Source organism: Dolichospermum compactum NIES-806, assembly GCF_002368115.1.
Taxonomy (GTDB): domain Bacteria; phylum Cyanobacteriota; class Cyanobacteriia; order Cyanobacteriales; family Nostocaceae; genus Dolichospermum; species Dolichospermum compactum.
In genome coordinates this window covers 3,786,843-3,844,513 of sequence record NZ_AP018316.1, presented here as the reverse complement: position 1 = coordinate 3,844,513, position 57,671 = coordinate 3,786,843, and the positions used below count along the sequence as shown (strand labels likewise).

General features: G+C 38.7%; 49 protein-coding genes, 1 pseudogene and 1 CRISPR repeat array (1 of these 51 only partly in view). Of the genes and pseudogenes, 36 read left to right on the top strand and 14 right to left on the bottom strand.

Going from position 1 to position 57,671, the window contains the following annotated elements; genetic code table 11:
- Window positions 1-106 precede the first annotated feature (106 nt).
- A CRISPR array of direct repeats spans window positions 107-1,919; the repeat unit is 36 nt; unit sequence ATCGCTTCTTTTATAGGAAGTGGAATTAATGGAAAC.
- Between the two features lie 155 nt (window positions 1,920-2,074).
- Both CA730_RS18165 and yidD read left to right on the top strand, forming a co-directional pair.
- Window positions 2,075-2,443 (top strand): hypothetical protein, encoded by a 369-nt coding sequence (locus CA730_RS18165; RefSeq protein WP_096669421.1) that lies wholly within the window; start codon window positions 2,075-2,077, stop codon window positions 2,441-2,443.
- 45 nt (window positions 2,444-2,488) lie between these two features.
- The gene (gene yidD / locus CA730_RS18160; protein WP_096669419.1) at window positions 2,489-2,998 is read left to right on the top strand and encodes a membrane protein insertion efficiency factor YidD; all 510 of its coding nucleotides are present in this window, start codon (window positions 2,489-2,491) and stop codon (window positions 2,996-2,998) included.
- 78 nt (window positions 2,999-3,076) lie between these two features.
- Here the strand turns inward: yidD and CA730_RS18155 are convergent.
- Both CA730_RS18155 and CA730_RS18150 read right to left on the bottom strand, forming a co-directional pair.
- A pseudogene (locus CA730_RS18155) lies at window positions 3,077-3,400 on the bottom strand (transposase); the annotation flags it as partial.
- Between the two features lie 562 nt (window positions 3,401-3,962).
- Window positions 3,963-6,053 (bottom strand): WYL domain-containing protein, encoded by a 2,091-nt coding sequence (locus tag CA730_RS18150; protein WP_096669417.1) that lies wholly within the window; start codon window positions 6,051-6,053, stop codon window positions 3,963-3,965.
- Window positions 6,054-6,530: 477 nt separating this feature from the next.
- On the opposite strand from CA730_RS18150, the gene CA730_RS18145 reads away from it, so the two are divergent.
- The 14 genes from CA730_RS18145 (at window position 6,531) to CA730_RS18080 (ending at window position 20,746) form a co-directional block, all read left to right on the top strand.
- Window positions 6,531-6,785 carry a type II toxin-antitoxin system prevent-host-death family antitoxin gene (locus CA730_RS18145; RefSeq protein WP_096669415.1) on the top strand — a complete coding sequence of 85 codons (255 nt, stop codon included), beginning with the start codon at window positions 6,531-6,533 and terminating at the stop codon, window positions 6,783-6,785.
- 199 nt (window positions 6,786-6,984) lie between these two features.
- Window positions 6,985-7,248 (top strand): type II toxin-antitoxin system RelE family toxin, encoded by a 264-nt coding sequence (locus CA730_RS18140; protein ID WP_096669413.1) that lies wholly within the window; start codon window positions 6,985-6,987, stop codon window positions 7,246-7,248.
- A 182-nt stretch (window positions 7,249-7,430) separates the two neighbouring features.
- A complete protein-coding gene (locus CA730_RS18135; protein ID WP_096669411.1) occupies window positions 7,431-8,414 on the top strand; it encodes a CRISPR-associated protein Cmr3 in 984 nt (327 codons plus the stop codon).
- A 369-nt stretch (window positions 8,415-8,783) separates the two neighbouring features.
- Entirely contained in the window at window positions 8,784-10,385 is a 1,602-nt protein-coding gene (locus tag CA730_RS18130; protein WP_096669409.1) for a Cas10/Cmr2 second palm domain-containing protein, read from the top strand.
- The gene (locus tag CA730_RS18125) at window positions 10,370-11,353 is read left to right on the top strand and encodes a type III-B CRISPR module-associated Cmr3 family protein (protein WP_096669407.1); all 984 of its coding nucleotides are present in this window, start codon (window positions 10,370-10,372) and stop codon (window positions 11,351-11,353) included. Before CA730_RS18130 ends, CA730_RS18125 begins: the two co-directional genes overlap by 16 nt.
- Before the next feature lies 1 nt (window position 11,354).
- Entirely contained in the window at window positions 11,355-12,206 is an 852-nt protein-coding gene (locus CA730_RS18120; RefSeq protein WP_096669405.1) for an RAMP superfamily CRISPR-associated protein, read from the top strand.
- Between the two features lie 4 nt (window positions 12,207-12,210).
- Window positions 12,211-12,624, top strand: coding sequence for a hypothetical protein (locus tag CA730_RS18115; protein WP_096669403.1), 414 nt, complete (start codon window positions 12,211-12,213; stop codon window positions 12,622-12,624).
- Window positions 12,614-14,230, top strand: coding sequence for a hypothetical protein (locus CA730_RS18110; RefSeq protein ID WP_096669401.1), 1,617 nt, complete (start codon window positions 12,614-12,616; stop codon window positions 14,228-14,230). Before CA730_RS18115 ends, CA730_RS18110 begins: the two co-directional genes overlap by 11 nt.
- Window positions 14,231-14,233: 3 nt before the next feature.
- Window positions 14,234-15,787 (top strand): hypothetical protein, encoded by a 1,554-nt coding sequence (locus CA730_RS18105; protein ID WP_231939874.1) that lies wholly within the window; start codon window positions 14,234-14,236, stop codon window positions 15,785-15,787.
- Between the two features lie 1,064 nt (window positions 15,788-16,851).
- Window positions 16,852-17,130, top strand: coding sequence for a transcriptional coactivator PipX (pipX, locus tag CA730_RS18100; RefSeq protein WP_027402694.1), 279 nt, complete (start codon window positions 16,852-16,854; stop codon window positions 17,128-17,130).
- Complete coding sequence (locus CA730_RS18095; protein WP_096669399.1) at window positions 17,127-17,795, top strand: YggS family pyridoxal phosphate-dependent enzyme; 669 nt, start codon at window positions 17,127-17,129, stop codon at window positions 17,793-17,795. Before pipX ends, CA730_RS18095 begins: the two co-directional genes overlap by 4 nt.
- A 357-nt stretch (window positions 17,796-18,152) precedes the next feature.
- Window positions 18,153-18,758 carry a cell division protein SepF gene (locus CA730_RS18090; protein ID WP_096669397.1) on the top strand — a complete coding sequence of 202 codons (606 nt, stop codon included), beginning with the start codon at window positions 18,153-18,155 and terminating at the stop codon, window positions 18,756-18,758.
- Between the two features lie 260 nt (window positions 18,759-19,018).
- Window positions 19,019-19,834, top strand: a complete 816-nt coding sequence (proC, locus tag CA730_RS18085; RefSeq protein ID WP_096671626.1) for a pyrroline-5-carboxylate reductase — start codon at window positions 19,019-19,021, stop codon at window positions 19,832-19,834.
- 276 nt (window positions 19,835-20,110) lie between these two features.
- Window positions 20,111-20,746 carry a Uma2 family endonuclease gene (locus CA730_RS18080; protein WP_096669395.1) on the top strand — a complete coding sequence of 212 codons (636 nt, stop codon included), beginning with the start codon at window positions 20,111-20,113 and terminating at the stop codon, window positions 20,744-20,746.
- A gap of 111 nt (window positions 20,747-20,857) precedes the next feature.
- Here CA730_RS18080 and CA730_RS18075 read toward each other — a convergent pair whose 3' ends face one another.
- A complete protein-coding gene (locus CA730_RS18075) occupies window positions 20,858-22,933 on the bottom strand; it encodes a chromosome segregation ATPase (RefSeq protein WP_096669393.1) in 2,076 nt (691 codons plus the stop codon).
- 164 nt (window positions 22,934-23,097) lie between these two features.
- On the bottom strand, window positions 23,098-24,003 hold the full coding sequence (hslO, locus tag CA730_RS18070; RefSeq protein WP_096669391.1) for an Hsp33 family molecular chaperone HslO: 906 nt from the start codon (window positions 24,001-24,003) through the stop codon (window positions 23,098-23,100).
- A 187-nt stretch (window positions 24,004-24,190) separates the two neighbouring features.
- Between hslO and CA730_RS18065 the strand changes: the two genes are divergently transcribed.
- Complete coding sequence (locus CA730_RS18065) at window positions 24,191-24,574, top strand: hypothetical protein (RefSeq protein WP_096671624.1); 384 nt, start codon at window positions 24,191-24,193, stop codon at window positions 24,572-24,574.
- A gap of 56 nt (window positions 24,575-24,630) precedes the next feature.
- Here the strand turns inward: CA730_RS18065 and CA730_RS18060 are convergent, their stop codons facing one another.
- Window positions 24,631-25,488: a CPBP family intramembrane glutamic endopeptidase gene (locus tag CA730_RS18060; protein ID WP_172891211.1), complete on the bottom strand. Its 858-nt coding sequence runs from the start codon at window positions 25,486-25,488 to the stop codon at window positions 24,631-24,633.
- A 197-nt stretch (window positions 25,489-25,685) separates the two neighbouring features.
- Window positions 25,686-26,108 (bottom strand): AbrB family transcriptional regulator, encoded by a 423-nt coding sequence (locus CA730_RS18055; protein ID WP_027402704.1) that lies wholly within the window; start codon window positions 26,106-26,108, stop codon window positions 25,686-25,688.
- A gap of 1,281 nt (window positions 26,109-27,389) precedes the next feature.
- Here CA730_RS18055 and CA730_RS18050 point away from each other — a divergent pair.
- Entirely contained in the window at window positions 27,390-28,385 is a 996-nt protein-coding gene (locus tag CA730_RS18050) for a succinate dehydrogenase/fumarate reductase iron-sulfur subunit (RefSeq protein ID WP_096669389.1), read from the top strand.
- A 148-nt stretch (window positions 28,386-28,533) separates the two neighbouring features.
- Here CA730_RS18050 and CA730_RS18045 read toward each other — a convergent pair whose 3' ends face one another.
- Both CA730_RS18045 and ccsB read right to left on the bottom strand, forming a co-directional pair.
- On the bottom strand, window positions 28,534-29,058 hold the full coding sequence (locus tag CA730_RS18045) for a TolB family protein (RefSeq protein WP_096669387.1): 525 nt from the start codon (window positions 29,056-29,058) through the stop codon (window positions 28,534-28,536).
- 60 nt (window positions 29,059-29,118) lie between these two features.
- Complete coding sequence (ccsB, locus tag CA730_RS18040; protein ID WP_096669385.1) at window positions 29,119-30,156, bottom strand: c-type cytochrome biogenesis protein CcsB; 1,038 nt, start codon at window positions 30,154-30,156, stop codon at window positions 29,119-29,121.
- 308 nt (window positions 30,157-30,464) lie between these two features.
- On the opposite strand from ccsB, the gene CA730_RS18035 reads away from it, so the two are divergent.
- The 8 genes from CA730_RS18035 (at window position 30,465) to accD (ending at window position 35,902) form a co-directional block, all read left to right on the top strand.
- The gene (locus CA730_RS18035) at window positions 30,465-31,652 is read left to right on the top strand and encodes a M20 family metallopeptidase (RefSeq protein WP_096669383.1); all 1,188 of its coding nucleotides are present in this window, start codon (window positions 30,465-30,467) and stop codon (window positions 31,650-31,652) included.
- 75 nt (window positions 31,653-31,727) lie between these two features.
- Complete coding sequence (locus CA730_RS18030; protein ID WP_096671620.1) at window positions 31,728-32,042, top strand: chromosome segregation ATPase; 315 nt, start codon at window positions 31,728-31,730, stop codon at window positions 32,040-32,042.
- A gap of 37 nt (window positions 32,043-32,079) precedes the next feature.
- Window positions 32,080-32,496 carry a ribosomal maturation YjgA family protein gene (locus CA730_RS18025; protein WP_096669381.1) on the top strand — a complete coding sequence of 139 codons (417 nt, stop codon included), beginning with the start codon at window positions 32,080-32,082 and terminating at the stop codon, window positions 32,494-32,496.
- Window positions 32,474-32,698 (top strand): DUF167 domain-containing protein, encoded by a 225-nt coding sequence (locus CA730_RS18020; protein WP_096669379.1) that lies wholly within the window; start codon window positions 32,474-32,476, stop codon window positions 32,696-32,698. The genes CA730_RS18025 and CA730_RS18020 overlap by 23 nt, the downstream gene beginning before the upstream one ends.
- Window positions 32,699-32,828: 130 nt before the next feature.
- The gene (gene leuB, locus CA730_RS18015; RefSeq protein ID WP_096669377.1) at window positions 32,829-33,923 is read left to right on the top strand and encodes a 3-isopropylmalate dehydrogenase; all 1,095 of its coding nucleotides are present in this window, start codon (window positions 32,829-32,831) and stop codon (window positions 33,921-33,923) included.
- 85 nt (window positions 33,924-34,008) lie between these two features.
- Entirely contained in the window at window positions 34,009-34,269 is a 261-nt protein-coding gene (locus CA730_RS18010; RefSeq protein ID WP_027402002.1) for a hypothetical protein, read from the top strand.
- A 26-nt stretch (window positions 34,270-34,295) separates the two neighbouring features.
- Complete coding sequence (locus CA730_RS18005) at window positions 34,296-34,658, top strand: prepilin peptidase (protein ID WP_330221273.1); 363 nt, start codon at window positions 34,296-34,298, stop codon at window positions 34,656-34,658.
- Between the two features lie 290 nt (window positions 34,659-34,948).
- Window positions 34,949-35,902 (top strand): acetyl-CoA carboxylase, carboxyltransferase subunit beta, encoded by a 954-nt coding sequence (gene accD, locus CA730_RS18000; RefSeq protein WP_096669375.1) that lies wholly within the window; start codon window positions 34,949-34,951, stop codon window positions 35,900-35,902.
- A gap of 116 nt (window positions 35,903-36,018) precedes the next feature.
- Here the strand turns inward: accD and CA730_RS17995 are convergent, their stop codons facing one another.
- The gene (locus CA730_RS17995) at window positions 36,019-37,392 is read right to left on the bottom strand and encodes an MFS transporter (protein WP_096669373.1); all 1,374 of its coding nucleotides are present in this window, start codon (window positions 37,390-37,392) and stop codon (window positions 36,019-36,021) included.
- Between the two features lie 377 nt (window positions 37,393-37,769).
- On the opposite strand from CA730_RS17995, the gene CA730_RS17990 reads away from it, so the two are divergent.
- Complete coding sequence (locus CA730_RS17990; protein WP_096669371.1) at window positions 37,770-39,062, top strand: recombinase family protein; 1,293 nt, start codon at window positions 37,770-37,772, stop codon at window positions 39,060-39,062.
- Window positions 39,063-39,111: 49 nt separating this feature from the next.
- On the opposite strand, the gene CA730_RS17985 is transcribed toward CA730_RS17990, so the two are convergent.
- Window positions 39,112-40,638 (bottom strand): hypothetical protein, encoded by a 1,527-nt coding sequence (locus tag CA730_RS17985; RefSeq protein ID WP_096669369.1) that lies wholly within the window; start codon window positions 40,636-40,638, stop codon window positions 39,112-39,114.
- A gap of 257 nt (window positions 40,639-40,895) precedes the next feature.
- Here CA730_RS17985 and CA730_RS17980 point away from each other — a divergent pair, with 257 nt between their 5' ends.
- Window positions 40,896-42,509, top strand: coding sequence for an ArnT family glycosyltransferase (locus tag CA730_RS17980; RefSeq protein WP_096669367.1), 1,614 nt, complete (start codon window positions 40,896-40,898; stop codon window positions 42,507-42,509).
- 136 nt (window positions 42,510-42,645) lie between these two features.
- Here the strand turns inward: CA730_RS17980 and CA730_RS17975 are convergent, their stop codons facing one another.
- Window positions 42,646-43,023, bottom strand: coding sequence for a hypothetical protein (locus CA730_RS17975; RefSeq protein WP_096669365.1), 378 nt, complete (start codon window positions 43,021-43,023; stop codon window positions 42,646-42,648).
- A 367-nt stretch (window positions 43,024-43,390) separates the two neighbouring features.
- On the opposite strand from CA730_RS17975, the gene CA730_RS17970 reads away from it, so the two are divergent.
- Together CA730_RS17970 and CA730_RS17965 are read left to right on the top strand one after the other, a co-directional pair.
- The gene (locus CA730_RS17970) at window positions 43,391-45,241 is read left to right on the top strand and encodes a chloride channel protein (RefSeq protein WP_096669363.1); all 1,851 of its coding nucleotides are present in this window, start codon (window positions 43,391-43,393) and stop codon (window positions 45,239-45,241) included.
- A gap of 541 nt (window positions 45,242-45,782) precedes the next feature.
- The gene (locus CA730_RS17965; protein ID WP_096669361.1) at window positions 45,783-46,508 is read left to right on the top strand and encodes a DevA family ABC transporter ATP-binding protein; all 726 of its coding nucleotides are present in this window, start codon (window positions 45,783-45,785) and stop codon (window positions 46,506-46,508) included.
- Window positions 46,509-46,542: 34 nt separating this feature from the next.
- Here CA730_RS17965 and CA730_RS17960 read toward each other — a convergent pair whose 3' ends face one another.
- The gene (locus CA730_RS17960) at window positions 46,543-47,385 is read right to left on the bottom strand and encodes a lysophospholipid acyltransferase family protein (RefSeq protein WP_096669359.1); all 843 of its coding nucleotides are present in this window, start codon (window positions 47,383-47,385) and stop codon (window positions 46,543-46,545) included.
- Between the two features lie 370 nt (window positions 47,386-47,755).
- Here CA730_RS17960 and CA730_RS17955 point away from each other — a divergent pair, with 370 nt between their 5' ends.
- Window positions 47,756-48,196 carry a hypothetical protein gene (locus tag CA730_RS17955; RefSeq protein WP_096669357.1) on the top strand — a complete coding sequence of 147 codons (441 nt, stop codon included), beginning with the start codon at window positions 47,756-47,758 and terminating at the stop codon, window positions 48,194-48,196.
- A gap of 176 nt (window positions 48,197-48,372) precedes the next feature.
- Window positions 48,373-48,864, top strand: coding sequence for a photosystem II cytochrome c-550 (gene psbV, locus CA730_RS17950; RefSeq protein ID WP_096669355.1), 492 nt, complete (start codon window positions 48,373-48,375; stop codon window positions 48,862-48,864).
- 85 nt (window positions 48,865-48,949) lie between these two features.
- Here psbV and dnaN read toward each other — a convergent pair whose 3' ends face one another.
- Window positions 48,950-50,101, bottom strand: coding sequence for a DNA polymerase III subunit beta (dnaN, locus tag CA730_RS17945; RefSeq protein ID WP_096669353.1), 1,152 nt, complete (start codon window positions 50,099-50,101; stop codon window positions 48,950-48,952).
- Window positions 50,102-50,821: 720 nt separating this feature from the next.
- The gene (locus CA730_RS17940; protein WP_096669351.1) at window positions 50,822-51,556 is read right to left on the bottom strand and encodes a DUF1995 family protein; all 735 of its coding nucleotides are present in this window, start codon (window positions 51,554-51,556) and stop codon (window positions 50,822-50,824) included.
- 337 nt (window positions 51,557-51,893) lie between these two features.
- On the opposite strand from CA730_RS17940, the gene kdpA reads away from it, so the two are divergent.
- From kdpA to CA730_RS17915, 4 genes are all read left to right on the top strand, one after another.
- Window positions 51,894-53,579, top strand: coding sequence for a potassium-transporting ATPase subunit KdpA (kdpA, locus tag CA730_RS17935; protein WP_096669349.1), 1,686 nt, complete (start codon window positions 51,894-51,896; stop codon window positions 53,577-53,579).
- 109 nt (window positions 53,580-53,688) lie between these two features.
- Window positions 53,689-55,785: a potassium-transporting ATPase subunit KdpB gene (gene kdpB / locus CA730_RS17930; protein ID WP_096669347.1), complete on the top strand. Its 2,097-nt coding sequence runs from the start codon at window positions 53,689-53,691 to the stop codon at window positions 55,783-55,785.
- A 219-nt stretch (window positions 55,786-56,004) separates the two neighbouring features.
- Complete coding sequence (gene kdpC / locus CA730_RS17925; protein ID WP_096669345.1) at window positions 56,005-56,604, top strand: K(+)-transporting ATPase subunit C; 600 nt, start codon at window positions 56,005-56,007, stop codon at window positions 56,602-56,604.
- A 382-nt stretch (window positions 56,605-56,986) separates the two neighbouring features.
- Window positions 56,987-57,671, top strand: the 5' portion of a protein-coding gene (locus CA730_RS17915; RefSeq protein ID WP_096669341.1) for an anhydro-N-acetylmuramic acid kinase. Its footprint extends 467 nt past the window's final position; 685 of the gene's 1,152 nt are visible here — the first part of the coding sequence; its start codon is at window positions 56,987-56,989; its stop codon lies beyond the right edge, outside the window.

The window sequence follows — 57,671 nt, the reverse complement described above, 5'->3', positions numbered from 1 at the left end:
CAGGGGTTTTGATTGCTTGTTTATTTTCTAAAAGCAGCCCCTAATTGATACCCCGTCGCAAATGGCATCTAGACATTAGGCACTGTATGGGTTTATAATGACGGGTATCGCTTCTTTTATAGGAAGTGGAATTAATGGAAACAGTTAAGCTTGGGGGCTTCTCCCTACCTCTCCAGGAGCATCGCTTCTTTTATAGGAAGTGGAATTAATGGAAACGTAGACCTCGAAATATCGTCCGGGGTTGCCGTCAAATCGCTTCTTTTATAGGAAGTGGAATTAATGGAAACAGCCCAATATTGGGTCTCAAGATTCATCCTTTTCTCAGTCTCGTATCGCTTCTTTTATAGGAAGTGGAATTAATGGAAACTTCGTAGGTCTCAACTTCAACTTCGTGTCCTTTGAATTTTAAAATCGCTTCTTTTATAGGAAGTGGAATTAATGGAAACGAGTATCTTTTTGTTTCATCCCAGCTATCTAATCGCTTCTTTTATAGGAAGTGGAATTAATGGAAACTCATCCTGCCAAGGAAAACTGGTGACAACAGTGTGCTCGTAGCACAATCGCTTCTTTTATAGGAAGTGGAATTAATGGAAACTAGCCTCAAAGACCAGCGACATTCCTAGTTGAACAATCGCTTCTTTTATAGGAAGTGGAATTAATGGAAACGCAGCAAGCTGGTCAGACCTTCTGTCAGCAGCAGTACGGACTGCATCGCTTCTTTTATAGGAAGTGGAATTAATGGAAACAATGTGTTTAACACATTCTTGAGAAACTGTATTCAGATCGCTTCTTTTATAGGAAGTGGAATTAATGGAAACAGAAGTTTAGCAATTTACCAATATTCATTAGGAGTTGGTGGTATCGCTTCTTTTATAGGAAGTGGAATTAATGGAAACTGGATATCTTCCACTTGTATTTCCATGTAATCTAGTAACTCAGATCGCTTCTTTTATAGGAAGTGGAATTAATGGAAACCTCTATTACAAGCTTAACCTTGCGGTTACTAAGGGTACCTAGGGTAATCGCTTCTTTTATAGGAAGTGGAATTAATGGAAACCCTTGGATCTGGACTTTTAATTGGAACTCTCCGGGAAATCGCTTCTTTTATAGGAAGTGGAATTAATGGAAACCTGTACTCTACGGGTATACAGCTAATCACAAATGGTTTAATCGCTTCTTTTATAGGAAGTGGAATTAATGGAAACGCTACCCCAAGACCGGGCTGCTTGGTAAGTTTTGCTGTATCGCTTCTTTTATAGGAAGTGGAATTAATGGAAACTGAGTTACTATCTCAAACCCTTGACCATTTATTGATATCGCTTCTTTTATAGGAAGTGGAATTAATGGAAACATACACTTCTCCTGTACTTGAGACAGTGGATAGCTGCAAGTCAATATCGCTTCTTTTATAGGAAGTGGAATTAATGGAAACTTGAAAAAACAGAAGAGCTTGCTTGGTGGTGATATGTGACCAACCCCTAAAAAATCGCTTCTTTTATAGGAAGTGGAATTAATGGAAACTTAATCTGATGTACAGCGACAGGGGCGGGGCAATTTTGCGAAAATTTGCTTTTGATAAAGCCTTTGCAGGACATCGCTTCTTTTATAGGAAGTGGAATTAATGGAAACTACTAACCTTATCCTTGGTAGCTTGGACGGCACCAAATCGCTTCTTTTATAGGAAGTGGAATTAATGGAAACGACCAATTGGTTTACTCTATCTATCTAGTAAGAACTCATCGCTTCTTTTATAGGAAGTGGAATTAATGGAAACCATCTCGTTGTAGGCAAGCAGGGTGCCGTCCTTTGTTTTATCGCTTCTTTTATAGGAAGTGGAATTAATGGAAACTACAGGAGCGGTAAATTCCTGTCCTTCCCAAGTTATCGCTTCTTTTATAGGAAGTGGAATCAAGATATGAGATCCCCGACTTCTTAAAGAAGTCGGGGATTTTTGGGTTTAGGATATTTTAAATTTCCTCATTCGCATGAAAAGTATTGAATAATCACAAAATTGAGATTATGTTGTTACACGAGATGTAAATAACATAACCAGATTGGTGAGGGAAATTCTACAATGTCAGAACAAAATAAAGATCAAGAAATTTTACGTCAATATCTTGATTCAATTAAGGGAGAAGAAGAACGTAAAAAATTACAATATTTAGCACGCCTTTCTAGATTAAATATAGGGATTGCTGTTTTCCTTTCTCTGCTCATTCCCATTGGTGGATATTGTTACACCCGACGGTGGAAAGCAGTTCTATGGCTTATGTGTGGTGGGGCTTTAATAGGGATGGTAATTGGTGGAACTGCTCGTAATAATAAAGAAGCTATGGCACGAGCTTTTGGTATAGGATCAGTTGCGGGGACAATTATTGCTCCTATTGATAATGCTTTGGCTATTTCTCGTGCGAAAAAACAGATTGAAGAATTAAGTAAATAATGTAGTTTTTAATTGTCAATTTTTGGAAATTTCAGGAAGTCAACTATGCAGATTTTTAGTAATTTTCTCCGCAATTCTCTAGTTACTGTTATTAATTTATATCAACGATATCTTTCACCTTATAAGGGGTATTGTTGCGCTCATCGGGTTTTACATAATGGTGAATCTTGTTCAGAATATGTGAAGGGTGTTTTTTTAGAACAGGATTTAAAAAAAGCTATTAATCTCTCTCAACAACGCTTTACCGATTGTGGAATAGCTGCGGAAACATTAACTGGACAAAAGCAACAAGCAAATTTACAACGGAGAACTTCACATTTACTAAATCGAAGGGGATTTATTTACTTAATTATTCCGGCTTTTTTCACTTTTGGTTTAGCAACGCCAGCGTTAGCAAGTAAAGGAAAAGCCTATTCCCAATGTTTTAAAACAGCAACAAAAGCATCTATTAGACAAGACCAAAAAGACGGTAAATGTGGGAATGAGCCAGAGATTTATTATGGTTTATGTTGTTTGGGTATAATTGGTTTAGGTGTCGCAAATGAAGGCAAATAGAATATTAAAATTAATCATTTAATTAGATCCCAAATCCCAGATCCCCGACTTCTTTAAGAAGTCGGGGATCTTTTCTTTTCAATCATCGATTAGTAGTTTTTTGAAGTCAGTAAAATTAGGTAAGTTATGATCTAGCAAAAATTGTTGATAAATTGATTCTGACTCGATTTGTATTTTGATATATTCTATGTTAGGAAGTGTTCCTGGTCGTAATCCTGCATATTCTAAATAGCTAGAAAATTCCCATTCTCCAGCATGGTTTACTATTCCGGCTTTTACTGGATTGAGGTGAATATAGCGAGAAAGATTGACAAGATATTCAGTTTCTTGGATGTGAATACTTTGAAACCGTCCCTGAAATAATACCCCGGAACGGTTAAACCGTTTATTACAGCAAATTGTCATCAAACCTGGAACAAGAACCCCACCCCCAACCCCCTCCCCGCAAGCGATGAGGGGGCTAGTACTGCAAGGCGGAAGTCAAAAGTCAAAAGTCAAAACAAAGACAGTATAGGCTTTGTAACGATTTAGAATGGTTGGTTCACTTACGCCGCAGTGTGCTAGTACTGCAAGGCGGAAGTCAAAAGTCAAAACAAAGACTTGACACTCTCCGGTCTAAAGACGCGGAGATTCTATAGAGAGTTTCAGTCTATATCCCTCAGTTATCCCAGTTTCAGGCACTGCCTTAAATATTTGGGTTCTTGCCCTGATTTCGTTAGACCTGGCAGGCGAAATCATATCTGACAAGCGTAACTTTCCGAGAGTCCCTCGGTAGCTTTTTACGTCTTTAGTGACAATATAGTTGTATCACGAATATGGATTAAAATCAATGCAGGATATTACGTCTTTAGTGACAATATAGTTGTATCACGAATATGGATTAAAATCAATGCAGGATAAATCCTGCCTCTAGCCTTCATCCCTTGTCTAAAGCACAGATGTACCTGACTTAGGAAGTAACCGTTCAGGGGTTTTCGGCATTTCCCTTATAAACATTCACAATGTCTTCACCGATTTGTTTTAATTTATTAACTAATGATTTTGGTTTTATCACTTTCACTCCTCCTTTAAAACCAAGAATCCAGCGCAAAATCTCTACATCATCTAAAGACCACTGAGGTAATATGACTTGAAACCGATGAGGAAAGGTTTTATTTTCTGTTTTATCAAGACAAAAAATAGATTTAGGCAAAGTTAATCTCTTACCTGTGATTGGTAGAGACATTTTCATCTGTTGTGGAGGAAACCGTTTAGTTCCTTCGGCAACAAATCTAAAAAGTTCATCATTAAACCACAGTTCAATAGTAATACACACTAGAGAACGTTCTTTTTTGTTAACACTCAGAAATTGCTGTTGGTTTTGGGGATTGTAACCTAAAAAAATTCCTGCACTTCCTTCAGATAGTTTTTGTAGTTTTTTTAAGGCACTTTCTTGTTCTTGTCGAGAACGCACCTTTGTTTGTATTTGACCAATGAATAATCTATCTAATCGTTCAAAACGAAATAAACCATTATATTTGCCTGATACACATTCATAACCCAAATACCAAGCTGTGTTGGAAAAAACAATTTGTAATGGAAAAGCGAAAAAGAACCCTTCTTCATCTAGGGTAAACTTACCACCACCAGGAAAACGATTTAATTCTAACAGTTGTCCTTGAGCGATCGCTTCCTCGACTTGCTGTAAATTTTTGGCTAGAGATTCTGCTGGTAAATATTCTGAGTCAATCATACTGCGATTAGCGATCGCTCGTACTGCATAAATATCACTGACCTCTAAGCGACTTTGTGCCATGCGAGTAGCAAAGGTTTCATAAATTTCTAGTGCTATCGGGTCATTGAGACTTTGTGCTTGAGACTGGAGAACTTGAAACACCTGAGTTAATTCTAGTGCTGATAAAATTGCCGTTCCCGCAAAATAACCGTCTCGCATAGGAAAATTATGTAATATTTTATATGGTTTAAGGACTTTTTCAATATCTTTACGGACAGAATCTAAAGTATTACTATCAATAGTCTCATATTCTTGTAGTGCAGACACCAAGGTTTTTAAACTTCCTTGTCCAGAATTGGATAAAAACGGATGATGTAAGATGAACCTAATGGTTTGCAACAATCTCTGAAACGCTTGCAAATCGGAGTAGGGATGAGTTACTACAGATGCAGAAGCAGTCAGAGAAACAGCGCCAGGGGAGATAGGGAGATGGGAAGGTGAAGAGATAGAATTAACACCAATGAGGGAATTTTGCTGCAACCATAGTAAATTAAAGGCGATCGCAATTTCATCTGCATAGATATTGCCATATAATTGGCTGATACAAGCGGTGATTTCTTCTAGTGAACTGGTAAATCGAGGGATTTTACCCAAAATGCTGGCTAATAAACTGGGGTGATTTGCTTGTAGATTACCAATTCCCGGATAGTTAATGATCAAGGAAATTAGATACATCAATCGCTCAAAATCCAGCAATTTACTGTAAGCATGAAAAGTAATTTGACTATTACGGTTGTTACGGTTGATTAGAATTCGAGAAAGCTGTTGAATTTGGGTAGAGATTTGGTGAAAGTTGAACTTTGGGGACGTGACATCAACTTCCTTAACTGCTGCAAACCCTTCAGCGGCCATTGGTGGAAAATCTTGCAGCCATTGGTGCATACTCTCAATTACCACATCTGGAACTTGACGGGTGCGTTGTTGATTCCATCCTTTACAAGTTGCCAAAGGGGTTTTTAAGTACCACCCCATCCATAAAACCGGGGAAGTAATAGCTACATTTAACTTTTCTAATAAATCCAGTCGCCACGCACGTTTGGCATTAGTGGCATCATAGATTACAGCATTATTTTGAGCCAATGCTGCTGTGATTTGAGAAATTACTGCTGCTTCTATATCTATCCAATCACCCTGAATAGTGGTATCCCCATAGAGTTCTTGACGAATAACATCAGTAGAGACAATGCGATAATTCCCCAATTTGGCTAATTCAGTGGCGAAAGTGGACTTACCGCTACCAGGGACACCAATCAGGATGTGACAGATAGGAGGAGTAGACATTTTCTTCGATCCTCAATAAAACTTATTTTATATTGTCTGCATTTAACAAAGCTCAAAGTCTAGTGTTTTCAAGCGAATCACGAATTTATAATAATTGCAGAGAAGCAATATTAAAAACCCGCACATCTGGGTTTTTTCTGTATTTGTGCGGTTTATAACCGCCTAGTTAAAAAATATCGCTACTAATTTCTCTTAAAACAATAATGATTTGGTTTTTCATCTGTGATAGTGAAGTACCAAATCATCTTGTTTAATCACAACGTTTTTAATTCAAACGTTTAATAAATACACAAGTTTCATTTTGTTTCCAACAAAGCGACTTTACCCAGTCGTCGGGAATTACATTTTACAATTATAGCATCATTGTTAGATTAGATAATGATGAGCTATTGTAAAAGGCATTTGAGCAATGAAAAATAATTTCCCATAGTTTAATTTGCTCGAATACTGACAAATTATTGATTTTGAGTAACATATATGACTAATCAGCAAATAAATATTGATGATGCAAATATTAAAACGGTTATAGACAAAGTTGCAATTGAGGGAAGACGTATTGTTATACATCAAGCTGGAAAACCTATGGCAGCTTTAGTTCCCCTTGAAGAGTTAGAGATATTGGAGGAGTTAGAAGAGTTAGAAGATCAGCTTGATATTCAAGCGGCAGAGGAAGCGATAAAAGAATCAGGAGCAGTGTCTTGGGAAGATGTTAAGCTACGGTTTGGGCTGTAATTGCTCTTGATCTAATTTTGATGTAATTTTTTATTTCTATTGACAGACTATTTTTTCTGTGCTAAATCAGACTAATAGACGCAAAAACTAAGGATTTTCAACGATGAACAGGATACGCGACCACAACACAGGCTAAAGAAGGGAAAAACCCTCATTATTCAAACGTTCAATAAACACACAGAGAAGTTAATAGAGAATTATGGAATACCAAATTGTTCTGAAGCCTTGTGCTGCGAGAGATGTTAGTAAACTTGCACAAGCTTTCAAAGAGGCTGTAGGCGTTGTTATAGACTCCTTGAAAAAAAATCCTCGGCCTTTAGGAGTTAAAAAGCTTTATCACAATCAAGACCTGTATAGAGTGCGTGTAAAAGACCACCGAATAGTTTACCAAATTGATGATAAATCTCACGAAGTATTAATCGTGATCATTGGACTGAGAAACAGAGTTTATCGAAGAATTTGATACTGGTGATACTTGTGGCATAGGTATAAACAACTGTTTTACCTATACGAGTTTAGCAATTCTATCAAATCTTAATCTGCATTGAAATTATTGGTTAGGGATTATTGCCAGAAGAAGATGCGATCGCACAAAAGATCACATATTGTTCAACATCAGAATTTGTGTTTTATTTCCATTAAACTATGTTTGAATTTCTCATCATTATCGAACCTTTAGGATTTTTATATGGTAGTGCAGGTCGTTCTATTGACGAAGAAAATTTTATTAGCTTATCAAATAGAAAATTTCCCCCCAGTACAGCAACCATATCAGGAATATATGCAGCTAACCTAGAAACAGAATTAATTACTTCACTGCAAATAGCTGGACCATTTTGGTCATATACAGAAGAACCACAAAATTTTTATGTCCCATTGCCATTTAACTATTTAGTAGAAAATGGAGAAATTAAAGATATATTTTATTGGGATTTTCAAACTCAAGCATGGCAACTAGAAACAGGTGATTTATTAACAGATGAATTGATAAAAACTGAACAATGGATACCTATTAAATCTTGGTATAATCCAAAAGAAATACATCAAAATCCTTGGAAATACATACCACATTTACATCCCCGATTTTCTCTAGAACAACGTCACCTTGATAGTGATAGCAGTCAAGAAAATTTATTTTTAGAAAATGCTGTACAAATAGATCCTGATACCTGTTTGATCTATCTCAGTAACATACCTTTAAATGATGGTTGCTATCGTTTAGGTGGTGAAGGACACACAGTAGATATACATTGTTTAAAAATTGCTAACTCAACTCAAGAGTTATTTAACGAACCCGTTGGTAAACAATTTGCCATCATTACTCCTGCTGTATGGGGTTCTACTCGCTTATCTTATATTCAACCCATGATTTACAAAGATCATGAATTTCAACCTGTATGGGAAATTGAATCAATTTTCACAGAAAAACCTCAACCTTTTCGCTATCGGTTAGGTGGTACTGGTAACACCAAACGCTTATCTCGCGGACGTTATGCTGTTCCTTCAGGTAGTGTATATGTTATCAAAAAAGCTATAAAACAACCTTGGTATAAATGGTCAAAGGAATGGTTTCCTACAGAGGGTTATAACTTTAAACGTTGGGGATGTAGTCTAGCACTACCCTTGTAACCAGTAAATTTCCTCGTTCGCATGAGTAGCAGTTTACAACCAGTTTTTTACTGCTAAGATAAAAACACAACACAAATCCGTGAATCTTCACAGATTACAAACAACAGTCAAATTTGTTGATATATCTTCAGATATGACCATACGAGCTTAAACTTACTAGCAAAAACTTAGTGATTTGTGACAAAACCTGTTGAGTTTTCTAACTAATTTTTACAAACTATCTTTTTTAAACAGAGTATGACTTTTAGCGTGTATGTTAAAAACTAAGCATCACAATGAGAAACAAGTCCCATGATTAAATATACTTATTTGACCTCATCTAGTTCATACCCTGCATAGTAGACACAATGACAAGGAGATACAGAATCCATGACTAAATATACTGCTATCACCTTCGCACCTGTTCAAGGGTTTATCGAGAAATCGCGTAAACTTAGAGACTTATATGGTGCATCTCTGATTCTCTCTTATTTGAGTCAGCAGCTAGTTTTGTCTGTTAAGAAAAACGGATTAAAAGTAATTTCTCCAGCAATACCTAATTTACAAAAAGGGATGCCTAACCGCATTCTGATTAAAGGAGAAATGAGCAAAAAAGATGCAGAAAAAATATTACTTTCTGCATGGAAAGAGATGTTAAAAGTTTGTCGAACTTGGATAGAGGAAAAATTACCTCCACCTGAATTTGAATATCACTGGGAACGTGAGTGGACGCTTTGGGGTGGTCATACTTGGGAGATATTTCAAGGAACTGGTTGCTCTATTGAAGCAGCAATGAATGATTTAGAAACTAATAAATTATCCCGTGATTGGAGTGCTGTTAATTGGATTGGTGAGAGTTCTAGCTTAACAGGTACAGATGGAATTGCGTTTCCTGGTTTGGGGGGAGAAAAGCGCAATCCTAAAAATATGAATTATAGTGATGAAAAGGAAGAAATTGAAAAATTTTATGCAAGACTAGCAGCAGTAACACAAGAAGAATCAGAAACACCAGAAGGTAAATTTATAGCAGATAATGAAAAACTGAGTATTCCCGAATTAGTAAAGCGCCTAGTTACTCGACATGAAATAGCCACAGAATTAGGGATAGAAGAACTCGACAAAAGTTTTAAAGAAATTCAACGTAAACCACAACCAGCACAACCAGAAAATAATCAAGAAAGTATACCTGGACAATGGACAGGTTGGTTTATGGGAGATGGTGATAAAGTTGGAGATCATTTAAAAGAATTAGCTCAAAAAGAAAATGGTGATGGAGAAATAAAGAACTTTAGTGATGCAATGCGTAATTGGGGAAAACAATTTGATGATAGATTCAATTTACGCAAAAAATTAGGGAGAATTGTTTACGCTGGTGGTGATGATTTTTTAGGAATTATCTATAGTAAAAATCTTGCTGAACCAATTCCAGCATTTGAAGCATATGAATGGTTATTAACATTAAATGAGACATGGAAAGAACATAAACAACCTATTAATGTTAGTGTCGGTTTTGTATGGGTTGGTGGTAGTGTTCCCCAGCGAGATGTTTTACAACATTGTCGGGAAGCGGAGAAAGTAGCCAAATCTTTAGGGAGAGATAGGGTGACTATTCGCGTGGTTTTTAATAGTGGTCAATATGTCCAGTGGACTTGTCCTTGGTGTTATTTGGATATTTTAATGAAATATCAAGATAGAGATAAACAATCAAATTGGAGTCACATTTATCAAGACTTAGCACATTTAGAATCTCGACGCACATTTAAAATTGAAAATAAAGATGAAGCCTATATTGTTGAAAAATCAGCTCTGGAATTTTTTGAGCTTTATTTTCCCAGTGAGGGTAAAAAAATACTAGAGGATAAAAATTATGAACTAGCAAAAAAAATAACTGGTTTTGGTGACAATATTGATGCTATGGAAAGATCAAACTTAATCATTGATTGGATAACAGATTTAGTTAAAGTGGGTTGGCATTTATGTTCAAATACTTAATTAGTATTAATCCTTTAGGATTCATGTATGGTAGTGCAGGAGCGTTTTTATCACCTGAAAACTTAGTTGGTCGTTCTGGAGCTAAATTTCCTCCTGAAGCTGCTACATTATCAGGCTTAATCTTTAGCATCAATAAAATTAACGAACAATATTCTCAAACAGAATTGAGAGATAATCTTTATGTCACAGGTCCATTTTGGGCAAAATCAAATAACAAACAAAACTTTTTTGTTCCCATTCCTTGGCATAAAATTATAGCCAAAAAAGGCTTTGGAGAATGGAAAATAGAAAACGGTGAATGGCAGTTAGAAAAGAGTATAGATAAACCAGAACCCGATTATCGCTGGCAAACTATAGAATCTTGGAAAACATCAGCAAAAGCACTGAAAGGTACTACTAATATTGCTGATAATCCTTGGAAATTTGTTTCTTTTCTACATCCCAAAATTCAAACAACTCAACGCTGTACAGAAGATGCTAATGGACTATTTTTAGAAAACTCTGTCCAAATTCCCGATGATGTTTGTTTAGTTTATTTATCAAACTATCCCATTGAAAATGGTTGGTATAAATTTGGAGGTGAAAATCACATTGTTGAAATATCCTGTGACAAACTTAATCCAAGAATCATAGATATTTTAAATCAAAAAGTTAGCAAATCTTTCGCTTTAATTACACCAGGGATTTGGGGTTCTAATCGAATATCTCACCGTCAACCTCAACATAATAATTTTCCTGAAACCATACAGATGTTAACTGATAAGCCCGTTCCCTATCGTTTCCGTTCCCAAGGAACATTAGGAAGAGGACGTTATGCTGTTCCTGCGGGCAGTGTTTACGTTCTCAAAGAACCTATTAATAAACCTTGGTGGGAATGGGATGAAAAATGGTTTCCCAAAGAAGGTTACAGTCTCAAGAAGGTCGGTTGTGGTTTGTGTTTACCAGTAGAAATTAAAGGAGTTAACTAAAATGTATAAAAAAGCCTACGGCATTATTGAAACCTTAGCACCGCTTCATGTAGGTGCAACAGCAGGAGAAGAAAGCGGTAATTTAAACTTAATTTTCCGTGACCAATTTACCCAAACTGGGATTGTTCCTGGTAGTTCTATTCGTGGTCGTTTACGTTCAGAAATGTATAATTCCCAAGGAAAAGAAGAGGCTGATAAATGGTATGGAAATGAAGGAGAAATAGGAAAAGCTAATAGTACAACAGAATCTATAGTTAAACTAGAATACGCTTCTATTATTTGGATTCCCGTTTTTTGTCCCGGTCAACCGATAGTCTGGGTAAGCTGTCCCCGTTTATTGCAACGTTATAAAAGAATTGCTGGTGATAGTGTTCAAGTTCAAGTAGATGGTAAACCTAAATTTCTCAAAGACATCCAAATTCCTGATCCTTATACAGGTTCAACTAATCTTGTAGCTAAACAAGCAACAGGAGGTAAAAAAACCATCTTCTTTAATTTAGGTTTTTTAGAAATTAGCAAAACTAAAGACTTATCACCTTGGTTTCCTGATCTCAAAGAACAACCAGCAGTAATAGTAGATAATGCTGATATTGGGATGATTCATGATATGGCTTTATATCGTCAAAGTCGTGTGCGATTAAAACCAGATCAAAAAGTAGTAGATGGTGGTGGTTTTTTTAATACCGAAGCATTACCTGAAGGCACTATTTTAGTATTTCCTATTGCCATTAGAGATGATAAATCTGACAAAAAATGGCAGCCTTTAACAAGTGGTGAAACCGCAGATATTTATCTTGGTGGTTTAGAATCTATCGGTTTAGGTCACTGTGAATTAACCTTTAAAGGAGTATAAAAAAATGACTTGGAAATCCTATAACTTAGACCAAAAAGCACAAAAATTAGTCCTCATGTATCGGGATAAAAAGGGTGTAATTGGTCAATCTCATAAAATGCGAACTACTGTACCTTATGGTTTAGAACGTTTTTGGGGTGAACATTTACGACTGCTATCTAAAGAACCCGAAAAAGGTAAATATTGGCGTGAGACTTGGAAAACTTTTGTCGAAATTATGAAACAAGCAGGAATTAAACTTCCTGATGATCAAGTTGATGGAAGTAATACCCGACAAGTACAAGATTATGCAGCAAGATTATGGGAATTAGAAGTTGAAGATCAACGAATTTGTTTAGCGGTTTTGACTCAATTTTGTGATAGTTTAGTTTGGTGGACTCAACGTTATAAAAAAGCAGGTGATAGCGATGCCGAATAGTAATGAAGTACCCTTAATGTTTCAAGCCCAAATTAGCGGCAGAGGACAAATTCAATATATTCAACAACCCGAACAGTCAAAAAGATGGATAAATGAATGGAAAGAAGCTATAGATCACAATTTACCTCAATTTAGTCATGAGGTAAAAAATAAAGAATATAAAATTACTTGGCGATTTCTTTCTAATAGTGGACAAGATGATGATTTTATCCGCCCTGTAATTGCTGCCAATGGATTTCCCTATTATCCTGGTGCAAGTATGAAGGGGGCATTTTTAAGACATTGTACCCGTGAACAAAAAATCAGATATTGTGGATGTGAAATTAATAATGAAACACAACCAGGTATTTTGCGTTTTCATGGTGCATTTCCAAAAGATCATAGTTGGAAAGAAAAACCCTTAATAGATGTGGTTCATCCCCAACAAGATTGGCAAATTAAAAACAGTAATTCTCATTCTGCATTTTTGCAAATATCCCTCTATCAACCGACTTTAGTTTTTGGTATTTCTAGCACTATTGAATTAGATGATAGCGAGTGGGAAACTATCTGGAGTATTTGGGATAAAGCTATAGAAAGAGGTATTGGTTCTAGGGTAAGTGCTGGTTATGGTCAACCTATTAAACACTCAGAAACTAAACTCATTACAGTTAATTTGCAAGGAAAAGGATTAGCATCACAATTAATAGATAGAAGTGGTGAATTTCGTCCAAATATGTTTAAGGCTGCTTTACGTGGTCATACATTGCGGTTATTTAGTGCTGTCACTGATGAAAATACAGCAGAAGAATTAACAAAGGAACTTTGGGGAGGGTTTGCAGGTGCTAAAGGTGCAATAGTTGGAGATTTGGGTATTGCGTTTAATCCTATTGACTTAGAACTGAATGAATTTACATACAGAAAAACTGTAAAAATGCCAATTTATGATTTAAAAAAAGGCGTTTTATCTATTCTTTGTATGAAAAGTTATACAGATGAATATAAGGATAAACTGAAAAAGTTAGTGGTGCAAATTCTGAAATTTTCCATGCTAATTGGTGGTTTTGGTAAATCTTCTCGTAGAATTGATCATCGGATATTTTTACCAGACTATTTAGAACCGGGAAATAAACCCATGATTGGATGTCATTGGCAATTTATTGATAAGTCTACAGTCTATTATTTTCCTGTTGGGAAGATTGAAAATGTTACTAAGATTATTGATAGTGTGAAAACATCTGTGAATAAGTGGTTAATATTTAAAGGTAAAACACCAACGGATCAAGTTAGTTCATGGCGTGAATCTTTTCATCCTCAAAAAGTACAAATTTGGGGACGGATAGCAGAAGATAAAGATGATAGTTTAGCAGTGAACTGGTTTCATGGTGAATATCAAGAAAATCAAAAAATCAAAGGTTCTAGCTTAACTGGAAGAATGGGAAATATTGGTAGAATTTACCATCGGATGTATCCACATTATTTTATAACAAGAGAAAAAGAAATTAAACCGAGAGGTAGAGAATATATTGAATTATTAACCATTTTTCCTGACAGAAGAGATGAAACAACACAAGAGTTTTTAACATTTTTACCAACAACTGATTTTACTAAATTGTGGGGAGTTTAAATAATGAGTATTTGGATTGTAACTACTGGAAATAGTGATATTATCCTCAAACATAATAACAGTTGGGGCAAATTACATAACGACGCAATAGATAATAATAAATTAGAAAGATGGCATTTTTCATCTGCACTACCAATAGATAATGGATATACAGTACCAGCTAGGATATTAGGTACAGTTTATGAAAATCAATCAGAAGAAGACTATAAAAATGATTTGGAATTTCCACTTTTTGATACATATTTTCAATATTTGACAAATAAGAATATCAAGATTGACAAAATAATTATTCTCCTAACAGACCAATGTCAAATATTTAGTGATGAAGAACAACGACTTAATGAAAAATCTCCTTACTGGAAAGATACTTGCACTCTTAAACCTTTATTAAGGTGGTATTTTAAAAATGTAAAATTCACCTGTAAACTAGAATTTCAAACTTTAAATCCTGAACAAATAGATCAAGGTATTGACAACTGGGATGCTACTTTATCATTGGTAGAAGCAAAATTAACAGAGTTAAATATTGACTCTAATCAGGAAGTTTATGTTAGTCATCAAGCGGGTACTCCAGCAATATCTTCTGCTGTGCAGTTTATAACTATTGGGAAGTTTAAAAAAGTTCAATTTTTAGTGAGTAATGAATACTTCAATGAAGATCACGAAACAAAATCTAAATCTAATATAGTAGAAAGTTCTCGTTATCAGCGTGGCATACAAATTCAAAAAGCCAAGCAATTAATTATCAGTGGTTTTCCTGGTGCAGCGTTGAAAATTCTAGACGGGATAGACGGAATAAACTCAAATTGTATTAATGAGTTAAAGAATCTTGTTGATTTTTTTAACTTAAATACTCCTCTAATAGATGATAGTGATGATTTAAATGTTATTCCAGCTACTCAAAGAATTGTCGATACTCTTGATCTAATTGGATTTTTCTTCAATCAAAAGAATTATTTACCAGGTATTGCGTTGCTGGCTGCTGCTCAGGAAACTTTTTTAAAGGCTGCTATTGTGTCAAAAACAGCAATGATTGATGAAACTATTAACTTTCGAGGTAATTCCTGTAAAGTTTCTGATTTGATAACCTGGATTTCTTTGGGTTTATATTTAAATGAATCGGTTAGATATGAAGGTAGTCCATTTAAAAAGACTATTTTACAAAAATTGAAATTCCCAGTTAATAAAGTCAGACTTGAATCTGAAGATGATTTTAATGTTACTAACCGAAATTTTGCTTTATTAAACTGGCTCAAAAATTTAGATGCTCAATTTTTTCAACTATCTTGGAAGTTGCTAGAATGGTCTTGCCAAAAGAAGAGAAATGGTGAATATGATCTTCGTAATCAGTTAATGCACAATTTACGAGGTGTAAAAGATAGTGAAGTAATTGATTATTTATTAGGATATGAAGAACACCAAGTTTATGATGTTATGACTGCCTATAACAATTATGTAAAACAGCCATTTTTGAAAAGTATAGATCATTTTGGATTAGCTCATAAAAGAGAGAAGTTACCAAAGAAACTTGAAAAAATAGCAAGTTCTATTACTTAGATTATTTATAAAAAAAGATACCTGATTTCTTCAAAAAATTTATCTATCTACACCTTTTCAACACCATTCACAAAAACCCTATGTTTTTCCTTAAATGATGTTGAGTGCTGACTGAAGGTAACTGTTCACACTCCCCCCCTATCTTTAACAAGAGATCAAGGGTTTTGATAATTTTAGAGGGGGGGAGTGAATAACTACACTGAAGGTAATAAATTCTGTCGCATTACTTATTGCATGAAGTTATTCATCTCATTCCCAGTCTCTGACTGGGAATGAATTCTAGAAGGCTCTGCCTTCAATAATATTAGAGGCAGAGCCTCATCAACTGCATTCCTAGTCAGAGACTAGGAACGAGATGTGGTACGGATTTGAGCTTAAGTTGACACCAATGATCTCATGCTTTACCCCTACACATCTGGGTTCTTTGTCATTTGGCAAAAGTTTAAATCTCACCCGTGTTTAGTAAGTAGTGAGACAGAATTAGTTACACAATGTCATTGCGTTAGCGCAGCGTGGCGTTAGCTATATGAAACGAAGTGACATGAAGCAATTCCAAGGGTTGTGATTGCTTCCCTTCGCTCGCAATGACTGTAAATATTTTTGTCCAATTACTTATAACTTGCGTTTTTACATCCATATATCACCTTTAAGCAAAAGCTCAATTTATTTCCTTGCGGAGTATATCTGACTAAAAATTACCGTAGAAGTCATACAGTACAAGACTTTTACCCATGAAATACTATATGCCGGCTAGATAAATGTCCATCTTTGCGCCGTTGGGGGAGAATTGTGGCAGGATGGAAAGAAGCCTGTGCAACATCACAGACTTGTAAAGGTGTTGTTTTGCAGAAGAACCCGTCAAGAAGATTGTTAGTTTCGCACTGTCAACGAAAAATTTGGCGGAAGGGATATACTATCCTCTGAATGTTAGTGAATTGCAGAACAAGTTATACCGGTTGTCAGTTGCATGAAAACATCCAGTTATCATCAAACTGATCCACCTTGATGACTTTCCAGCCTGTTCGCCGTTCTCGGCCATATATACTCCCCACCTTGACTAGGAAATGAATCCAGAAAACTCAGAAACTTACATAAATCATCCAACTTGGGGTTTACTCTATAGGATCTGTATGGTTGATGAGAACCAGGATCTGTTTACCACACTCTACGCCCAACGCTTATTTTTTTTAGTGACAACTGAGCTTAAAGTCCTGAAATTTCAGCCAATTGGTCGGACTGAGGCTAGGATGATGCTGGAAAATCGCCTCCGGACTTTGCGCCGTAGTGGTAATTCTCAGGAGTACGAGCAACTTCAAGGTGTATTTCAGCGCACATTCCAATGAGTAGTTCAATTAGCGATCGCTTCGCTCATATTCGCGCCTCACTCCCATCTACAGTGAGGTTGGTTGCTGTTACAAAAAAAGTATCTACTGAATTAATGCGGGAAGCATACACCGCAGGAATTCGTGATTTTGCCGAAAGTCGCATCCAAGAAGCTGCCAGTAAACAAGCCGAATTGCAAGATTTATCGGATATTACCTGGCACTTAATTGGACATCTACAAACTAACAAAGCCAGAAAAGCCTTAGAACTATTTTCATGGATTCACTCCGTTGATAACTTGCCACTGGCACAACGCTTAAATACCCTAGCGGCAGAACTGGGAGTGAATCCGAAGGTATGCTTACAAGTCAAAATTCTCCCCGACGCAAATAAATCTGGTTGGATGGTTCCAGAATTATTGGCTGACTTGGCAGCACTTAAGCAATGTCAAAATTTACAAATTCAAGGTTTGATGACAATTCCGCCGCAAGGTTTGACGGATGGAGAAATTTTAAATGTATTTGATAGTACGTATGAATTAGCACAAACCATCAAATCACAAAATTGTCCAAATATAACTATGCAGCAATTATCAATGGGTATGTCTGGGGATTACCAATTGGCAGTGCAAGCAGGGGCAACAATGGTGCGATTAGGTACAATTTTGTTTGGTCAACGGGCTTAATATAGTTGAAGCCGTGATTCCAGACAGTATGATTGACAATAGTTTGCGAGTTTATAGTCCCAAATAGTCAAAAAATATAATACTCTCATGAGTAATTCTTAATTGCAAAGGTGGTCATACCCCCTTTATTTTTAATAATCCTTAGGCTACAATTTTAACTCATTGTTACAGATTCGTTAATGTGCAGGCGTTAACATCAATATCTGTTGATAATTGGGAATTTGTACTAAAGGGTAAAATCAGTAGTACAATTGCTGCGTCAAAGATCTACTATAGTTACGATTACTGCCTAGAAGGAACTTTAATGTAACTTATAGCCAGGAAAACTAGGGGAATTTTAATCCGGGAGCGTACAACATGAGTAATATATTTTCCAAACTCAGGGACTTTGTTGGTTTGAATGAGCAGGTAGAATACGAATACTACGAAGAAGAAGCTGATACAGCCAATAATTATCAGAATATCTATCAACAGGAGAATCCCCAACCAGCGCCACAGGAACCCACCCCTGCAAATCGGCGTTGGCGGGAAAATCCACCTACCAGTACAGAAGAAGTAGCTGCAACAGCATCCAAACCTATGAGTAACGTTATTGGTATGCCAGGCGCAATTAATGGAATCTCTGAAGTTCTAGTTCTTGAACCTCGCACATTTGAAGAAATGCCCCAGGCAATTCAAGCTCTACGGGAGCGCAAATCAGTAGTATTAAACTTGACCATTATGGACCCTGACCAAGCTCAACGTGCAGTTGATTTTGTTGCTGGTGGTACTTATGCCTTAGACGGACATCAAGAAAGAATCGGTGAAAGCATCTTCTTGTTTACCCCCAGTTGCGTGCAAGTTAGCACTCAAGGCGGTTTAATACATGAAGTACCTATCAGCCAAGCCCGTCCCGTCCGTCCCGCAGCTACAGCAGCAGCCAATCCTACTTGGGGAAGTGAACCCACTCGGATGGCACAATAGGGGTAAATTAGTCATTAGTTGATAGTTTTAAGTCCCTAATTAATTAAGAAGGATGATTAACTATTAATAATTGACCGGGAATTTTAGATTTTAGATTTTAGATTTTAGATGAAAAAAATTTGGTATGAGTCCATGTCCCCTACTGAGGGAAAAATGGCAAATACCAAATTTTCGAGCTTCTACACTTTAGGGTAGAGTCAATCCAAAATCCAAAATCGTAAATCCAAAATCGCGTGACCACTAACTAGTGACTAATGAAAATGAATATAAAATTTGGCTTAATTGGCGGCGGGGTGATGGGAGAAGCTCTATTATCCCGCCTTATTGCAAGTGGTATTTATCAAGGCTCAGAAATCATCGTCAGTGAACCCCAAGCTGAACGCCGCAGCTATTTAGAACAGAAATATGGGGTGGTGGTAACAACGGACAATAGCCTAGTGTTAGGGGCAGCAAAAACAGCGGTGATGTTGGCAATCAAACCCCAGATATTTAGTGCTGTGGCTCAAGAATTAGCAGATATCCTGCCCACAGAACATTCACCCTTGATTATTTCTATCCTGGCGGGGGTGACATTAAAACAATTAGAAGCAGCTTTTCCTCAAGTTCCCATAATTCGCGCTATGCCGAATACCCCAGCCACAGTGGGTGCAGGGATAACGGCAATTTCTTTAGGGGCTTATACTCATCCTCATCACCAACAAACAGCACAGCAGATTTTTACCGCTGTGGGGGAAGTTGTAGAAGTACCGGAAAGCCTGATGGATGCGGTGACAGGATTATCTGGTAGTGGACCGGCTTATGTGGCATTGATGATTGAAGCTTTAGCTGATGGGGGTGTGGCTGTGGGTTTACCAAGAGCGATCGCTAAACAACTAGCTGTACAAACAGTCTTAGGAACAGCCACACTGGTGCAAGAAACCAAAATCCACCCCGCCGAACTTAAAGATCAAGTTACCAGTCCCGGTGGTACAACCATTGCTGGTGTCAGAGCCTTAGAAAAAGCCGGTTTTCGTTCCGCCGTCATCGAAGCGGTTAAAGCCTCGAAAGAACGCGCTCAGGAATTAGGGAAGGGGTGATTAGTAGTCAGAATAGGGAATAGGGAACAATTCAAGCTCAAGGGTAGAATTTTTTTCTCACGCAGAAGCGCAGAGAACGCAGAGAATTAAATTTTGTGGCGTTGCTGATAGCCTGCGTGGCGAAGCCATATTGAGGTATGAAATTCCCAAATTGAATCTTTAAAACTCAAACCTCAGTGCGTCTTTGCGCCTTTGCGTGAGACTAAAATTCATACCCTTAATCAGCAACGCCAATTTTGTTATCTTTAAATATATTACCCGGAAGAAAAATAAACTATGGTTACAACAGCAACGCCCGCAGAAACCAGAGTTTTACTAGAAAACATCACCTGGCAAACATTCAAAACCATGTTGGCTGAGATGGGTTCAGAACGCGCCAATAAAATTTCTTATCATCAGGGAAATATAGAAGTTATGACACCACTCAAACCTCACGAAAGCTCCAACCGTTTGATTGAGGTTTTTGTTGGGGTATTGTGTGAAGAATTGGGATTAGAAGTTAATCGAGTTGGTTCACTCACATTAACTAGGGATGATTTAGAATATGGTGCAGAACCTGATAGCAGTTATTACATCCAAAATGAGTTATTAGTTAGAGAAAAAGAGAATATTGACTTAGCATTTGATCCACCTCCAGACTTAGTATTAGAAGTAGAATATTCTCGACCAAAAATAGACAAATTTAAACTTTACGCCGCAATGGGAATTCCCGAATTTTGGCTTTATAACGGAACTACATTAAGAGTCTACATCCTTGCAAACGGGCAATATTCAGAAACTCAAACTAGCCACACATTTGCGGCAATACCAATTAAAGAAATCCCCAGATTTATCGAAGAAAGCAAAAAGATTGGCCAAATTGCTGTAACTCGCACTTTTCGCAATTGGGTTAAATTAAAAGCCTCAGAATAGTGAGGATTTGCTAAATTTAAGTATGAAATTGAAAAACCAAGGATTCCTCACTTTGCGCCTTTGCGCCTTGGCGTGAGACTAATTCATACTTAAAATTAGCAAAATTATCAATTAATTAGGGCTTGCTAAAGGCTGATTTTCTTGAACTGCTGGTGTTTCCTCCGGGATAGATTCCACAGACGGACTGGGTGCTGATTTAGGAATCATAAACTGTCGCCAAGTTCTAATTTGTTCTTGAGCATCAGTATAAGCACCACTACCACGAGGAATTAAATTAGCTGTATCAATGGCTTTGGCAACATCAACCTCACTTTGAGAACGTGCCATTTGCAACAATTCTTGACTCCATTGGTCAATGGCAATATTCACATCTAAACGCAAAGTGTTACGACTAGATACCCGATTTGCCAACTGAATAGCTTGAACTAAGGCTTCTGGTGTGCCGGTAACTGCAACTTGCTTGGCTTTTTGCCAACTTTCTTTGGCGCGAATTTGGTCTTGCCAAGTATCTATGGAGGATTGAGCTTCACCAGATAAAGCGCGTCCTGAAGAGGCGATTTTTTGAGCTTCACTAATAGCCATTGTCAAATTACCACTGTCGGCTAATGCTTTGGCTTGATCTAAGTACGGTTGATCTTGAATGCGCTCAATTTTGCCTGTCCATAGCCTAATCTTTTTTCTGGCTTCTGGATATAATGCTCGTCCAGAGCGAATTTGATTAAGTTCAGCGATCGCTGTTTGTAATGAGATAACATCCTCGTTAATAGCTATTTGTTCCGCCCGATCTAAATATGGTCTATCTTCAATAGACTCCACCTGGCCACGCCAACGGCCAATTTCTTGACGGGCTTCTGTAGCCCGGGGATTATTCCCAGGAATTAATTGTACTTCCGAAATCGCTGCTGTTAAATCATTAACAGTTCCTTGACTAGCGAGATTCCGAGCTTTTTCTAACCGAGAAACATCTTGAATTTCTAATTGCCAACGGGCAATTAATTGTTGCGCCTCATTATAAATATCCCTAGAAGCATCTATTTGTTGAGCTTGAGAAATAGCCGTTTCTAACCCAGCCGTAGTCCCAATAAAAGCACTTCTTTGGGCTTCACCCAAAACCATAAAATCATCAACTTCAGCTTGCAATTCAGGAATAGATGGAATTTGTCGGGCAATTTCCAATGCTTGATCAGCATTTCGCTCCTTCATTCTCGCTTGTGCTAATTTGAGCATTTTTCTAGCAAACCCAGATATTAACTCTTGGGCTTTTTGATACAGATAACTATCTGGTTTAATAGTCTCAGCCAGTTTAATAGCTTTAAGCAAACTGTCTAAATTGCGATTATTTGCTAAATTTTCTGCTTTGTAAAGTTTATCCCCATCTTCTCTTGCCGTAACAATAATGTTATTTAATTGATCATATTTAGTGCTTGCCCAATATTTATTATTGACCCGTAGCAATCTAGCCGTGAGCATAAAAGCTGATTGCCAATGTCGTTGGCGCAATTCTTTTTCCGCTTCTTGGTAAATTCCTTCCGCCTTTGACCAAATCGTCTGCCACTTTTGAATTTGCTCTTCTACTAGTTCACTAACCTTCACGTCAGTAGGAATTTTTCGGGCTGTAGCGATCGCTTCCTCCAAATTCCCCGCTTGGAAACTCTCATCCGCCAACCTGAGAACATCCTGTGACCATTCCTCCAAAAGACGATTAATTTCGCCCCGCAAAGGATGATTGTCCGGTAATTGCTTAACCAGAGTAATTGCTTGGAGCAAATCATTAATAGTTTGCTTAGAAGCCGCCAACTGAGCGCAGTGTAGCCTTACTGACGCACTAGCCAAAGGCCAAAAAATTTGTGGACAATTAGGAGCAGTAGGTAACTTAAACAGCATGGATAAAGCTAGAAAACCCATGCTTCCAGGAATTAAAGTTAATACTGCTGCCCAAACTACCCAATTTTTAGTCCAGCGCGGCATTTTCTCAATTAAAACATTGAGATTAAAAGTAGGTTCTGAATTATCATTTATAGCCAAACCATCGCCATCTTGCTTTTTTCTTTGCTTCATGGACTGAGAATGAGAACCAATAGCAGCGGTATCAGCAGTTTGATTATTTTGTATGTAGTTAGGCTGAACCCCAATTGGTTCTCCTGCTTGGTCTGAAGACCAATTATCTGGAATATCCCGCTCTGTCATTGCTCACACCACACTAATTGAATAGCGATATGAAAGTAGATAGATCAATATAGATAATTTTATGTTTGCTATCCTCACTTTCCCATCTAGAAAAATCCGTCCTTAGCATTCACCACTGCCACCCATAACATTACTGTTTTTTGGTTTGAGTATGACTGGTGACATTAATCAGAAATTAAAGATTCTCTTTGTATATCTCCAATTAACTGAGTTAAATCATCACTACTTGCTTGATAGATATTACCGCAAAAGTCACAAGTAGCTTCTGCACCATCATCTTTCACAATCATGTCTTGTAGTTCTGCTTCTCCCAATATTTTCAGTGCCCCTAGCACCCGGTCAAAAGAGCAGCCACAATGAAAGCGTAACATCTGACTTTCAGGAAATATGTTCAATCCCATATCTCCTAACAAATCGTTAAAAATTTCTGTCAGTGTTTTACCTGCTTGCAGTAATGGAGTAAACCCAGATAAAGCCCCAATCCGCGATTCTAATGTAGCCACTAGCTCCTCATCCCTAGCAGCTTTGGGTAACACCTGGATCAATATTCCTCCCGCTGCCGTTACGCCCTGTTCTCCCACAAATACACCCAAAACTAAAGCCGAAGGAGTTTGTTCGGAACTTGCCAAGTAGTGAGCAACATCATCACCTATTTCCCCCGAAACCAGTTCTACTGTACTAGAGTAAGGATAACCATGACCGAGATCGCGGACTACATATAGAAAGCCTGTACCTACTGCCGCACCAACATCTAGTTTACCCTTATGATTAGGTGGCAACTCCACAGACGGATTACCGACATAACCCCTAACTGTACCATCTAATCCTGCATCTGCCAATACACCACCTAAAGGACCATCGCCCTTAACTCGAACATTCACCCTAGAACCTGACCGTTTCATACTGGCAGCCATCAACAAACCAGCAGCCATAGTTCTTCCCAATGCTGCTGTTGCCACATAAGATAGTTTATGGCGTTGTCGAGCTTCTTCTGTTAACCGAGTGGTAATCACACCCACAGCTTTAATCCCACCATCCGCCGCAGTCGCACGAATTAATTGATCTGCCATGAAAAACCTTACAATTCTTTACAAGATGACTTTTTTATTTTAGGTTGTTTCGAGTCAGGAGTCAGGAGTCAGGAGTTCGGAGTTCGGAGTTCGGAGTCAGGAGTCAGGAGGTGCAAGGAAGGGAAATATTCTTTTGCAACTGACCAATTACCAATTACCAATTACCAATTACCAATCACCAATTACCATGCTAGGTACATTTCAACAAAGCCAAATTCGTATCGAAGTTACAGCATCAGCCGATGCCATTCATGACAGTATTTTGCATCCTGCCGAACTAAAAAAATGGCTATTGGGGCAAAGTTTTCCCCCGGAAATGCCCACAGAATTACCCCCAGGATTTGAGTTCACCACCTGGACAGGACCCGTCTCCATTCATCACCAAGTAGACGTAGTAAAACCCAATTGTTTGCGCTTAATACTCAGTGGAGGCATTGACGGCTTTCACGAATGGTACTGGGGAGAAGGCTGGGTACAATCCCGCCTAGAAGGCATATCCATGTTACCCCTAAACTTAGGTCAAACTCTGAGTTTAGCCAGCTTACGGCAATTCTTAACCAAAACAAAGTAATTTCTCTTCCCTTCCTCCTCTCTACACCTCTGCGTGAGAAAAATATTATCTAGTAATTACGAGATCCATAAAAGCACACCTCCCGTCGCCAAAACACAGATAATTCCTGTTAACCCCGCGAGGGGTTTTTTATTGATACCTGTCACCCATGTAGGAACTTGATCTGTGTAGGTAATTAATCCTGCTGTATCTATAGTAGCGATCGCCCATACCCAACCAGCATGAAGTCCCCAAGCAATCCCTAAACTATTACCATCAGCTAATCTGGCTAATACTAAGACCATACCCATTAGCCATAATCCAGGCAGTTGAGGAAGAGTTTCTTTTTGTTCCCATACCAAATGTAAGACAGCAAAAACCAAGCTAGAAATAATTGCAGCTAACCAAATTGCATAATTTTGTTGTAACTGAGTGAATAAAAAGCCCCGAAATACAAGTTCTTCTATTCCCCCCACAAACAAAGCCACTAGGGAAATTGTCAATAAATTAGATGGGATTAACTTGATCTGAGATTTTTCTAAATAGCACCAACCGGCACAAATTTGCCCAAAAAATACTATAGCTAGACTAAAAATACCCAAGCTAAAACCCAGTAATAAAGAACCAAAAATAGAAACTTTCCCCACTAATCCATAATCAGGGAAAGAACCCAATTTCAACCCTTGAAATCCCCAGAGAATTAGCGGCACTAATAAATAGAGAGATACTAATAAAGGAATTTTTTGCTCTGGTTGTAAAGATTTGTGTATTTGCCAATTCAAGGTAATGGCTAAAATTGCTACTAATGGCAACCAGCAACCTATCCAAACAATAAAAAAAGCCACAACCAAAAATACTGGCGTATCTTTGAGAAACTCCAGCAGAGTAGGGACTGATGACTGTAAAAATAACAGTGGAATAGACATAAAAAACATGACTAACTTCCTGCAACAACAGATTTCTTGATGAATAATCAAGACTCTACTAGAATTTGTGACTCATGGAAGAGGTCAAAACGTTTTTTATGTCTTATCCCACTGCAATTATTTAACTACAGCTACTAATTAGCGGTAGCTTTGGGGATAAATTCATCAGAATTTACCTTAAACTTATCCCTGATAGGTGAAAAAATTTATTCTTCTGCGTCTGATTCATCAGCATCATCAGACTGGATTAATTGTTTATCACTTTCACCAAGCTGAATCAAGTGAATATGTTTGTAACCGAGTCTAATTTCAAATTCGTCACCGGGCTTTAGGTTCATCGCTTTGGTGTAGGTTGCACCAATCACAATTTGACCATTTTGATGAACACTGACCCGGTATGTCGGTTCGCGTCCACGTCCATCTTTTGGTGCTTCTGGGCTGAGGGGAATACCTCTAGCTGACAATAAAGCATCATAAAAGTCTGTTAAATTAACCCGAACTTGGCTATTTTTAGTAACGGTGTAATAACCACATTGCTTTGCTCTTTCCCGACGTGGCAAAGTAGAAAGTTCTTTAACTTTCGCCAGCAAAGTTTTTCCAGTTAATGGGGCAGTTGCAGTTTCAGTCATTATGCTCTAATTTTCCTTAATCTCTTCAAATTGATAGCGTAACATGGACTTAGGCATTTCAGAATTTTCTTGTGTGTCTAGTATTGAGCAATCAGCGCAACTGGACTTCAGAAATCAACAAAACATGAGGGTGATGGGTGAGTTCCTGCTGATATAGCAGCAACAGAAGACTCTATTATAGTTGTCCATAATAGGTTGATAAGTCATAGTTGCCACAGACATTTATTTCAGTAATTTTACGGCGTTTTTAACCATCATTGGCCATCGGAAATTAAATTATTTTCTCTTTGGTCACTGTTGTAACGGTGTAACTTCAAGCCACCTTTACAAGTCAGGTTAGTTCTACTCCAAAAAAGATAAAGCAGTCCGGTCTTGAGGTTTCCCCAATTAGAGGAACTGCCGCGTAGAGCCAATAAATTACAGGTTTTTCACATTCACTGCTGATCTCTCTTGCCTTTGAGTTACAGGACTAAAGACAGCATAGGATTTGTATGTAGTCTGACGGACATACACCCTTTTATTTTGCCAGTAGAGACATGAATTTTCTAGTCTCTACATTACGAAGAAACCAAAGAAGTATTAGCCGTGCTTATGCGGTTATTGTTCCTGATTTTGTTAGTTCGTAATTTTCTATTAAATACTAGCATGAAATAATAATAGCAAAATATTTTTTGAATTTAAAATTCATATTACAACTAAATTTTGATCTAGATCCCTGGAGTTGAGTAGCTAAAATACAGTAGAGATTTTCCTCAAGCTTGATACTGTCGTGAGGGTGATGCCAGGACTTTTATAAAAGTTAATCTAATTTAGACGTGCTTTGTGTGAGTGAGTCAGTTAAATTCTAGAGTTTCTATAGCTTCACTACAGGAGCTATCTGAGACTATAAACAAAAAGTGGGGTGAAAAATCCCTGTTGTTAATCATTATGAGATTCAAAGCTGTGATAGCGAAGCACTCCGCAGGAATCAGATTATCTACGTCTGTCTAGGGGAAGAATAAATTTACCATATCTATGGGATATTTGATAGCCACTCTTCTTAGGTGTTCACTTGCTTTAACACTTATATATATTTAAGGATGTAGAATTTTTATAACTGGGGCTTGACGAAAGAACTATTAAGTGTAAAGGATTAATGGTGAAGGCTGCTGTCAACTCAAGCGTAGGAGAAAATCTATTTTTATACTTTACGCTTCATACTTCATCCTTCCCTAGTTTCATGATTTTTGAGGTAGGTAAGGTAAGAGAGAAGATTTGAACCCAAGATTTGGATTGATCATAATGGAAGTTATTTTTAAGATTACTCGACAAGAAGAAAATTCTCACCCTGTTTTCAAGTCTTATGTTTTGGAGGTAGAACCAGGTAATACTATCCTGGATTGTCTCAATCAGATTAAGTGGGAACAAGATGGAACTTTAGCATTTCGCAAAAATTGCCGCAATACAATTTGTGGTAGTTGTGCTGTGCGGATTAATGGGCGTTCTGCTTTGGCTTGTAAGGAAAATGTGGGGAGTGAACTGGCTAGACTGGAGAAAATATCATCATCTGCAAATCAGCCTCAAACTACTCCAGAAATTACAGTTGCACCTTTAGGGAATATGCCTGTAATTAAAGATTTGGTTGTAGATATGAATAGTTTTTGGCATAATTTGGAGAAAGTTGCCCCTTATGTGAGTACAGCAAGTAGACAAGTTCCTGAAAGGGAGTTCTTGCAAACGCCACAAGAGCGATCGCTTCTTGATCAAACGGGCAATTGTATTATGTGTGGAGCTTGTTATTCTGAATGTAATGCTGTGGAGGTCAATCCTGATTTTGTTGGTCCCCATGCTTTGGCTAAAGCCTATCGCATGGTGGCAGATTCCCGCGATAATAATACAGAACAAAGATTAGAAACCTATAGCACGGGAACTCAAGGGGTTTGGGGTTGTACTCGTTGTCTTTATTGTGATGCGGTTTGTCCGATGGAAGTTGCCCCATTAGAACAAATTACGAAAATTAAACAGGAAATTCTGGAGCGTAAACAAGCTGATGACAGTCGGGCAATTCGTCACCGTCAGGTTTTGGTGGATTTAGTTAAACAAGGTGGTTGGATTGATGAACGCCAATTTGGGGTTCAAGTGGTTGGTAATTATTTCCGCGATTTGCAAGGTTTACTCAGTCTTGCACCTTTGGGGTTAAGAATGCTAGTTAGGGGTAAATTTCCTCTTTCTTTTGAACCGTCCGCAGGAACTCAGGAAGTGCGATCGCTCATCGAATCTGTACAAAATAGTGATTAGTTAGTTGTCATTAGTCAGTTGTTCGTTGTCAGTGATCAATGGTCAGTTGCAAAAGAATATTTTCCTTCGTTACTTTCTTCTTTCTGACTCCTGACTCCTGACTTCTGACTTCTGATTGGGCGCAAGCCCTGCGCCCCTACCTCCTCGATTAACTGGGATCTTGGGGAATATTTAATTTTCGCCCAAATCGGTCATACACTAAAATATCCCATTGTCCATTATTACTGTACTCAAAGGCGATTCTACTACCATCAGCACTAATTGTGGGATTGCGGACTTCTCCTTGGATATCACCTGCTAAATTTCGTGATTGACGGACATCTCGATCATAAAAAACAATTTGTGTTCGTCCTTGACGACTAGCAGCAAAGACAATAAATTTACCATTGTCAGAAGCCGCAGGATGGGAAGCAATTGTATCAAAGGAATTTAAACCAGGTAAGTCTACCAAATTACGAGTCACTGTATCAAACATATATATATCTTGACTGCCTCGGCGATCGCTCGTAAATACAATATATCTCCCAGAAATTTGCGGATTTAATTCTGACGAGAAACTATTTAAACTCCTTCCCCCGGAATCAAATGGGTAACTGAGTAAGCGCGGGTAGCCAAAACACCCAGTTAACAGAGTTGAACATAAAACTAAAATTACTGATAATTTATAATTCATAGGATTGTGAAATAAAAAAATTCCCCCTCTCAAAGGAAAGGGGAGAAATTAAAGATGAACTTACAAAAACCAACCGTAAGAATGTAAACCCTTACCCAGAAGATTCACTCCCAGGTAACAAATCCAAACTACAACAAACCCAGCAGCGGCTAAAATTGCCGGTTTTCGACCTTGCCAACCGCGAGTTATTCTAGAATGTAGGTAAGCTGCGAAAACTAACCAAGTAATTAACGCCCAAGTTTCCTTGGGGTCCCAACTCCAATAAGAACCCCAGGCTTCATTAGCCCAAACCCCACCGGCAATAATCCCAATTGTCAGGAGAGGAAATCCTAACCCAATGATGCGATAACTGATATTATCCAGGGTTTCAGCTAGATTAAGACGTTGAGGTGAGAGGATTTCAGCAGTTTGAATGGGGGTAGTTGTGACTAAATCTAAAACCGCAGTCCCATTTCCATTGTTATTGCTTTCAACGCGAGAAAAGCCATTAGTTTCCACACCAGGTGTGGATGTAACTAACTCACCAGCTTTAAGTAATTTATAACCATTACTCCGATAACCGCCATTACCAACGGAACTACCTTGTAATTGGATATTTTGCCCGCGAGTCACAATTAAAAAAGCGATCGCTAACAATGCACCCACCATCAAAGCTGAATAACTCAACATCATCACACTGACGTGCATCATTAACCAATTTGACTTTAAGGCCGGGACTAAAGGCTCTGATACCTGCATATTGGATGGTAAGGTCAACGTAGCAAAAGCTGTAATTCCCATCGCTACAGGTGCAGTTACAACTCCCACCAAACGGCTACGACTGCTATTTTCGGCAATTAAATGGACAGCAGTAATTCCCCAAGTCAAGAAAAATAAAGATTCGTAGAGATTACTCAGGGGGAAATAACCCGCTTCGATCCATCTTGCTCCTAATAGAGTCGCCATACACAAATTAGCGCTCGCCATGCCGGCTGTTCCCAAAGCCGCTGTCACCGACAAACTCGGAAAAGCCGCTCCCACCCAATAAACCAACATCGTACAGAATAAGACAGCAAAAGAGGCATTATCCAGCCAGTTCTGGAGTACAACCAGATTCATAAACACTTCTCTCCAGTGGATGCTTGAAAATATCAATTCCGATTATCTTGATCCTATCTGGTTTTGGGGATTAGTCATTGGCAAGATTAACTTTCATAATTTATAGCACCCATATATAGAGTTAGGATATGTAGTACAAGATAATATTAATGTCAAGAATTTGATTTTAAAGAATGGCGATTTGTGTGTATTCCTGGATGCTGAAAAATTAGCAGGTAAGCCGATAAAATTAGTCAGAATGCTTATAGCAGTTAAATCTGTGAAAATTCTAGATTGAAATATAAGGTGAATGAATTAAAATTATTGCTATGCTAAACCGAATCAAAGATTTAACAACAAACATATCATCCCGCTTAGTTGAAATCCGTCGCCATATTCACGCACATCCAGAACTTAGTGGCGAAGAATATCAAACTGCTGCCTTTGTTGCAGGTGTGTTATCTGCTAATGGCTTGCACGTAGAAGAAGGTATAGGTAAAACAGGTGTCATTGGTGAATTACAAGGAACTCAATCTAGTGATACAATCTTGGCAATTCGCACTGACATGGACGCTTTACCCATTCAAGAACGCACAAGTTTAGAATATGCTTCTCGGATTGAAGGAGTCATGCACGCTTGTGGACATGATATTCATACTACAGTAGGTTTGGGGACAGCGATGGTACTTTCCCAAATTGCCCCAGAATTGGGTGGAAAGGTGCGGTTTTTATTTCAACCCGCTGAGGAAATTGCCCAGGGTGCAAATTGGATGGTAAAAGATGGAGTAATGAATAATGTCGCAGCTATTTTAGGGTTGCACGTTTTTCCTTCGATTCCTGCGGGTTCAGTTGGTATTCGCTACGGTGCGTTAACAGCCGCAGCAGATAATTTAGAAATTATTATTATTGGTGAGTCTGGACATGGTGCGCGTCCCCATGAAGCCATAGATGCAATCTGGATTGCAGCACAAGTGATTACATCATTGCAACAAGCCATTAGCCGTACTCAAAATCCTTTGCGTCCTGTAGTGTTGAGTATTGGACAAATTAATGGGGGAAGAGCGCCAAATGTAATTGCTGATAAAGTACAATTATTGGGAACAGTGCGATCGCTTCACCCAGAAACCCGCGACAAACTACCACAGTGGATTGAAAATATAGTTGCTAATGTTTGTAATTCTTACAATGCAAAATATCAAGTTAACTATCATCGAGGTGTACCCAGTGTCCAAAATGATAATGCCCTAACACAATTATTACAATCATCAGCGGAAGAAGCTTGGACTAATAATTGTGTACAAATTTTACCAGAACCATCTTTAGGTGCAGAAGATTTTTCTGTTTATTTAGAACACGCCCCTGGTTCAATGTTTCGTTTAGGTGTAGGCTATGAAGAGAGAATAATTAATCATCCCTTGCATCATCCCCAATTTGAAGTTGATGAATCTGCTATTATTACTGGAGTAGTCACATTAGCCTATGCAGCTTATAAATATTGGCTAAATTCAGGACTATAATTGGGGTGATTAATGAATTACAACAATCACAGTTCAGATTCTTTAAATAAATTTAAGAAAAATACACTGTCAATCATGCCACCAATCGGAACTAAAGACACAAATTCATCAGAACAAACCACTAATAATTGGTATTTAGTCGGTGTCCGTTCTAAAAAAAGAGAAGTATTTTTAAAATATCTGAATTTAGCTATTGGACAAAATCAATTACAAGATTTGATCATGGAGATAAAAAGTCCCCAAGATGCAGTTTATCAAGATATTGTTTTATTAAAAATCAGTAATTTCCAAACTGCTTGTATACAACTTCAAAAAATAGAATGTTTCCAAAATATTGAACGGAAACCTTTAGCATTACCACAAGTAAATAGAATGTTGGGTATTGGGTGAATTTTGCTACAAATAGCTGATTACCTACTTATAAAAAATGCTTTATAACCGTCAACAAAGCAAATTAATTATCATTTCTACACTCATCGTTATAGCGATGGGTTTTTTCTTTAAATATTATCCAGGAATTGGACATGAATGGTTAAATAATTATGGTGCAGCGATATTTTATGAAATATTTTGGTGTTTATTTGCTTTTGGGTTTTTCAGAAGTAAAAAAGCCGTTATCCAAATTCCTATCTGGGTGTTTATTCTGACCTGCATCGTCGAATTTTTACAACTTTGGCATCCACCATTATTAGAAGCGATTCGTGCTACCTTAATAGGTAAGTTATTATTGGGGACTACTTTCCCTTGGTGGGATTTTCCTCATTATCTGTTAGGTTCTATTTTGGGCTGGTTGTGGTTAGAAAAACTCTGGAGAATAGATCATGCAAAAAAGAGTCAAAGTTAAACCCAACTCCAAACAACAAAAGATTGAGGAATTAGCAGATGGTAGTTTAACTGTACATCTCAAATCACCACCTGTAGATGGTAAAGCTAATGAAGAGTTAATTAAACTATTAGCTAAAAAGTTTGATGTTCCTCAATTCTCTATCTCAATTAAATCTGGGACAACATCTCGACAAAAATTAATTGAAATTGATGGGATTTAGGGACTAGAGACTGGGGAATAGTTTTTATAATTACCAATTACCAATAAAATTAACCACGCCATTTGGCACGATTGCTAGGTATGATATTCTATCTGCGAACATTTAAACATTTACCCAGCAAAACTTGACTATGACTCAAAACTACCGCATTACCTTACTTCCTGGCGATGGCATTGGTCCTGAAATTATGTCCGTAGCGGTGGACGTGCTAAAAGTCGTAGGGAAACGATTTGATCTTAGCTTTGAATTTTCTACAGCCTTAATTGGTGGCGCTGCTATTGACGAAAACGGCGAACCTTTACCTGCTGTCACCCTAGATATGTGCCGCAATAGTGATTCCGTCCTCCTGGCTGCTATTGGTGGTTATAAATGGGATTCTCTGCCCTCGAATTTACGCCCAGAAGCAGGTTTATTAGGGTTGCGGGCTGGCTTGGAACTGTTTGCTAATTTACGGCCTGCCAAAATTCTTCCCCAATTAATTGACGCTTCTACCTTGAAACGGGAAGTTGTAGAAGGTGTAGATATTATGGTGGTGCGGGAACTCACCGGCGGAATTTATTTTGGTAAACCCAAAGGCATTTTTACTACCGAAACCGGAGAAAAACGCGGTGTAAATACGATGGTTTACACAGAATCGGAAATTGAACGGATTGGTCGCGTGGCTTTTGAAACGGCGCGGAAACGGGGTGGTAAACTCTGTTCTGTGGATAAAGCCAATGTGTTAGAAGTATCTCAATTGTGGCGCGATCGCATCACTCAACTTTCCTTAGAGTATACTGATGTGGAATTATCTCATTTATATGTGGATAACGCTGCCATGCAATTAGTTCGCGCTCCCAAACAGTTTGATACAATTGTCACAGGCAACTTATTTGGTGACATTCTCTCCGATGCAGCAGCAATGTTAACTGGTAGTATAGGAATGTTACCTTCTGCCAGTTTGGGTGCTGATGGTCCCGGTGTCTATGAACCCGTTCACGGTTCAGCCCCAGATATTGCCGGACTAGATAAAGCCAACCCTTTAGCACAGGTTTTAAGTGCCGCTATGATGTTGCGTTATGCTTTCAACCAACCAGAAGCAGCAGACTTAATTGAAAATAGTGTGTTACAAGTTTTACAACAAGGTTATCGCACAGGAGATATTATGTCCCCAGGAATGAAACTAGTCGGTTGTCAAGCTATGGGTGAAGCACTCATGGAAATTCTCGAACTAAAATCACATTAAAATATAAATCTGGAAATTTTAGCATTTATTGTGAAAATTTTCAGATAAACTAAGAGCAAATCTATAACTTACATAAAAGCAAATAGTGTACGCTTTACAACAAGAACAAGCAAACTTTACCTCACCAAAAAAGCACCCGTCTTTGATTGATCCTACTGTAATTAGAGCCGCTAGTCATATTTACTATACCTACTGTGAAGTCCATCCAGAAATAGTAGGAAAAGCTACAGGGGTAGCAATTAGTCGGGTAACTCATCGGGGTAAGGTGATTTTTACTCATTACCCAGTGCTATTACCACAGGAATGCTTTGTCCCGTTAAATCAAATTGAGTCCTATATGTATTAGTCAACTAGCAACTGACAAATAACAATATGGACATTTTGATTTATATTCCAGCAAGTATCATTGTTTGTGCTGTTCTAGGTTTATGGCTGTTTGATGCGATCGCCCTTTTAGGTTCTATGGCTTTTGGCAAAACGGTCATGGGTGCAGGTGACGCTAAATTAGCTGCTATGATGGGAGCATGGTTAGGATGGCGTTATTTACTCCTAGCAGGTTTTATATCCTGCATTTTGGGCGTATTCATCGGTGGGGGCGCAATTATCCTCTCCCGTCACCAAATGGGACAAAAAATGCCTTTTGGACCATTCCTGGCGTTAGGTGCAGTCATCACTGTTTTTGGTGGTGAAACTATTTTGTCCCACTATATGAGATTATTTTTGCCTGGATATTAACATCATTTTTTAAATCTTTTTTTCATGCTTATGGTTTTATCAACCCAAACCTGTATCCCCCCTGACTGTAGCTGCTATTACCCCATTGAGATTTGAGATGTTGGTAATATCTAAGTCGGAACTATGATTTTGATGATTTTTATGAATGACATAATCATCCACATAAAAACAGTCCCATAAATCAAATCAATCATCCCAATCAAAACAATCACCCAAATCATAGTTCAGACATTTAATTACCCAAATCATAGTTCTGATTTTGACCTAATACCTAATTACATAAGATAAAAATGGCAAACAACGAAGAATCACGCGGTTTAAAGTCTCTATTTGATTGGTTCGCAAATCGGCGTAAATCAGGAAGTCCCAACTCAGAACGCCAAGAACGGGAAATTGCTGATGGTTTATGGCATAAATGCCCTAAGTGTGGTGTTCTTAGCTATACAAAAGATTTAAGAGCTAATCAAATGGTTTGCGTTGATTGTGGTCATCATAATCGAGTTGATAGTGATGAACGGATTCGCCAATTAATTGATGCTAATACCTGGAAACCATTAGATGAACATTTACGCCCTACTGATCCCTTGCAATTCCGCGATCGCAAACCCTATAGTGATCGCTTACGAGAAACACAAGAAAAACTAGGACTTGTAGATGCTGTCAAAACTGGATTAGGTCAAATTAACACCTTACCCATAGCATTAGGAGTCATGGACTTCCGGTTCATGGGTGGAAGCATGGGTTCCGTCGTCGGTGAAAAACTCACCCGCATGATTGAACAAGCCACCCAACGCCGTTATCCTGTAGTCATCATTTGCACATCAGGCGGGGCAAGAATGCAGGAAGGAATGCTCTCCTTAATGCAAATGGCAAAAATATCCGCCGCCCTCCAACGTCACCGAGACTCCAAACTATTATATATTCCCATTTTAACCAACCCCACTACCGGAGGTGTTACCGCCAGTTTCGCCATGTTGGGTGATCTCATCATCGCTGAACCCAAAGCAACAATTGGTTTTGCCGGCAGACGGGTAATTGAACAAACCCTCAGAGAAAAACTACCAGAAGATTTCCAAACCGCCGAGGACTTACTAAAACATGGATTTGTTGATGATATCGTCCCCCGCACACAATTAAAAACTACCTTGGCACAACTAATTGCCCTCCATCAACCAATCCCCACAACAACACCAAACATGGTTTTGTGGGAAACAATGAAATTGAGTTCCGCTACCGTTGAGTAACAGGTTACAGGTTACAGGTGCTACGCCACGGGGACAGTTAAGAGTGACTAGGAAATGGCGAATTTGACATTGGTAAAATGTTTATCCCTGCTCCCTGCTCCCTGCTCCCTGCTCCCCTACTTGCCCGGTTCTTGGACAAAAATCAGGGGAAGTAGCCCTAATAGTCGGCACAGGCTAGAGAGAGCAAATAAGCCTAATAAACCGCCAAAATTAGGACTTTGGGCAATAAAACCGCCGATTGTTGTTCCTAAAGCTCCACTTACACCCCCGACAGCCGCAACAATGGCAAAATAGATAGATTTATTCTTCGCAGGAGCAATTCCTAAATACATATTAGTGCTACACAAATCAACTCCTGCCCAAGTGATACCAGTAAAAATATGCAAAAGCGGCAACCATAGCCAAGAATCAAGTTGATGATTACCAATTCCTAACCATAATAATGGTGTAATTGCGACTAAAACGCCAACACAGACGAGAATGGGACGATTACCAATTCTATCAGCTAATTTTCCCCACAAAATCAACACTAACAGATTTGCCCCAGTCTGAAGACTGTTATAAATAGTTACTAAAGTCACATCTAAATCTAAAGTATCTAATAAATAGAAGTTGAAAAAAGGTGCGCTCAAATGCACAGCCAACATCCAAATACTGAAATAAAGTAGAAATAGTAAGAATTTAGAGTTCTGCCCAATAATAGTAATCCAATTAGTTTCTTCTTTGTAAATATCTTCAGGAGGATTTTCACAACCATGCAAACTATACTGATTTTGTAATTGCGGATTGACATCTGCTTGGAAATACTGGCAAAACAAACTAATAATTCCGCAAATAGTCCCTAAAGATAGAACTAATCCATAACCTTGGATAGTTCCACCATACCAATGTGATATTATCAATCCCGCTAAAGGAATACATATTAAATTCGTCAGATGACAAGCACTATTCCGAATCCCAAAATATCTCCCTCGTAACCTGCGGGGAACAATAATTGCTAACCAACTTAGCCAAGATGCACTTCCTAATCCTCCTAAAAGATGACTAAAAAGAACAATTGACAGTGTTAATACTACCAACTGTTGGGAATTTAGGACACTGGAATTATTAGCAAAAATACCAATTACCAGAATTAGCCATAATAAACGAGAAGTTCCAAAAGTTAATAGAGAATACTTGAATCTACTGGTAGTCTGTTCGGAAATGTAAGCACCCACAGGTTGAACAAAATTTACCAGCATGGGAATTGACGATAACATTCCAAATATCACGGGAGTAGCCCCCAACTCGACTAACAAATTACTGACTAAAATTCCTCCCGTACTCAAAGAAAAAATAGATGCAAAAATAGCATCTGCCGTAGAAGCTTGTAAACTGGTACGAATATCATTTTTAGTAAATTGCTTAGGAAACTGTTTAATTAGTGAAGAGTCGAGATTGGAAGTCTGAATATCCAGTGGTTCAACTATGTCAACTGGAAGAGAATTCATATTATCATGTCTATGAAACGGATGACGAATTTTAGAGGAAGTAAGTGGGCGTTAAAAAATATAATATAAACCTAACCCCCCAACCCCCTTCCCTACCAGGTAAGGAGGAGTCAAAGCCTCTACCCTGATAGGGGAGAGGTTTGGAGAGAGGTTTTACATTTAATTGTGCCAAGCTACTTATATCTAATCACTGATAAATTGTGATCTTTTGCTTTTGTATTTTTCAACAAAAAGTTTGTTGTTTCAATATCAGTTTGCAGACTCACAGTCTATAAAACACCTCAGAAAATGTCATCAGTATTGCATAATTAGGAGATTAATCGAGTTTTTGCAATTAATAATTGAGGAAAAGATCCAATTCTCCCTTATTTCTCCCCATGAAAATAATTGTTTATATTTATACTGATCCATTATTAGATACTGTTCCCAGCCCAGATGATTGGGGTTGGGAAGTAGATAAAATTTATGAAGATTTGGGAAAACGCACCCAATTACAACAATTATTAATTGATTGTCAAACCGAAACTGTAAATTATCTACTGCTGCGCCGATTAGAAGAATTAGGTGATAGTTTATCCCAAGTGAGCGATCGCCTCAATCAAATAGAAACAATGGGAGTCATGGTCATTACGACACAACAACCTTATGTTTCCAAATCCAATCAAATCCCCACCGAATTACTACAATTATTACCAGAAATTCAATATCAACAACGTAGTCGCCGCATTCGTCAGGGACACGCTCGTAATCGCCTAGAAACCTCACCACCACCAGGAAAATCCCCCTATGGCTACCGCAGAGGACAAGGTAAATATATTATTGATCGCACCACCTCACCCGTTGTTAAAGATTTTTTTGAATATTTTTTACTCTATGGTTCTGTCCGTGCTACCGTCCGTTATATAGGTAAAAAATACAGTAAAAATATTTCTGTAACTACAGCTAGACGTTGGTTAACTAATCCAGTTTATCGAGGTGATACAGCCTATCAAAACAGGGAAATTATCTCTGATACTCATGCAGCAATTATATCCAGAGAAGAAGCAGCGCAAGTTGATAGACTATTGCGACGCAACAGCAGATTACCATCACGGACGGCTAGTGCGCCCCGTTCTTTAGCTGGTTTAGTCATTTGTGATCAATGTCAATCACAGATGATTGTCACCAGTGTTACCCAGCGTCATCAGAATCAAGAGTATTTATATTTACGTGCAACTAACTGTCCTCAACAGCCTAAATGTCGTGCTATCCCTTACCAAGTAGTTTTACAAAAAACCATTGATCATGTTTGTCGAGATCTACCTTTAGCTGTCGCCGGGATCAATTTTCCCCAATTAGATGCAATTAAAAATAGTTTAGGGAATGATATATCTCGTCAGCAAGAAATCCTCCAGCAATTACCCACTTTCATAGAAACGGGAATTTTAGATATAGAAACTGCAAAATTAAGAGCTTACAAACTTCGCACAGAAATTTCTGAACTTCAAGCCAAGTTAGCGATTCTTCCTCCTGTGAATTTGCGTTCCGTAGCTCAAGCTGTTTCCATTCCCCAATTTTGGTTAGATTTATCAGAGGTAGAACGAAGATTTTACTTCCGTGAATTTCTCCAACAAATTCAAATTATCCGCCAAAACAGAGAATGGGATGTACAAATAATTTTTATTTTCTAAACCACAAGATACCCGACTTCTCAAAGAAGTCGGGTATCTGAATTATTGATTATTCATCTTGATTTCTGGGGGACTGTTTGCCTTTTTTACCTGCATTTTTGACATTCATCACTTTTCCTAGTAAATCAAACCAAAAAGGCGCACCCATTGCAATAGCAATACCACTGACAAACCAACCAGCAATCATACTTAAAACACTGAAAACAGGCAACCCATTAACTCTATATTTTGTGCTGTTAATTTGCTGTTGTACGTTAGCACTTGTCCAACCAATTGGTAATTCAACTTCCTTTAAAATCTCGTTAGGATCTATTTTATTGATATCTGAAGGATTAGAGTCTTGTGGTGCTACTTTTACGGCCTGGTTAATAATTATTTCCCGCAATAAAGAATCCTTAGATAACCGGTTAATGATATGAAAAGTATCGGCATTGGTTGTGATAGCTAAAGTTATCCCAATTAAAATTGCCACTCCTTTAGCATTACGTTTATAAACACCACCGGCTCTTTCCATTGAGCTATCAAAACTATTTTCAATTTCTCTCCGCAAAAGAGTAATACCTTCCTCCGTGCTTTTAGCTCTCATCTGGGCGCGTTTTGCCATAGTTTCAATGTTATCAACTACAGAAGTTGGCAAAATATCAATCAATTCTTTAACTTTTTTATATGTTTCACTATCTTTATCTTGGATAGCTGCTATGACTTCACCATGAATATCACTACCTTTCTTGATAGATTTGACAATTTCATTAATATTAGGTTTTAAGCCTCCTATCACTATGGCTTTTTCTGCGCTTTCAAAAATATCTTGTCTTAAGAATTTTAGTTCCCGCAAAGGCTTATCTAAAATATATTCATGATCAGCTATACTTGCTGCAAAACTTTCTATATATTTAGCTAGGCTATCTCCCATCCTATTTATCACCATGTAGATATCATATTTTTCCTTTTTGAATTCATCAATAATCAGGTTATACTCTAAATCCAACCGTCTATAATCTGCGGCAATATTGGTGGCAAATTCATTAGATAGTTCCTGATTATTAATGTAAACTTGTAACTGAATCAAAATTTGTCTAACATCATCTAACCGTTCAGCTTTGAATTGCTCCAACCTAATTTCAGTTAATTTTTCTACCAATATTGGCAGTTGGAGTGTATCCATAAAAGTATTAGCAAAATTTTCACCACCAATATAGGAAGGCGCACTACGTTTTTGATCACCAAACACAGTTTCTTTTTTAAATCTAGAACTAGACTTTCTAAACAGATTAAATAATGAGCCAAATGCCCAAGTCGCTTTCCGAGGTAAAGTTGCCAATAAACCTTTAGCCTCTTGATTAATGTTTTGAATTAAAGGATTACCGTAAATTTTATTGACAAGTTGAATTATTTCCGGATTTTCTGAAGTTTGAGCATCACCAGCTAAAAGAATTTCAATTGATCTTCTCAAGTGTTCAGCCCGCCATTGCAGTACAGTTGTTAATAGTTCTTGAATTTCTGAAGCCAGTAAACTTAAAATTAAGTAAATAAAAATTAAACCCAGTGCCACATCTAAAATAAAAGGTAAGTTCATTGACATTCTCCTTCAGGGTAGTTGACTAAATGCTAATGGTAGTATTTATATCATTTAATCGTAAAGATGCTTGTAAACTTCTTTAAAAAATCAATAAGAAAATCTTCGCCAAAAAATTATCTCTATTCATGATAAACTGAGTTAATTTGGGATTTAGCCATTGTTTTTGAATATAGATTGTTCCTAGATGGCAACATTGGAGATTCGCTTTGATCTCTATGTGATTAAACATAGCAGTTATAAGATTCGCATAGAATATGCAAGAAGGAAGCTTTATTTGGACTCATCTAGAAAAACAGCACCGTGTGATTGAAAAAAAGATTGATTGGCTATGGCTAATCCTATTGTTATTAGCAGCGGTGATCTTGTTTAGTATCAATCTTGGAGGTTTGCCCTTACAAGATGGCGATGAGGCAACCGTAGCCAGGGTAGCGCGGGAAATTTGGCAAGCCCCGGTAGATTCAATGCGTTGGCTTTATCCCACGTTGGGTGGTGAACCATATCATCACACACCGCCCCTTATGCACTGGTTAATTGCTGGGGCTTATTCTTTGGGTGGTGTCAATGAATGGACAACGCGCCTACCTAGTGCAATTTTGACAGCAACTTCTGTACCTTGCTTGTATTGTTTGGGGAGGGAGATATTTCGTCAACGTTGGGCAGCTATTTATAGTGCTTTGATTTATTTAACAATGCTGCCTGTGGTTCGTTATGGCAGGTTGGCAATGTTAGATGGGGCAGTTGCCTGTTTTTTTATTTTGATGATCTGGTTTGTCTTGCGATCGCGGCGGGATTTACGTTACTGCTTAGGAATAGGCATTAGTTTTGGGTTAATTTGTCTAACTCAAAGCATGATGGGTGTTTATTTAGGTGCAGTTGTTTTAGTCTTTCTTTTTTGCGATACACCCAGACTACTCACAAGTTATTACTTCTGGATAGGGATCTTGATCGGTTGTCTACCTGTATGCTGCTGGTATGGGTTTCAATTATGGCACTATGGATATCCCTTCAGTATTGATGTAAATACATCTTTAAGCCATATTCGAACCATTAATAATGGCACATCCCAAGCACCTTGGTATTATCTTTTAGAAATCGCTAAATGGACATGGCCTTGGTTGATATTTCTCCCCCAAACTATCCGCATTACCTGGGAAAATAATAATTTCAGTTGGGCAAAATTAATTATTATCTGGTCTGGTGTTTATCTATTAATTATTTCCCTAATTAGCTTTAAACTCCCCTGGTATATATTCCCCATTTACCCTAGTTTGGCTTTAGCTTTTGGGTTTCAATTAGCCCAGATGGAAAATGTCCCCTTATTCTCAGGCTATCCCCGCGCTTGGGTAACGAGTTTAGCGATATTGGCGGTAGTAGCCTCTGCCAGTAGTATTTACTTTGGTGGCAGAACATTAGACAAAGCCGAGTTACAGATTATTTTTGCCGCAGTAGCTTTAACTATGACTTTATCCGCAATTTTAGCAGAACGCGGTGATAGACAATTTCTGAAGATTTTAATTTGGGGAAGTTATATTTCTCTATTATTATTAATGAAATCTAATTACTGGGTTTGGGAATTAAATACAGCCTATGCCGTTAAACCCGTAGCGGCAATGATCACGAAAATTAATCCAGCAGTTAAGGAAATCTATACATCTTTTCCCTACCATCGTCCTTCCTTGGATTTTTATAGCGATCGCACCATCATTCCTGCTTCTATCGGTGAACTACAATATTACTGGCAGTATGATAGCCAACCTTATTTTCTTATTAACACATCTACCTTAGAAAACCTCCAGTTTAAATCCATCAAAATCATAGACAAAGTAAAAGACTGGCAATTAATTACCAAACAAAATAACTCATTATAAGTTGGTTGGTGTTAAGAATTGTCGTTGTGGGAAGGGAACAGGGAACGGGGAATAGGGAACAGGGAAGGAATTTTCTTCCTTCTCCTGATAGCGCAGCGTGGCGTTAGCCATACTCCTGACTCCTGACTCCTGAACTCTATTTTTCACCCTGATTCATTTTTTCAATTTTAGGAATTTCTTGACCATTACGACTCATATTGTCTTGAGTCATAGTCACAATCCCGAAAAAAATTGCACTTCCCACAACCAAAGACAATAAAGGACGCTTAATGACGATAAAATCTCTGATGATCCTTGCAAAAGGTCGGCTTTGACGACGGAGAGCCGATGAAATCATCATTTGTCTCCAAATAAATGGATCACGCACATAATGTCCACTTTGGCAAACCACTAATTTTTCCTGACAATAAGGACAGGTAAACAAACCAACATAAGACCTTATTAGCTTTGTTCTGTTATTTTTTTGGCAAATTGGGCAAGTAACATAATGATTATGAAAAGTATTTGTACTCATCTACCTCGTCCGCCTAGTCCCTTGATTCTATTTATAACAATATCTGTATTTAATTTTACTGTAAATCTAGTAATCATGCCATAATCACTGATAGTGATCGGCAAAATACTATGATGGAATTTCAGAATGCAATTGATCCAACGACGTACTCCCCTCAATACTAACCCAAGTTGTTAGTACCGCAGGACAGAATTATTTTTTCTAAATATTTTGTGATTTTCGTTAATTAGTTATTGAGCAGGCAGTTTCTCTGATAATAAACCACAATAAGAAATAATAGACGAAAAATGGATTTTTCTGACATTTACCCTGTTTATCAATATCTAAGAATCCTCAATGATTAAAACCCTACTTTCCCCCATATTCCATGCGGTTCACTCAGTTAATTAATCGTTTCCAAGCCTCTCCCGAAACAGTGGTGCTGTTTTTAGCCGTGCTAATTGGCGGTAGCACAGGTATGGGTATAGTCACCTTTCACTATTTAATCCAGCTAATTAACAACTTCATGTTGGAAAATTTGATGGGACAGATTGGGATTTGGGGTGCTTGGACCTTAGCGGCTGTTCCTATTCTCGGCGGTATCATTGTTGGCCTCATGCGGTGGCGAACTCAAGATTTTGGTCCAGGACTTTCATCCCTAATAGCTGTTTCTCAGGGAAAAGAAGCGAAAAAACCCCTGCGACCGGTGACAAAAATGATCGCTGCGGCAGTTTCTCTTGGTAGTGGTGCATCTTTGGGTCCAGAAGGTCCAAGTGTAGAAATTGGGACTAATTTTGGCGTGTTGTTATCGGACATATTACAAGTCTCTCAAGAGCGTCAGCGGTTACTATTGGGGGCTGGGGCGGCGGCTGGTTTAGCGGCTGGTTTTAACGCCCCCATTGCGGGAGTATTTTTTGCCCTAGAAGTAGTTATGGGCAGTACATATTTTGCTACTTCTGCGGTAAGTGTGATATTACTGGCTGCTGTTGTTGCTGCCTTAATTGCTCAAATTGGTTTAGGTTCACAACCAGCTTTTGCTTTACCTGCTTATCAAGTTCGTAGTTACCTAGAATTACCGCTTTATCTGGGTTTAGGTTTGGGTGCAAGTTTAATTTCTCTTACTTATACTGAATCCATTCGTTTAGCTAAATCTATCTTTACTGGCAATTTCTCACGGTTAACGTTATTAGGTAAAATTCCTCAGTCGATTCAGCCAATTTTTGGTGGTGTAATTATTGGTTTCGTCGGTTGGCAATACCCACAAATTTTAGGTATCGGCTATGGAACTGTAGAAGCGATACTACAGGATGAAGATTTTTCTCTTAATTTATTACTCATTTTACTAGTATTAAAACTGCTAATGACAGCGGTAAGTTCAGGTAGTGGTTTTGTGGGCGGATTATTTGCCCCGGCTATGTTTTTAGGTGCTTCCTTTGGGTCTGCCTACGCTAAATTTTTGGCTTTTATTATACCAGGAATTGGAGAGTATATGGCTGCTCCTCCAGCTTATGCAATGGTAGGTATGGCGGCGGTTTTAGCAGGTAGCGTAAGAGCACCATTAACAGCAATTTTAATGTTATTTGAATTAACCCGTGATTACCGCATTGTTTTACCTTTAATGGCGGCAGTGGGTTTAAGTGTTTGGTTAGTAGAACTAATCAAACCAACTGTAGATGCTAATGCTAATCTGCAACAGATTGGTTTACCTGAATTGAAAGATGAAAAGGTAGAACTTTGGCAGCAAATGTTAGTAGCAGATGCTATGTACACCTGTCCCAAAAAATTATCAGCAACTTTAGGCGTATTAGAGACTGCGGTAGTAATGACGCGGGAACGAATACGCAGTGCTTTAATCATTGATGATGATACTGGTAAACTGGTAGGAATTCTTTCCCTAGAAGATATTAAACGAACTTTTTTTATCTGCCAAAATCTTCCTAATTCATTGCCGGAAATTCAGGAATATTTATCTAGTCAAAAACTGATAGATATTTGTACTACAGATATTCTCTATGCTTGGGATGATGAACCTGTATCTGAAGCTTTAGACCGGATGGCATTACGTGGTTTACATCAATTACCAGTGGTAGCTAAAGACAAGCCCGATTTTATTCTGGGTTTGCTAGAAAGAGAACAAATTGAATTAACTTGTAATTTAACGGCAATCAGTAAGGTACTGCACCAATATTCACCAGTGATTCCCACTACCGAATATATAGAGGAAATTGGTAATTGGTAATTGGTCAATATCGTGGGGACAACCCCCCGTGATTGCTTTGATTTCCATACCCATAATTTCTCATGTATATACGGCGTTGCTGATTAAGGGTATGAATTTTAGTCTCTCGCAAAGGCGCAAAAACGCACTGAGGTTTGAGTTTTAAAGGTTCAATTTGGGAATTTCATACCTCAATATGGCTACGCCACGCAGGCTATCAGCAAGCCCTAACTAGATTACCAATGAAGAGCGATCGCTCTTCATTGGTAAAATCTCTTCACAATGCAGCATATTCTAGTCTAAAGCCACCTTAAATAAAATAGCCGCAGCCGCACAGGCAAAAGCCAATTTCGATCAAAGTTATATTAAAGCACCTCAAAATGGTGTAATTTCTGACATTTATAGCCGTGGGGGTGAAGTAGTATCCGGTAACGGCATTGTCGAACTTGGACAAATAAACTCCAATCAGCCGACCCAGCAAATATGTTTGAAATTCCTGAAAATTCCTCTCTGTTGTCTCTGCGGCTCTGCGTGCAAAAAATCAATCGTTAAAACCTCAACTATGCAAACTATTAACCCTCAAAAACCTGTAATTTATATCGAAAATCTTGATCATTACTTCGGATCTGGACAACTACGAAAACAAGTTTTATTTAACATCAACTTAACTATAAATGCAGGGGAAATTGTGATCATGACAGGTCCTTCTGGTTCTGGTAAAACCACATTATTAACCTTGGCTGGTGGGTTACGTTCTGCCCAATTTGGAAGTTTGCAGATATTAGGTAATGAACTATGTCAAGCCAATGCTAAACAATTAAACCAAGCCCGCAGAAATAATGGTTATATTTTTCAAGCCCATAACTTACACGGTAGCTTAACAGCAATCCAAAACGTGAGAATGGGTTTAGAAGTACAGCCGAAAATGTCGGCACAAGAAATGTTAATACATTCCCAAAAAATGTTAGAAGAAGTAGGATTAGGAAATCGCCTTCATTATTATCCAGATAGTTTATCAGGGGGGCAAAAACAACGAGTGGCGATCGCTCGCGCCTTAGTCAGCAAACCAAAAATAGTCCTAGCAGATGAACCCACCGCCGCACTTGATAAACAATCAGGACGGGATGTGGTAGAACTAATGCAGAAATTAGCTAAAGAACATCATTGTACAATTTTACTTGTCACCCACGATAACCGCATTTTAGATATTGCTGACCGCATTGTTTACATGGAAGACGGTCATCTTGTCGGAGAAAAAAGTTATTCTTTGCAAGATGTAGTGAGTTGAAATACCTGGCGACAAAAGCACCGCCAGGATGATATTAATGATTGGCTTGTTGAATTAAACTATCTAACTCCTGCTGCATTTTACTTCTGACTAACTCATAGCATTCGTCCACATAAGTGCGATCGCTTGCAGCCTCTTTTCCATAGCGGGCAAACACAATCGGCGGACAAACCCTCGTATAGATAGTCACAGGCAAAGGAATATTAGGCAGCGGTCCAAAAGCCAATCCCCAAGGTAATCCCAAATAAATAGGAAACACCAAAGGATCAACCCCAAGCAGCCAAGGCATCCCCATTTTATGAAATTGCTGCATGATTTCATACATATCAGCCAAGACAATCAGAGTATCATGTGACCCCCAGGAAATCGCCGGCACAATCGGTACATTCTCCCGCAGTGCCAACTTAATAAACCCCCTCCGCTCGGCAAAATAAATTTTATCCCGCATCGCATGAGGTCGAAAGACATCCTCAGCACCACCCGGATAAACCAAGACACTAGCGCCAGCCCGCAAAGCCTTGTAAGCCATTTTGGGGTGCGCCCTCACTGCGCCAGCTTTCATCGCCATTTCTGCCGCCGGTGGAAACACATCCCAAACCTTAGGGTGCATCAAACCATAAATCTGTCTTTCGACACTAAAGCGACGCAACCAATCATATAACATCATGGAAGTATCAGGAGAAGCCAGTCCACCATTATGAGAACCGACAACGAGAATTTTGCCATCTGGGACATTTTCCCAGCCACTGGTTTGGACTCGAAAATAACAGTTATATAACAAGCCCAAGATAGGCATCATAGATTCGATGAACCTTGGATCTCGTTGATCCAAAGACCACCCTGTGTTAGTGGTTTGAAGATGCTTTAGTTTGAACATCAGGAAATTTTATCAGGATTTATACGGATCAGACAATCCGCTGTTTTGCAGTTTCATCCAGCCTAACGCAATCTTCCAATTGTTTTCCCCACTCTGGAATGATAAAATGTTCAGTAGGAACACAATCTAATTGTTTCCGTCTAAATAAATAATCTGTCAGAATTACTGATTATTTGCTTAATAGATCTAAGACATTTATATATCAATAACACATAAAAAACCTCTTATTCCCCTCTTGAAGAGGCTACCGTGTACACACATCCTTACCCAAAGTAAGTTTTCCATAACGACAATTTTTAACGCCAACCTACTTAACTTCTTCTTCCTGACACCTGACAACGATATAAACATTTAAGAGCATAGAAATAACATGAAAACTTTGAGCCTAGTTACAATTGCTTCCTTAGCACTCACAATGGGCTTATTACTGAATCAGTCCAGCTTTGCTAAAACCCCACAATTAGAAATTAACTCTAAATTTGATAAAGACCCATTAGTATTAAACGGTACATCTGGAGGAGGTGTAAAAAGTAACTGTGGAAATATTAACACCGCACCTAATCAAATAATTGAAGTTACAGAACCATTGCCTTATCTACGATTGACGGTAGAAAGTCAAGGACAGCCAACACTATTGATTGACGGACCAGGGGGGCGATTTTGTATGCTTGCTGATAGTTATAGCGGTGGCAAAGCAGAATTCTCCGGTTACTGGCAGCCAGGCAAATATTTAGTGTATGTGGGTGATTTGTCACAAGACAGGTTCAACTACACCCTCGCCATTTCCCAGCAAAAACAAGCGCCGAAATAGTACGCCTGTAAGATTTTATGGCATCGCTAAAACAACAACAATTTTAGCTTTGTTTCTCCTATCCTAGCTAGAAATTTAAATTACAAGAGTTTAAGGGATCGTATTTTTGGCAACAAATTGGACTCCTAACATGATATTGGTATTACAGTGACTCAATAAAATCTTTGAGGAGAAATATGTTTAAAAGACTAATTGGTGTTGTTGTTGCTACTATTTTGCTGACATTACAGATGTTTGTCGGTACTGCAACAGCTTTAGAACTGGATGAAACTATCCGTACAGTGCCATTAAATGACAAAGGCGATACAGTTGTTCTCAGCTTAAAACAAGTCAAAAAAGGTAAACGACTATTCAATTACGCTTGCGCTCAATGTCATGCTGGTGGAGTTACCAAGACTAACCAAAATGTGGGACTTGAACCTGAAGCCCTAGCAGGGGCTTTACCTAACCGCAATAATATTGAAGGTTTAGTGGACTATATGAAAAATCCCACTACCTATGATGGCGCAACAGAAATTTCGGAAATCCACCCCAGTTTGAAGAGTGCAAATATTTTCCGAGTCATGCGAAATCTGACCGAAGATGATTTGAAAGCGATCGCTGGACACATTCTCTTAGAACCAAAAGTTGTTGGCACTAAATGGGGTGGCGGTAAAATTTATTACTAAACTATCCTGATTCAGTCATACAAATTGTCAGGGAACAGAAAATAGATTCCCTGACCAAATTGTGTGACAGGTGACAGGTCAAAAACTAATTTCTAAGCTGTACAGGCATAGCTAAATAGGTCATTTTCAATCCACCCAAAGGTGTGAAAATTACCGGAGTTAAACTTTGATTTAAGTGCATTTGAATTTCTGAAGATGGTAATTCCTTCAAACCTTCCATCAGATATTTAACATTAAAAGCAATGTCTATATCTTCCCCAGATATTTGTGCTGGCATTGATTCTGTACCACTACCAACATCTTGCGCTTCACAAGATAAAGTAATCTCTTGATTGGTATTATCAATGCTGACTTTGACAATATTATTTTTCTGATCTGCTAACACCGCAATTCGTTCCAAAGTGCTGATAAATTGCTTTCTTTCTAATGTAACTTGGCGTTCAAATTTTCGAGGAATTAATTGCCGATAAGCGGGATATTGTCCTTCTAAAGTGCGGCTGGTAAGGCGTTGATTTTGCCAAGCAAATACTACTTGACCTTGATCAAGATATACGGCTACAGTTTCTTCTGATGTGGAGTTATGTCCTAACATCCGTTGTAGTTCTCGTAATGCTCTTGCCGGTACTGTTACCTCTACTTGTTCGCTACCCTCTACAGGACGCTCATTTGTAGTTTCCAAAACGGCTAATCTGTGTCCGTCGGTAGCAGCAAATTCTAAAGTGTCTTGTTTTAGGGTTAAATGTACGCCAGTGAGGACTTGCTTAGTTTCATCGGAACTGGTAGCAAACAAAGAACCTTTCAATCCTTCAATTAGTGCGGCTGTGGTGAGAGTAATTGCTTCGGCGTTTTCAATCAGAGGTAATTCAGGAAATTCTTCCGCGCCCATTGCGCGGACTTGATAACGTCCGCTCTTAGGTTTGAGAGTGACAAGTATACCTTCTCCAGTATTATCTGCTGATTGATCATCCAGTGTAATTTCCCCTTCTGGAAGACGAGAGGTGATATCTACAAGCAGTTTGGCAGGGAGAGCAATTGTCCCACTTTCTAAGACCTCAGCACTAAAGCTGGTACGGATACCTAAACTGAGATCAAAGGCTGTTAAACTAACTTGATTAGTTTCTGCATCTGCTTGTAATAAGATATTGGCAAGAACAGGATGAGTGGGTCTGGAAGGGACAGCACGACTGACGAGAGAAAGGTTGCTACTAAGATCGCTTTGAGAACAGATTAACTTCATTTTTAAATTCAATAATGGGAAAATGGGTAATTGGTAATTGTAATTGGTAAATAGGCAGGCAAAATAAATTATATAAAAGATTGGGATTTAATGTAGGGGTAGTGCCCCCGTGCCTACCCCAATTAATCGGGTAGTGCCCCGTGCCTACCCCAATTAATCGGGTAGTGCCCCCGTGCCTACCCCAATTCACTGGGCAATAAATTATAAAAGATTGGGATTGAATGTAGGGGTAGCGCCCCCGTGCCTACCCCAATTCATTGGGAAATAAATTATACAAAAGATTGGGATTGAATGTAGGGGTAGCGCCCCCGTGCCTACCCCAATTCATTGGGAAATAAATTATACAAAAGATTGGGATTGAATGTAGGGGTAGCGCCCCCGTGCCTACCCCAATTCATTGGGAAATAAATTATACAAAAGATTGGGATTGAATGTAGGGGTAGCGCCCCCGTGCCTACCCCAATTCATTCGGCGCCCCCGTGCCTACCCCAATTCATCGGCGCCCCCGTGCCTACCCCAATTCATCGGCGCCCCCGTGCCTACCCCAATTCATTGGGCAATAAATTATACAAAAGATTGGGATTGAATGTAGGGGTAGCGCCCCCGTGCCTACCCCAATTCATCGGCGCCCCCGTGCCTACCCCAATTAATCGGGTAGCGCCCCCGTGCCTACCCCAATTCACTGGGCAACCACAGGGGGTTTGCCTCTACGGTGTGATCTTAATTGCTTAAAGCCTTGATAAACCGTTGCAAACTCTTAAACACACTAGGTTTTTTGGTGGGTGTAGCGTCCGTAGTGTTTGCCGTTTGTCCTCCCATAAGAATTGCGTCTAATTCGTCACCGGAGGGTTTTTTGGAGAGTTCAACAATTTTTTGATATTCGTTTTCTATTTCTTGCCATACTTCCCATTGTCCAGGGTAGCAACGGAACAGGGCAGATTCATCATCTACGGGACGGATATAGTAACAAGATTCGATGGTACTAATGAAGCGACGACGGGTTTCTCTGGCTGTATAACCGATACCAACGATACTAGAATCTTCTAGTCGTGGTGTTAACATGATTGTAGGGCGATCGCCGATCAGTTCACACAGCTTTTCTAATTGTGGGACTTCTACGGAGGTGGGGGCGATAAATAGGAAAATTTCATCCTCTGGCTGAATTTTTGCTTCTAGGGATGCAGCCCTACCAGTACCAATATCGGAAATTTTGAATTGTGCATCTGTCCAATCACGACGGGCTAAAGCAGCCGCACCGGCATCAGCAAAGAAGACTTTGAGACGAGATTCGTATTCAGTAAATTGGGGGAGAAATTGTTCTGCAACCGTCATAAATTTGAGTTCGGGAAATAATAACTCAACCTGAATCCGAGTTATACCATCAGCTAAAGCTGATTTTACCGCTTCACAAGATTGAGCGATCGCATCTTCTAAGGTTTTTGGTAGTTCAGCCATAGTTTATCAAGTCGCTGGGTTAATATTTAATTCTCTACTATATTGATTTAGGTAGTATGAAAAATCATCCAATCACTAAAAATTCAATTTATTAGTAATTTAGGCATTATTGTTGAGTGTTATGGCAGGAGTCACTGAGTCAGGAGTAAAAACCTGTTGTGAACGGAGTTTCATGAATACCTACGGTACGTTGACACGAACAATTCATGTCCTAACCACCTTGACCGTTACTATAACTAAAACCTCTTTCCTGTTCCCTGTTCCCTGTTCCCTTACCATAACGACAATTTTTAACGCCAACCTACTTAGAAATTCAGTTGAATAGAGTGCAAACTACATGAGTCAAGGTTTTTTACAAATTGCTTTAACGCTGTGTATTGTCGTATTCATTACGCCTATACTAGGGAAATACATAGCTCGTGTTTTTTTGGGAGAAAGGACAATCCTTGATCCTGTAATGAAGCCCCTAGAGGCAATAATTTATATTTTAGGAGGTGTGGGTAAAAAAAATGATATGACGGGTTGGCAGTATATCCGCGCCTTACTATGCAGTAACTTAGTCATGGGTGTGGGAGTTTATGCGCTGCTTTATTATCAGAAATTTCTCCCCTGGAATCCCAACGGACTGGGGAGGATGAGATGGGATTTATTACTACATACCACAATTTCCTTCCTGACCAATACCGACCAACAACACTACACCACAGAAAATACCTTTAGTTATTTTAGCCAAACATCAGCTTTAGGTTTTTTAATGTTTACCTCAGCAGCTAGTGGTTTAGTAGTGGGAATTGCCTTTATTCGGGGGTTAACAGGGAGAAAATTGGGGAATTTTTATGTAGATTTTACCCAGGCTATCACTAGGATATTATTACCTTTATCTATTGTGGGGGCGATCGCTCTCATCATCGCCGGAGTACCTCAAACCCTAGCCCAAACCATATTAGTAGAAACCTTAGAAGGGAGAATCCAGTACATAGCCAGAGGTCCAGTAGCATCCTGGGAAATGATCAAAATGTTAGGAGAAAATGGTGGCGGCTTTTTTACCGCTAATTCCGCTCATCCTTTTGAAAATCCCAATGGCGCTTCTAACCTAATAGAAATCATCGCCATGTTGGCTATCCCCACCTCCCTAATTTACACCTACGGAGTATTTGCCAATAACCTCAAACAAGCCTGGCTATTATTTTCAATGGTGTTTATCATCTTTGTCGTTCTTATTGGCGTTACAGCCACAGGAGAATTACAAGGAAATCCGCTCATTAACAATGCCTTGCGCTTAGAATTACCCAACTTAGAAGGCAAAGAAGTCAGATTTGATTGGGCGCAAACCGCATTATGGGCAGTTACAACCACAGCCACTATGTGCGGTGCTGTTAACGGAATGCACGATTCCCTCATGCCCAGTGGCACATTTTCTACCTTATTCAACCTATTTTTACAAATAATTTGGGGAGGACAAGGCATAGGAACAGCTTATCTCTTCATTTATCTGATGCTCACCGTTTTTATCACCGGTTTAATGGTAGGGCGCACACCAGAAATTTTTGGGCGCAAAATTGAAAAATGGGAAATTATTCTAGCTAGTGTAGTGCTATTAATTCACCCCATGATGATTTTAATTCCCAGTTCCATAGCTTTAGCTTATCCTATATCCTTGTCGGGAATTAGTAACCCAAGTTTTCATGGAATTTCCCAAGTAGTTTATGAATACGCCTCAGCCTCAGCCAATAACGGTTCTGGCTTAGAAGGATTAAATGACAGCACATTATGGTGGAACTTAAGTACAACTGTCAGTATTTTCCTAGGACGTTATATACCCATTATTGCCCTACTTCTCTTAGCTGATAGTATGTCTAAAAAACAAGCCAGTCCAGCAAGTCGGGGAACTTTGAAAACAGATTCTCTGCTATTTACTGGCATTACTGCTGGTGTCACCCTAATTTTAGGCATCCTCACATTCTTCCCTGTTCTAGCTCTAGGCCCAATCGCCGAAGGCTTTAAACTCGCCTCTGGTAGTTAGCAAAAATGAGGGAATAGAGATAACAAAGATGAAGATAATTTCCTTCTTTCTGTCTTCTTCCTTCTTTCTTCTAACTCCTAACTCCTGACTCCTAAAAAATTACTTATATATGAACTCAGCAACCACCTCTAATTCTAAAGCTCCCCGTCCTCCTTATCGCCGTAAGAAACACAGAAAAACGCGAGTATCTAACAAAGGAATGTATTTCCGGGCAATAGGAGATGCTTTCATTAAACTGTATCCCCAGTATGCCATCAAAAATCCAGTCATGTTTTTAGTATGGATGGGAACAATTATCACTTTCTCAGTCACCATTTACCCCGAATTGTTCGGTCCAATAAATCAAAAAAATCCCCATCTGTTTAACGGACTATTAACGGGAATTTTATTATTCACAGTTCTATTTAGCAACTTTGCCGAAGCCGTAGCCGAGGGACGAGGTAAAGCCCAAGCCGATACCTTACGTTCCACCCAATCAGCCACCATTGCCAAAACTATCACCGTTGACGGCACAATTACAGAAGTTCCTGCCAACAGCTTAAAACAGGGAGACACTATATATGTAGTCTCAGGCGATGTGATACCCGCAGATGGTGAAGTCATCATGGGTGTTGCTTCTGTAGATGAATCAGCAATTACAGGTGAATCTGCCCCAGTCCTCAAAGAATCAGGTTCAGACGTTGCCAGTTCAGTTACAGGTGGTACACGCATAATTTCTGATGAACTGATTATTCGTGTTACTGCTGAACCAGGCAAAGGCTTTATTGACCGGATGATTGCTCTGGTCGAAGGAGCAGAACGGACTAAAACCCCTAATGAAATTGCCTTAACAGTATTATTAGCAGTTCTGAGTTTAGTATTTTTATTCGTAGTAGCCACCCTGCCCGCCTTTGCCTACTATGTGAATAGTCCTGTGAGCATTCCTGTTCTCATTGCTCTTTTGGTAGCCCTTATCCCCACAACTATTGGCGGTTTACTGAGTACCATTGGTATTGCGGGTATGGATAGAGTGGCACAATTTAACGTCATTGCCACCTCTGGTAGGGCAATAGAAGCCTGTGGCGATATTAATACTCTGGTGCTTGATAAAACTGGAACAATCACCCTTGGCAACCGTTTAGCAGAAGAGTTTATCCCCATCAATGGTCATTCAATTACAGAAATTGCTAACGTGGCTTTGGCGGCTAGTATTTTTGACGATACTCCAGAAGGTAAATCTATTGTCCGACTGGCAGAAAAGTTAGGGGCAAATTTTGATTTAAACCACAAACAAGCACAGGGGATAGAATTTTCGGCAAAAACCCGCATGAGTGGTACTAATTTACCTGGGGGTATGGAAGTACGGAAAGGCTCAGTAGAAGCAATTAAAGGCTTTGTTCTCTCCCGTCATGGACAGAATACCCCAGAATTAGATGTTGCTTATGAACAAGTTTCTCGTCAAGGGGGTACACCTTTAGCAGTATGTCTGGATAACAAAATTTATGGTGTTATCTATCTCAAAGATATTGTGAAACCTGGTATCCGCGAACGATTTGACCAACTCCGACGGATGGGAGTACGGACTATCATGCTGACGGGAGATAACCGAATTACTGCTTCTGTGATTGCCCAAGAAGCTGGAGTAGATGAATTTATTGCTGAAGCGACACCAGAAGATAAAATCAGTGTAATTCAACGGGAACAGGCTGAGGGTAAAATTGTAGCGATGACAGGGGATGGAACTAATGATGCTCCCGCTTTGGCACAAGCTAATGTAGGTCTGGCAATGAATACGGGAACGCAAGCAGCTAAGGAAGCGGCTAATATGGTGGATTTAGATTCTGATCCCACCAAATTAATTGATATCGTTAGTATCGGCAAGCAATTGTTAATTACTCGTGGAGCGTTGACGACGTTTTCTATCGCTAATGATATTGCTAAATATTTTGCGATTATTCCCGTACTTTTCACCGCTGCTAATTTAGGAAGTTTGAATATTATGAAGTTGAGTAGCGTTAATTCGGCTATTCTTTCGGCGTTGATTTACAATGCTTTAATTATTCCGGCTTTGATTCCTTTAGCATTAAAAGGTATTCAGTTTCGACCTTTAACCGCTAATCAACTTCTGCAACGAAATATTTTAATTTATGGCTTAGGTGGGGTGATTGCTCCATTTATTGCGATTAAATTAATAGATATGATGATTACATTTGTGGGTTTAGCGTAAATAATTATGTGAATAGGTAATTGGTAATTCTTGCCTTTTACCTCTTGTTATCTTACCTTTTGCTTTATGAAAATAATACCATTTTTCAACCAGAATGATTTTAAATGGGTTACAAAATTTATAGAAAAAGCCATACAGCACTTTTACTCCTATATCCTGACTGGGAGCCTACTTCGGTGAATCCTCTTATTAAATTCAAGATTAAATCAAGATTAAATTATGTCTATTTTTAGAGAAACTTTCAAGGCAATTAGAATAACTTTGGTAATTTGGTTATTAACAGCAATTGTCTATCCTCTTTTTATATTGCTAGTCGGTCAGTCTTTTTTCCCCATTTCAGCTAATGGTAGTATGATTTCAAATATCAATAATCAACTTATTGGTTCGACTTTAATTGGTCAGGGATTTACATCTGATCGTTATTTTCATGGTCGTCCTAGCGCTGTTAGATATAGTCAAGGTAAAAAAGCTCAACCGACTGGTATTTCTGGAGGTAGTAATCTCGCTCCCACTAACCCAGAACTTAAAAAACGTATTCTCAAGCAGGTGGAAGAATTACAGAATCAGGATAAACAACCTGTGGGTGATTTGATTTATACGTCAGGGTCTGGTTTAGACCCACATATTTCTTTAAAAGCAGCACGACAACAAATAGAGAGAGTGGCACAGGCACGGGGTATTCAGGAAGATGATATTATTCCGTTGATTAATAAGTATTTTGATGGCAGGTTTTTAGGAATTTTTGGTGAACCAGGGGTAAATATTTTACGTTTAAATTATGCTTTGGATTTACAAGATATTAATCTTCAGCAAAATTAGTTAGGGGTTGCTGATAGTGAAGCGTGGCATAAAATGTAGGGGCGCAGGGCTTGCAAGGGTTTTCGGCATTCTCCTTATCAATACTATTGCCAAAGCCCTGAAACCCTATTGATACAGCAGATTCCGCTCTAATGAGGTACAAGGTTGAATCATGAAACTCTTGTGGTGCGGGCATCTTGCCCGCTAGATGTGTACCTCATAACACCGGAAAGTGCTGTATCGTCACGATTTTATTGGGTTTCAGACATATTTTGGAAAATTGGCAATAGTATTACTTTATAAAAAGGGATTTTTAAATTCAAGCATAGTCAAAGTATTGTTTTGACATGGGTAATAGGATCAATTACACTACGATCGCAAATTCATAAAAGTATTTGAGTCAATGCAACCGACTCGCGTAATTGGTTTAATGAGTGGTACGTCCGTAGATGGGATAGATACCGCTTTAGTAGAAATTTCCGGTAGAGATTTGGATTTGAAAGTGAAATTACTGGCAGGGGAAACCTATCCCTACTCCCCTCAACTCAGAGAACACATTCTTGGGCTGGGGGCTGGTACGGCGATATCAATGGCAGATTTAGCCGCAATAGATGATGCGATCGCTCATAATTTTGCCCAAGCTGCTCAACATATTCAATTTGGTCATCCCAGAGCCACTCTCATCGGTTCTCATGGTCAAACTGTTTACCATCGTCCACCCCAAGGACTAGAAGAACTGGGTTATAGCTGCCAATTGGGACGGGGCGCGATGATTGCCCACTTAACAGGTATTACTACTGTCAGTAATTTCCGAATAGCAGATATAGCTGCTTATGGTCACGGTGCGCCCCTTGTTCCTAAAGTAGATGCCTATTTACTCAGTCATCTCCAGGAAGAACGTTGTATTCAAAATATTGGTGGTATTGGTAATGTTACGTATCTTCCTGCCCGTAGTGATGATTGGTTGTCGCAAATTCGCGGCTGGGATACAGGTCCAGGTAATAGTTTATTGGATCTAGCCGTCCAGCATTTTACAAGTGGCACTAAAAGCTATGATAATAATGGTGATTGGGCAGCCAGTGGTACAC

Excerpts from the sequence above, each read along its gene's own strand:
- kdpB (WP_096669347.1), top strand. The coding sequence starts at position 53,689 with ATGAACTCAGCAACCACCTCTAATTCTAAAGCTCCCCGTCCTCCTTAT.
- CA730_RS18135 (WP_096669411.1), top strand. The coding sequence starts at position 7,431 with ATGTTTGAATTTCTCATCATTATCGAACCTTTAGGATTTTTATATGGT.
- leuB (WP_096669377.1), top strand. The coding sequence starts at position 32,829 with ATGACTCAAAACTACCGCATTACCTTACTTCCTGGCGATGGCATTGGT.
- CA730_RS17960 (WP_096669359.1), bottom strand. The coding sequence starts at position 47,385 with ATGTTCAAACTAAAGCATCTTCAAACCACTAACACAGGGTGGTCTTTG.
- CA730_RS18130 (WP_096669409.1), top strand. The coding sequence starts at position 8,784 with ATGACTAAATATACTGCTATCACCTTCGCACCTGTTCAAGGGTTTATC.
- CA730_RS18095 (WP_096669399.1), top strand. The coding sequence starts at position 17,127 with ATGAGTAGTTCAATTAGCGATCGCTTCGCTCATATTCGCGCCTCACTC.
- pipX (WP_027402694.1), top strand. The coding sequence starts at position 16,852 with ATGAATCCAGAAAACTCAGAAACTTACATAAATCATCCAACTTGGGGT.
- CA730_RS17940 (WP_096669351.1), bottom strand. The coding sequence starts at position 51,556 with ATGGCTGAACTACCAAAAACCTTAGAAGATGCGATCGCTCAATCTTGT.
- CA730_RS18005 (WP_330221273.1), top strand. The coding sequence starts at position 34,296 with ATGGACATTTTGATTTATATTCCAGCAAGTATCATTGTTTGTGCTGTT.
- CA730_RS17970 (WP_096669363.1), top strand. The coding sequence starts at position 43,391 with ATGCGGTTCACTCAGTTAATTAATCGTTTCCAAGCCTCTCCCGAAACA.
- CA730_RS18125 (WP_096669407.1), top strand. The coding sequence starts at position 10,370 with ATGTTCAAATACTTAATTAGTATTAATCCTTTAGGATTCATGTATGGT.
- CA730_RS18045 (WP_096669387.1), bottom strand. The coding sequence starts at position 29,058 with ATGAATTATAAATTATCAGTAATTTTAGTTTTATGTTCAACTCTGTTA.
- kdpA (WP_096669349.1), top strand. The coding sequence starts at position 51,894 with ATGAGTCAAGGTTTTTTACAAATTGCTTTAACGCTGTGTATTGTCGTA.
- yidD (WP_096669419.1), top strand. The coding sequence starts at position 2,489 with ATGCAGATTTTTAGTAATTTTCTCCGCAATTCTCTAGTTACTGTTATT.
- ccsB (WP_096669385.1), bottom strand. The coding sequence starts at position 30,156 with ATGAATCTGGTTGTACTCCAGAACTGGCTGGATAATGCCTCTTTTGCT.
- CA730_RS18050 (WP_096669389.1), top strand. The coding sequence starts at position 27,390 with ATGGAAGTTATTTTTAAGATTACTCGACAAGAAGAAAATTCTCACCCT.
- CA730_RS18120 (WP_096669405.1), top strand. The coding sequence starts at position 11,355 with ATGTATAAAAAAGCCTACGGCATTATTGAAACCTTAGCACCGCTTCAT.
- CA730_RS17995 (WP_096669373.1), bottom strand. The coding sequence starts at position 37,392 with ATGAATTCTCTTCCAGTTGACATAGTTGAACCACTGGATATTCAGACT.
- CA730_RS18030 (WP_096671620.1), top strand. The coding sequence starts at position 31,728 with ATGCCACCAATCGGAACTAAAGACACAAATTCATCAGAACAAACCACT.
- CA730_RS17965 (WP_096669361.1), top strand. The coding sequence starts at position 45,783 with ATGCAAACTATTAACCCTCAAAAACCTGTAATTTATATCGAAAATCTT.
- CA730_RS17955 (WP_096669357.1), top strand. The coding sequence starts at position 47,756 with ATGAAAACTTTGAGCCTAGTTACAATTGCTTCCTTAGCACTCACAATG.
- CA730_RS18140 (WP_096669413.1), top strand. The coding sequence starts at position 6,985 with ATGGAATACCAAATTGTTCTGAAGCCTTGTGCTGCGAGAGATGTTAGT.
- CA730_RS17975 (WP_096669365.1), bottom strand. The coding sequence starts at position 43,023 with ATGAGTACAAATACTTTTCATAATCATTATGTTACTTGCCCAATTTGC.
- CA730_RS18105 (WP_231939874.1), top strand. The coding sequence starts at position 14,234 with ATGAGTATTTGGATTGTAACTACTGGAAATAGTGATATTATCCTCAAA.
- CA730_RS18115 (WP_096669403.1), top strand. The coding sequence starts at position 12,211 with ATGACTTGGAAATCCTATAACTTAGACCAAAAAGCACAAAAATTAGTC.
- CA730_RS17985 (WP_096669369.1), bottom strand. The coding sequence starts at position 40,638 with ATGAACTTACCTTTTATTTTAGATGTGGCACTGGGTTTAATTTTTATT.
- CA730_RS18110 (WP_096669401.1), top strand. The coding sequence starts at position 12,614 with ATGCCGAATAGTAATGAAGTACCCTTAATGTTTCAAGCCCAAATTAGC.
- hslO (WP_096669391.1), bottom strand. The coding sequence starts at position 24,003 with ATGGCAGATCAATTAATTCGTGCGACTGCGGCGGATGGTGGGATTAAA.
- CA730_RS18060 (WP_172891211.1), bottom strand. The coding sequence starts at position 25,488 with ATGTTTTTTATGTCTATTCCACTGTTATTTTTACAGTCATCAGTCCCT.
- dnaN (WP_096669353.1), bottom strand. The coding sequence starts at position 50,101 with ATGAAGTTAATCTGTTCTCAAAGCGATCTTAGTAGCAACCTTTCTCTC.
- CA730_RS18035 (WP_096669383.1), top strand. The coding sequence starts at position 30,465 with ATGCTAAACCGAATCAAAGATTTAACAACAAACATATCATCCCGCTTA.
- psbV (WP_096669355.1), top strand. The coding sequence starts at position 48,373 with ATGTTTAAAAGACTAATTGGTGTTGTTGTTGCTACTATTTTGCTGACA.
- CA730_RS18090 (WP_096669397.1), top strand. The coding sequence starts at position 18,153 with ATGAGTAATATATTTTCCAAACTCAGGGACTTTGTTGGTTTGAATGAG.
- CA730_RS18145 (WP_096669415.1), top strand. The coding sequence starts at position 6,531 with ATGACTAATCAGCAAATAAATATTGATGATGCAAATATTAAAACGGTT.
- proC (WP_096671626.1), top strand. The coding sequence starts at position 19,019 with ATGAATATAAAATTTGGCTTAATTGGCGGCGGGGTGATGGGAGAAGCT.
- CA730_RS18165 (WP_096669421.1), top strand. The coding sequence starts at position 2,075 with ATGTCAGAACAAAATAAAGATCAAGAAATTTTACGTCAATATCTTGAT.
- accD (WP_096669375.1), top strand. The coding sequence starts at position 34,949 with ATGGCAAACAACGAAGAATCACGCGGTTTAAAGTCTCTATTTGATTGG.
- CA730_RS18080 (WP_096669395.1), top strand. The coding sequence starts at position 20,111 with ATGGTTACAACAGCAACGCCCGCAGAAACCAGAGTTTTACTAGAAAAC.
- CA730_RS17990 (WP_096669371.1), top strand. The coding sequence starts at position 37,770 with ATGAAAATAATTGTTTATATTTATACTGATCCATTATTAGATACTGTT.
- CA730_RS18020 (WP_096669379.1), top strand. The coding sequence starts at position 32,474 with ATGCAAAAAAGAGTCAAAGTTAAACCCAACTCCAAACAACAAAAGATT.
- CA730_RS18150 (WP_096669417.1), bottom strand. The coding sequence starts at position 6,053 with ATGTCTACTCCTCCTATCTGTCACATCCTGATTGGTGTCCCTGGTAGC.
- CA730_RS18025 (WP_096669381.1), top strand. The coding sequence starts at position 32,080 with ATGCTTTATAACCGTCAACAAAGCAAATTAATTATCATTTCTACACTC.
- CA730_RS18075 (WP_096669393.1), bottom strand. The coding sequence starts at position 22,933 with ATGACAGAGCGGGATATTCCAGATAATTGGTCTTCAGACCAAGCAGGA.
- kdpC (WP_096669345.1), top strand. The coding sequence starts at position 56,005 with ATGTCTATTTTTAGAGAAACTTTCAAGGCAATTAGAATAACTTTGGTA.
- CA730_RS18065 (WP_096671624.1), top strand. The coding sequence starts at position 24,191 with ATGCTAGGTACATTTCAACAAAGCCAAATTCGTATCGAAGTTACAGCA.
- CA730_RS17980 (WP_096669367.1), top strand. The coding sequence starts at position 40,896 with ATGCAAGAAGGAAGCTTTATTTGGACTCATCTAGAAAAACAGCACCGT.
- CA730_RS18055 (WP_027402704.1), bottom strand. The coding sequence starts at position 26,108 with ATGACTGAAACTGCAACTGCCCCATTAACTGGAAAAACTTTGCTGGCG.